Raw genomic sequence first — 57,671 nt, 5'->3', positions numbered from 1 at the left:
TATTTCCGGTTTGCTCAATCTATACGCAAAGAAGTTTAGATGTCCAGATGTATTGACGGCTATCGTAACTATGATTACTCTGGTGTCTGACTTTTCACCGACTCAGCCAGGATCTCCTCAATATGACGCGTAAACAGGCCACCATCGCAGTGCGTAGCGGGTTAAATGACGACGAACAGTACGGTTGCGTTGTCCCGCCGATCCACCTCTCCAGCACCTATAACTTTACCGGTTTTAATGAGCCTCGCGCCCATGACTATTCGCGCCGCGGTAACCCAACGCGTGATGTCGTTCAGCGTGCGCTGGCGGAACTGGAAGGTGGGGTGGGGGCAGTACTGACCAACACCGGCATGTCGGCGATTCATCTGGTGACTACGGTATTCCTCAAGCCTGGCGATCTGCTGGTCGCACCACACGACTGCTACGGCGGGAGCTATCGTCTGTTTGACAGCCTGGCAAAGCGTGGCTGTTATCGCGTACTGTTTGTCGATCAAGGAGATGAGCAGGCGTTGCAGGCGGCACTGGCGGAAAAACCGAAGCTGGTGCTGGTAGAAAGCCCAAGCAACCCGCTGTTGCGCGTGGTGGATATCGCGAAAATCTGCCAGCTGGCGCGCGAGGCTGGTGCGGTCAGCGTGGTGGACAACACTTTTTTAAGCCCGGCACTGCAAAATCCACTGGCATTAGGCGCCGATCTGGTGTTGCATTCATGCACGAAATATTTAAACGGTCACTCCGACGTAGTGGCTGGTGTGGTGATAGCAAAAGATCCTGAAATGGTCACTGAACTGGCATGGTGGGCGAATAATATTGGTGTGACCGGCGGCGCGTTTGATAGTTATCTGCTGTTGCGCGGCCTGCGTACTCTGTCACCTCGTATGGAGGTGGCGCAACGTAATGCTCAGGCGATTGTGGATTATCTGCAAACTCAGCCGCTGGTGAAAAAATTGTATCACCCGTCATTGCCGGATAATCAGGGCCATGAGATTGCCGCGCGTCAGCAAAAAGGGTTTGGCGCGATGTTGAGTTTTGAGCTGGATGGCGATGAGCAAACGCTGCGTCGCTTCCTCGGCGGGTTGTCATTGTTTACGCTGGCGGAATCGTTAGGGGGCGTTGAAAGTCTGATCTCCCATGCCGCAACCATGACACACGCGGGAATGGCGCCAGAAGCGCGTGCTGCTGCCGGAATTTCGGAAACGCTGTTGCGTATCTCCACCGGTATTGAAGATGGCGAAGATTTAATTGCCGACCTGGAAAATGGCTTCCGGGCTGCAAACAAGGGGTAAACATGAGTGTGATTGCGCAGGCAGGGACGAAGGGTCGTCAACTGCACAAATTTGGTGGTAGTAGTCTGGCTGATGTGAAATGTTATCTGCGTGTCGCAGGCATTATGGCAGAGTACTCGCAGCCTGATGACATGATGGTTGTTTCAGCCGCAGGCAGTACCACTAACCAGTTGATTAGCTGGCTAAAATTAAGCCAGACCGATCGTCTTTCTGCGCATCAGGTTCAACAGGCGTTACGTCGCTATCAGAGTGAGCTTATCAGCGGTTTGTTACCTCCTGAGGTGGCGGATGGGCTGATCGGCGCGTTTATTCACGATCTGGAGCGTCTGGCCGGGTTACTCGACAGCGGCGTGAATGATGCCGTCTATGCTGAAGTCGTCGGGCATGGCGAGGTGTGGTCGGCGCGTTTGATGTCTGCCGTCCTTAACCAACAGGGGCTGGAGTCAGCCTGGCTGGATGCGCGCGATTTTTTACGTGCCGAGCGCGGCGCTCAGCCGCAGGTGGATGAAGGTCTTTCTTACCCATTGCTGCAGCAACTGCTGGCGCAGCATCCGGGCAAACGCCTGGTCGTTACTGGTTTCATTAGCCGCAGCAACGCCGGTGAGACGGTACTGCTGGGGCGTAACGGCTCCGACTACTCGGCGACGCAGGTTGGCGCGTTGGCGGGGGTTTCCCGCGTAACCATCTGGAGCGATGTCGCCGGGGTTTACAGCGCGGATCCGCGTAAAGTAAAAGATGCCTGTCTGCTGCCGCTGCTGCGTCTGGATGAAGCCAGCGAGCTGGCGCGTCTGGCGGCTCCGGTTCTCCATGCCCGCACCCTCCAGCCGGTTTCCGGCAGCGATATCGATCTCCAGTTGCGTTGTAGCTATACGCCGGAGCAGGGATCGACGCGTATTGAACGCGTGCTGGCTTCCGGTACCGGGGCACGTATTGTGACCAGCCATGACGACGTTTGCCTGATTGAGTTTCAGGTTCCCACTGGCCAGGACTTTAAACTGGCCTATAAAGAAATCGATCAGATTTTAAAACGCACCCAGGTGCGTCCGCTGGCAGTGGGTGTGCATCCTGACCGCCAGTTGCTGCAATTTTGCTATACCTCCGAAGTCGCTGATGGCGCATTGAAAATTCTGGATGAAGCTGGCCTGCCGGGCGAACTGCGTCTGCGCCAGGGGCTGGCGCTGGTGGCGATGGTTGGGGCGGGCGTCACCCGTAACCCGCTGCACTGCCATCGCTTTTGGCAACAGCTGAAAGGTCAGCCGGTCGAATTCACCTGGCAGTCGGAAGAGGGCATCAGCCTGGTCGCCGTCTTGCGTACCGGGCCAACGGAGAGCCTGATTCAGGGTCTGCACCAGTCAATCTTCCGCGCGGAAAAACGCATTGGTCTGGTGCTGTTCGGCAAAGGCAACATTGGGTCGCGCTGGCTGGAGCTGTTTGCCCGCGAGCAGACCACGCTCTCGGCGCGTACCGGATTAGAGTTCGTGCTGGCAGGAGTGGTTGATAGCCGCCGTAGCCTGCTGAATTACGAAGGGCTGGATGCCAGTCGCGCGTTGGCCTTCTTCGATGACGAGGCGGTAGAACAGGATGAAGAGTCATTGTTCCTGTGGATGCGTGCCCACCCGTATGATGATTTAGTGGTGCTGGACGTCACTGCCAGCGAGCAGTTGGCGGAGCAGTATCTGGATTTCGCCAGTCATGGCTTCCACGTTATCAGCGCCAACAAGCTGGCGGGGGCGAGCAGCAGTAATAATTACCGCCAGATTCATGACGCCTTTGAAAAAACCGGTCGCCACTGGCTGTATAACGCCACCGTAGGCGCAGGCTTGCCGATCAACCATACCGTGCGCGATCTGATTGATAGCGGAGATACTATTCTGTCGATCAGTGGGATCTTCTCCGGCACGTTGTCGTGGTTGTTCCTGCAATTTGATGGCACGGTCCCGTTCACCGATCTGGTGGATCAGGCGTGGCAGCAGGGTCTGACTGAACCTGATCCGCGCGTGGATCTTTCCGGCAAAGATGTGATGCGCAAGCTGGTGATTCTGGCGCGTGAAGCGGGTTACGACATCGAACCGGACCAGGTACGCGTAGAATCTCTGGTGCCTGCGCACTGTGAAGCAGGTTCTATTGACCATTTCTTTGAAAATGGCGATGAGCTGAACGAGCAGATGGTGCAACGCCTGGAAGCGGCACGTGAAATGGGACTGGTGCTACGCTATGTGGCGCGTTTTGACGCTAACGGTAAGGCACGCGTTGGCGTTGAAGCGGTACGCCCTGAGCACCCGCTGGCGGCACTACTGCCGTGCGATAACGTCTTCGCCATTGAAAGCCGTTGGTATCGTGATAACCCGCTGGTCATTCGCGGACCGGGGGCGGGCCGCGATGTGACCGCCGGGGCGATTCAGTCAGACATCAACCGTTTGGCGCAACTGCTGTAGTTTTTGTTGCCGGATAACATGTGTAAACATCGCCCTCAATGAGGGCGTTGTATTTATCTGCCAGCGATCTTATCGCCTGAAACACCGAATGGGCAGAGTAACGGGTACTTTGCTCAAATTCCGTCTGTTGCCGCAACCAGGCGAGAAAACGATGGCTTGCCGCCAGGGTTATTGACGCGCTTTCTTCAACCCGCCCCTGCGTTAACAAACACACCATTTTACGCATATCGCCTCGTTGCCAGATTTGCCACTGATTTCGCCACCATCCCTGATACGTTTTACCCAGCAATTGCCAGGGCAGCGTGCGCTTATCGCTATTCATTTCTTCATCAATAAACCACAGCGAGGCGCGATGATGGCGAAACTGTTCCGCCCATGCGGTTATCGCTGCGCCGCGCAGGAAGCATTCGTGGGCAATAATATGGGTTTTTACCTCTGGCCACAGATGGCTCAGCAGGCGGAAATGCCCATGGGCAGTAATGACCGGGCGTAAAATCGCGCCGCTGGCGTTCCGTTTGAGTATGGCGCTGCCGTACTGGATTTCATCAAACTGGCTGCGGCGTAAAAACTGGGTTTCCCGCTGACTCACTCGCTCAATGATATCGTCGTGAATGACTGTTGGCTCAGCAGTGCCACGCCAGCGGTAAAGCAATGATATGCCGGCAGTGTGCGGCGTGAAGTTGCTGGAAATATGCAGAACATTGCCGCGAATAGCGTCAAAAGAGAGTAATACATAGAGTTGCTGGCCTGCACTAACGCCCTGAAAAGGGACGAGCAAGGGAATCGTCGCTATTTGTTCTGGCAAAACGATGCTGGTGGGAGGCGACTGCTTTGGTGTCCACACTTTTTTGCAGTTTCGGCACTGAACGCGCTGGCTGCCCTGGGGATTATGCCCATAGCGAATGATTTCTCGCTGGTAGCAACATGGGCAAAACTGACCACGATTAGCGGCAAAATCCGCTAAATATGCCGACAACCAGCAACGGAACTGTTCCTCATCAAACAGCGGTGGAAGGCTGCCGCATGCCCGACAATGCAGTGCGGCATAACCCAGCCGATATTCTGGCCAGCTGTAATCAGCTGAACTCGCCAGCCCCAGATTTTTGCAGCCAAAGGATTTGCAGCAATTGATAGTGAACAGTGACGTCATCCTGTTACCAACGATTTTTAATGGTCGTTGATTTTGGCCTGCAACTATCACCGATGGATGTGAGTTTTCTCACATAAAAAAACCTTTCAGAACGTAACGTAGCGAATCTTTATATGACTGAAAGGGATTGGTTATGAAGCTAAAAATGCTTGCTGTCGGTGTTCTGGTATCTTTACCGCTCTGGGCGAGTGCCAAAGATGTCACGATTATTTATACCAACGATCTCCATGCCCATGTCGAACCTTATAAAGTGCCATGGATTGCCAATGGCACACGAGATATTGGCGGTTGGGCCAATATCTCGGCGATGGTGAAGCAGGAGAAAGCGAAAAATAGCGCCACCTGGTTTTTGGATGCTGGCGACTATTTCACCGGGCCATATATCAGCAGCCTGACCAAGGGGAAGGCGATTATCGATATCATGAACACCATGAATTTTGACGCTGTCACCATGGGTAATCATGAATTCGATCACGGTTGGGACAATACGCTGCTGCAGCTGAGCCAGGCAAAGTTTCCGATCGTGCAGGGCAACATCTTTTACCAAAACAGCAGCAAAATGTTCTGGGATAAGCCTTACACCATTATTGAAAAAGATGGCGTAAAGATAGGCGTGATTGGCTTGCACGGCGTGTTTGCTTTTGATGATACGGTTTCCGCTGCGACACGTGTCGGGATCGAGGCGCGGGATGAAGTGAAGTGGTTGCAACGCTATATCGATGAGCTGAAAGGCAAAGTCGATCTCACCGTGGCGCTGATCCATGAAGGCACGCCAGCGCGTCAGTCCAGTCTGGGGGGCACCGATGTACGCCGTGCGCTGGATAAAGACATCCAGACCGCAGGCCAGGTGCAGGGGTTGGACATCCTGATCACCGGTCATGCGCATGTGGGCACGCCGGAGCCGATTAAAGTAGGTAACACCCTGATTCTGTCTACCGACAGCGGCGGCATTGATGTGGGTAAACTGGTGCTGGATTACCAGCAAAAACCGCATCAATTTACCGTGAAGAACTTCGAGCTGAAAACCATTTTTGCTGATGAGTGGCAGCCAGACCCGCAGACGAAACAGGTCATTGATGGCTGGAATAAAAAGCTCGATAAAGTGGTGCAGCAGACGGTTGCCAACGCGCCGGTTGAGCTGACGCGTGCTTACGGTGAATCTTCTTCGCTGGGAAATCTGGCGGCAGATGCGTTGCTGGTTGCGGCGGGTAAAGATACCCAGTTAGCGCTCACTAACTCGGGCGGCATCCGGAATGAAATCCCTGCTGGAGTCATCACCATGGGCGCAGTCATTAGCACCTTCCCGTTCCCGAATGAGCTGGCAACCATGGATCTCACCGGGAAGCAGTTACGTAGCCTGATGGAGCACGGCGCGGGTTTAAGCAACGGTGTATTGCAGGTGTCCAAAGGACTGGAGATGAAGTATGACAGCAGTAAACCGGTTGGTCTGCGGGTTAGCGTATTGACGTTAAACGGCAAACCCATTGAGGATGCCACGGTTTATCACATTGCCACCAATAGCTTCCTGGCTGACGGCGGTGATGGTTTCACGACATTTACTGAAGGTAAAGCGCGTAACACATCCGGCGGTTACTATGTCTCTAATGCGGTCGTGGATTATTTCAAAGCGGGAAATACGCTGACGGATGAGCAACTCAAAGGCATGCGTGTGGAAGATGTGAAACCGTAGTGAGGTCAGGCCAGCAGATATTCCGCTGGCCTTTGTTTTAACCTCTGTGGGAGGCAAACACCTCTTTTGCAGCGAACAGGCCGTTTAGTGCTGCCGGGAATCCCGCATAAACAGCCATCTGCATCATCACTTCAATAATCTCTTCCTGCGTTAAGCCAACGTGCAGCGCGGCGGCGATGTGTACCTTAAGCTGCGGTGCGGCGTTACCCATGGCGGTGAGCGCGGCGACGGTGGCAATTTCTCTACTGCGTAAATCCAGCCCCGGCCTTACCCACGCTCTGGCCCGAGGCGGCTCTGCCTTCGCTCTCGTTAACGTCGCTGAACCACCGACCGCTGTTCTGGTTCAAACGTGAACGTAACCCTGCTTTTTTTGATTACACTCGACACATTTTTCGTCGTGCCGGTTACTCTCCTACCCTTATTGAGGAGCCGATGGAACATGACGTGTTGCTGGCACGGATCACGCAGGGTGACGGTCTGAGCCTGGTTCCGGCCTCCTTTTCCGCTATCCAGCGTCAGGGCGTGATCTTCCTTCCGCTTACTGATACAGAATTGCGGCTTAGCATGGGGTTAGCGACGCTGCCTGAGAACGTAACAAAAGTAGAGTGGCTACAGACGGTCGTGACGCAATCTCTCACCATTTCAAGCTGATGTGAAATTTTTTCACGTTGGCTGAGTATTCCTCACCTTTAACGATGATTTTTGTGTTGACGCCAGCATGCTTTTCCGTCATTTTTACATCTAGACGTCTAAACGTATAGCAGTTCACAACACAACATATAACGACAAAAGATTGATGAGGTAAGGTATGAGCTTTTTTCACGCCAACCAGCGGGAAGCCCTGAATCAGAGCCTGGCAGAAGTGCAGGGTCAGATTAACGTTTCGTTTGAGTTTTTCCCGCCGCGCACCAGTGAAATGGAGCAAACCCTGTGGAACTCCATCGATCGCCTGAGCAGCCTGAAGCCGAAGTTTGTTTCAGTTACTTACGGTGCAAACTCTGGTGAGCGCGACCGTACGCATAGCATTATTAAAGGCATTAAGGATCGCACTGGTCTTGAAGCGGTCCCGCACCTGACATGCATTGATGCGACCCGTGATGAGCTGCGTACCATTGCTCAGGACTACTGGCATAACGGTATTCGTCATATTGTTGCCCTGCGCGGTGATCTGCCGCCGGGAAGCGGTAAACCGGATATGTATGCTTCCGACCTGGTGACTCTGCTGAAAGACGTTGCAGACTTCGATATCTCCGTTGCGGCTTACCCGGAAGTGCACCCGGAAGCCAAAAGCGCTCAGGCCGATTTGCTGAACCTGAAGCGTAAGGTTGATGCCGGTGCAAACCGCGCGATCACCCAGTTTTTCTTCGATGTAGAAAGCTATCTGCGCTTTCGCGATCGCTGTGTGTCTGCGGGAATCGATGTGGAAATTATTCCGGGCATCCTGCCGGTATCTAACTTTAAGCAGGCGAAAAAATTTGCTGACATGACCAACGTCCGCATTCCTGCGTGGATGTCGACCATGTTTGATGGTCTTGATGATGACGCGGAAACCCGCAAGCTGGTAGGCGCGAATATCGCCATGGATATGGTGAAAATTCTCAGTCGCGAAGGGGTGAAGGATTTTCACTTCTATACCCTCAACCGTGCCGAGATGAGCTACGCTATTTGTCACACACTGGGTGTAAGACCTAACTAAACAGATGCCCCAGCCCTCTACGGAGGGCTTTTTGTTGATCATTTTGATCTACATCTCTGTAACTTAAAATATAAAAGGAATTAGCTATCGAATCTGTGGGTTATTTCGACTATATCTTATCTCTGGTGGTGTATATCGTAGTCAGAACACTGTAAAGGGAGCATATAGATGAGCATGTCCGACGATAGCCAAAACGCATCAACTGCCGGTAAGTGTCCTTTTCATCAAGGCGGTCACGATCAGAGCGCGGGAGCAGGAACGAACAACCGCGACTGGTGGCCAAATCAACTCCGCGTTGATCTTTTAAACCAACATTCCAACCGTTCGAACCCGCTGGGTGAGGACTTCGACTACCGCAAAGAGTTTAGTAAACTCGACTATTCTGCCCTGAAAGGGGATCTCAGAGCCCTTCTGTCCGAATCTCAACCGTGGTGGCCCGCTGACTGGGGAACCTATGCCGGATTGTTTATCCGCATGGCATGGCACGGCGCGGGAACCTATCGCTCTATCGATGGACGCGGTGGAGCGGGTCGCGGACAGCAGCGTTTTGCACCACTGAACTCCTGGCCGGACAACGTCAGCCTTGATAAAGCGCGTCGTCTGCTGTGGCCAATCAAGCAGAAATATGGTCAGAAAATTTCCTGGGCCGACCTGTTTATCCTCGCGGGTAACGTGGCGCTGGAAAACTCAGGTTTCCGTACCTTTGGCTTTGGTGCCGGTCGTGAAGATGTCTGGGAACCGGATCTCGACGTAAACTGGGGTGATGAAAAAGCCTGGCTGACTCACCGTCACCCGGAAGAGCTGGCAAAAGCGCCGCTGGGCGCCACCGAAATGGGCCTTATTTATGTGAACCCGGAAGGGCCAGACCATAGCGGCGAACCGCTTTCTGCGGCAGCGGCTATTCGCGCGACCTTCGGTAACATGGGGATGAACGACGAAGAAACCGTGGCGCTGATTGGCGGCGGTCATACGTTGGGCAAAACCCACGGCGCAGCAGCGGCATCGCACGTTGGCGCCGATCCAGAATCCGCACCGATTGAAGCGCAGGGCCTGGGTTGGGCCAGCAGCTACGGTAGTGGCGCGGGCGCGGATGCAATTACTTCTGGTCTGGAAGTGGTGTGGACGCAGACGCCTACCCAATGGAGCAATTATTTCTTCGAGAACCTGTTCAAATATGAGTGGGTGCAGACTCGCAGTCCGGCAGGCGCGATTCAGTTTGAAGCGGTTGACGCGCCAGAAATTATTCCCGATCCGTTTGATCCGTCGAAAAAACGCAAGCCGACGATGCTGGTTACCGACCTGACGCTGCGTTTCGATCCTGAGTTCGAGAAGATCTCTCGCCGTTTCCTGAACGATCCGCAAGCGTTCAACGAAGCGTTTGCCCGTGCGTGGTTTAAACTGACGCACCGCGATATGGGGCCAAAATCGCGTTACATTGGACCGGAAGTGCCAAAAGAAGATCTGATCTGGCAAGACCCGCTGCCGCATGCGTTCTTCAACCCAAGCGAAGAAGATATCCTGAAGCTGAAGGCGACCATCGCTGCTTCCGGACTGTCCGTGGGCGAACTGGTATCGGTAGCGTGGGCTTCGGCATCGACTTTCCGTGGCGGGGATAAACGTGGCGGCGCTAACGGTGCACGTCTGGCGCTGGACCCACAACGCGGCTGGGATGTGAATGCCACCGCGGCACGCGTTCTGCCTGTGCTGGAAGGTATTTATAAGTCTGCCCATACTGCCTCGTTGGCCGATATTATCGTGCTGGCCGGTGTTGTCGGTATCGAGCAGGCGGCTAGCGCTGCGGGTGTCAGCATCAAGGTACCTTTTGCGCCGGGTCGTGTGGATGCGCGTCAGGATCAAACGGATATTGAGATGTTTGAACTGCTTGAGCCGATTGCCGATGGTTTCCGTAACTACCGCGCTCGTCCTGACGTGTCGACCACCGAGTCGCTGCTGATCGACAAAGCGCAGCAGTTGACGCTAACCGCACCGGAAATGACCGTGCTGGTGGGCGGTATGCGCGTACTGGGCACCAACTTTGATGGTAGCCAGCACGGCGTCTTTACCGATCGCCCTGGCGTACTCAGCACTGACTTCTTCGTCAATCTGCTGGATATGCGTCATGAGTGGAAGGCGGTTGATGAGTCACAAGAGCTGTTTGAAGGTCGTGACCGTTCGAGCGGCGAAGTAAAATACACCGCAACTCGCGCCGATCTGGTGTTTGGTTCTAACTCTGTACTGCGCGCAGTGGCTGAAGTTTATGCCTGCAGCGATGCTCACGAGAAGTTCGTGAGAGATTTCGTTGCCGCATGGGTGAAAGTGATGAACCTGGATCGTTTCGATCTGCTGTAACAGACCATGCCGGATGTCGCTTGTGCGGGTCCGGCATAGTATGAACAAAAAAATCCCCGCAATTGCGGGGATTTTTATTGGTCGGTTATTCCCACTCTTGCAGGTAACGTTGACCGTACTGGTCAGCCACCAGCAGGGCGGCATACACCTGGTCCGGCGTTGCGCCGCCAGGCATGTTGTGGATGGTTTCGCCTTCGGCACAGGCAGCTTCAGCCACAATGCGCATTTTCGCCGGAATATCCTGTTTGATGTCCAGTTGCGCCAGGGTAATCGGCAGGCCAACGGAATGACACAGCGCCGCAACGGTTTCAATTTCATCGACCGGTGCGTTTTCCAGTACCAGTTGCGTCAGCGTGCCGAAAGCCACTTTCTCGCCGTGGTAATAGTGATGCGCATCCGGGATTGCCGTCAGACCGTTATGGATGGCGTGCGCCGCCGCCAGACCGCCGCTTTCAAAACCGACGCCGCTCAGATAGGTGTTGGCTTCAATAACGCGCTCCAGCGCAGGCGTTACCACGTGCTGCTCGGCAGCCAGCATCGCTTTTTCACCTTCTTCTATCAGCGTATTAAAGCACAGCTCAGCCAGCGCCAGCGCCGCCTGAGTGCACTGACCGCCCGCCATGGTGGTTGCGCCGCTGCGTGAACAGGCGCGCGCTTCGAACCAGGTCGCCAACGCATCGCCGATGCCCGCGGCTAACAGACGCGCCGGTGCGCCCGCGACAATTTTGGTATCAACAATGACCCTGTCCGGGTTATTGGGCAGCAGCAAATAGCGATCGAATTCACCGGCATCGGTGTAAATAACGGACAGCGCGCTGCACGGTGCATCGGTAGAGGCGATGGTTGGCGCAATGGCGACAGGCACGCCCATAAAGTGCGCCAGCGCTTTGGCGGTATCCAGCGTTTTACCGCCGCCAATACCAAGTACTGCGCCACATTGCGCTTTTTCTGCCACGCCGCGCAGACGGTCGATTTCGTTTTGTGAACACTCGCCGCCAAACGGTGCAATCTCCAGCGCCAGTCCGGCATCCTGGAAGCTTTTTTCCAGTGCGCCCTGGGCAAAGCCTAAGACAAACTTGTCCCCAACGACCAGCCAGCGCTCTGCCAGTGGTTTGAGGTAGTTGCCAAGACGGGTAATAACATCGGCACCCTGGATGTACTTACCAGGTGATTGAATAATGCGATCCATACTTTATTTCCCTCACAGGTTGATGTGACCAAATGTATTGTTCCAGTCATGTTCAAACTTCTCTATTGCTGACTCTACCGCAGGGGTATTGAGCATTTGTTGCGCTACGTCTAATGGCAGGGTGATTGCTTCGCATCCTGCCAGTAAGCAATCCAGCGCCTGACGAGGGGTTTTAAAGCTGGCTGCCAGTACCATGCTGTTGGGTGCATGCAGTTCCAGTAACGTTTGCAGTTCTTGTACCGTGCGAATTCCGTCGCCGCCCTGCGCGTCAATACGGTTAACGTAAGGCGCGATATATTTCGCCCCCGCCAGCGCTGCCAGCAGCCCCTGAGAGGCACTGTACACGGCGGTTCCCAGCGTGGTGATACCCTCTTTTTTCAGCATCTTGATCGCGGCCAGACCTTCGGATGTCACCGGGATTTTTACCACCAGACCGGGGACCGCGTTGCTCAGACGTTTGGCTTCCTCCACCATGCCTTGTGCGTCGCGGCTCATGGTTTGGGCAAACAGAATGCCCTCTTCGCCAATGGCGTTTTGCAGGCGCGGCAGCACATCCCAGATGGATTCTTTGTTTGCTGCCACAATGCTTGGGTTGGTGGTGACACCCGCGATAGGGAAGATGCGTGCCAGACGTTCGACTTCCGCGACGTTGGCGGTATCAAGGTAAAGTTCCATACAAAAACACCCTCTTTAAAGTTCAAGTTCATGTTGCAGCAGGCTGGCGATAGCGTCGGCAGAGGCGGCGTTAACCAGCGAGTTACGGAATTCTTCATGCATAATGCGCCGTGCCAGACGCGAGAAAATACGCATATGCTGGTCGCCAGCGGCGTGTTTGTTGAGCGTCAGCATAATAATGAATTGCGCATCATCATCACCCCAACGTACCGGCGCTTGCAGGCGCGCTACGCTGATAGTGGACTGCTCAATATGTTCTGATTTGCTGTGCGGAATGGCGAAGCTAAAACCTAATCCGGTAGAGAAGACCGCTTCGCGCGCCCACAGATCGGCTTCCAGTTTACGCGGATAGCGGCAACGACCTGCCAGCAGGAGGTTGTCGGTCATCCCTTTGATGACCTCCTCTTTACTACGCCAGTCGCTATCCAGCGTGATGCACTCGGCGGTAACCAGAGGGGTATCCTGTTGGGTCATGCGGAACTGGGCCAGCAGATGTTCGACCTCCAGCGACGTTCGACACGCCATTGCTTGATTCAGCAACTGACGGCAGGCGCGGCTGTCAAGTTGCGCCATCCGCGCTTTGGCGGCGGGAATGGAGGGAGCGCTCATGCTGATCTCGTCCAGACCCAGTCCCACAAGCAGCGGTAGCACTGAACCTTTAGCGCCAAGTTCGCCGCACAGGCCAATCCATTTCCCCTGCCGATGTACCGCCTGTACGGCGTAATCCAGTGCGCGCAAGAAGGCTGGATTCAGGCTGTTGTAATGGCGGGTAACTTTGGCGTTGTCGCGGTCGACCGCCAGCAGGTATTGCGTCAGGTCATTACTGCCAATACTAAAGAAATCAATTTCTTCGCAGCATTGATCGATGATGAACATCACCGACGGAACCTCCAGCATGATACCGAGCGGGATCTTCTCATCAAACGGGATGTGTTCAGTACGCAGTTGCTGTTTAGCTTCGGCCAGCTTCTCTTTGACCCACAGGATCTCTTCCATAGAGGAGATCATTGGGATCATGATTTTCAGGCTACCGTGCGCTGATGCGCGCAGGATCGATCGCAGTTGTGTGGTAAACAAAGCGGCGTATTCTTCATAGATACGCACCGCGCGATAACCGAGGAACGGGTTGGCTTCGGCAGGAATATTCAGGTAATCAACGGGTTTATCACCGCCGATATCCATGGTGCGCACAATGATGCTGCGTCCCTGCGCGGGCTCCAGCGCCTGGCAGAAAATGTTGTATAGCTCGTTCTCATCCGGGGCGCAGGTACGGTCCATATACAGCATTTCCGTGCGGAACAGGCCAACCGCTTCCGCACCGTTGCCAAAGGCTGCTTGCGCTTCCACGGAATGGGCGATGTTGGCGGCGACTTCCATGCGGATGCCATCACCCGTGCGCGCCTCCTGGGTCAGCCAGATACGTTGTTGTTCTCGAATGGCATCCTGGATACGGGCTTCCTGCTGGTAGTAACGTACGACGGATTCATCAGGGGCAACAATGACCGCTCCTGCGTTACCATCGATATAAACCGTTTGCTGCAGCCATGGCATTAAGGATTCAATATCCACGCCAACCAGCGTAGGAATGTTGAATGACCGGGCGAGAATCACCGTGTGTGAAGTGGTACCGCCGCTTTTTAACAGCAAGCCTTTCAGCAATGTTTTGTCCAGTTCGAGGAACTGGCTCGGTGTGAGCTCGTCCGCCATACAGACCGTAGGCTGGGTTAGTTTTCCCGGCGCAGGGAAACGCTGCTCTCCATAAATTTGCTGCAGAAGCTGGAAGCAGACATCGCGCACATCCAGCGCACGTTCCTGTAAATAACTGCTGCTGGAGCGGGCGAATTCATCACAAAAATGTCCGGCACTTTCGACAATCGCCTGGGCGCAGCTTAACCCGCGAGATACTCCAGCGAGCAAGTGCTGACGCAGTGAGAGGTCGCTTGCCAGCGAGCGGTGTGCTTCCAGAATCGCACTGGTTGCGCCGTCGCTGTCGAGTAACCGAAACGCAATATTCTTCATCAGCAGCGTTAAGCCGTTATCCAGTGCCGCCTGCTCGGTTTCAATATCTTTAGCGGACGGGAGATTGTTAAGGGCGTTGAGATCCAGCGAAGAGAGCAGACTCAGAACGCCTCCCGCACTGCCGCTGCAGACGGTGCGAGCGCGAAAAAGCTGTGGGTTTAGATTGGTGAGGGATGCAGGAAGTGGCTCCAGCTCGTTGCTTTTGGCTTCCGCTAGCGGTGCATCGCAGTGTGGAAATTCATTACGTAACCATTGGGTTAAATGCTGGTGGGCTGCCTGTTCATCTGCACCGGAAATCAGCAACTGGCAGCTATCACCTGCCAGAGTATCGGTGCCAATCAGCGCCAATGCGCTCTTGGCGTTACCCCTACGTTCGGTACGCAGGTTGTGCCACTCAATGTGCGAAGTAAAGGTGTTGCACTGCGTTTCTATGTGACTTGCCGGGCGCGCATGTACGCCATTGGGCAGCTCACAGGTAAATTCCACAATCAGGGCCATAGCCTCATCTCCCATAACGATTTCTCGCTACAGGATAAAAGGGCAACGCCTGAGCCTGCCATCTGACAAATCTGCCAAAAACTGGATAAATGTAATGTAACCATCAAAGTGAGATATCCCTCACAAGTCAGCATGTCCTCTATAAATTCCGAGAAACTACAAGTTATGAGGCGGATCGCATTTTTGCGCTGACATTACAAAAGTCCAGCAAATGGCCTTTTTATCCACTGTTTGCGCCGCGTCGGATTGCCTATTGTTTTCCGCAACAAGTTTATGGATATGGGCTTTAGGCAGCCTGGGAGCGACTTATGAAAGAGTTGGTACAAATCCTGAAAAATACCCGTCAGCACCTGATGACGGGTGTTTCGCATATGATCCCCTTCGTAGTCGCGGGTGGAATTTTGCTGGCGGTCTCCGTCATGTTGTATGGCAAGGGCGCGGTACCGGATGCGGCGACCGATCCTAATCTCAAGAAACTGTTTGATATTGGCGTCGCAGGGCTGACGTTGATGGTGCCATTCCTTGCCGCTTACATTGGTTATTCCATTGCTGAACGTTCTGCTCTCGCCCCTTGTGCGATTGGCGCATGGGTGGGAAACAGCTTCGGCGCAGGTTTTTTCGGCGCGCTAATTGCCGGGATTATTGGCGGTATCGTCGTTCATTATCTGAAGAAGATCCCCGTACATAAGGTGTTGCGATCGGTAATGCCTATCTTCGTTATTCCTATTGTCGGCACCTTTATCACCGCAGGCATCATGATGTGGGGCCTGGGAGAACCCGTTGGCGCGTTAACCACTAGCCTGACCGAGTGGCTGCAGGGTATGCAGCAGGGCAGCATCGTGCTGCTGGCGGTAATTATGGGACTGATGTTGGCCTTCGATATGGGTGGGCCGATTAACAAAGTTGCCTACGCCTTCATGCTAATTTGCGTGGCGCAGGGTGTTTATACCGTGGTGGCAATCGCCGCGGTAGGGATCTGCGTGCCGCCGCTGGGCTTAGGTTTGGCGACGCTGATTGGCCGTAAGAATTTCTCTTCTGAAGAACGTGAAGCCGGTAAAGCCGCGCTGGTGATGGGCTGCGTTGGCGTAACGGAAGGCGCAATTCCTTTTGCTGCCGCCGATCCGCTACGCGTTATCCCATCCATTATGGTGGGTTCCGCCTGCGGCACGGTAACCGCCGCGCTGTTTGGTGCGCAGTGTTATGCCGGCTGGGGCGGGCTGATTGTTCTGCCGGTCGTGGAAGGAAAATTGGGTTATATCGCGGCGGTTGCCGTGGGAGCTGTAGTGACCGCAGTGTGCGTTAACGTACTGAAAAGTCTGGCGCGGAAAAAAGTGTCTCAGGTCGACCAGAAAGAAGACGACCTGGATTTAGATTTTGAAATGAATTAAGCGAGGAATGAGTCATGACCAAGATTATCGCAGTAACTGCATGTCCTTCTGGCGTTGCCCACACCTATATGGCCGCCGAAGCGCTGGAAAGCGCCGCTAAAGCCAAGGGGTGGGAAGTAAAGGTTGAGACTCAGGGGTCGATCGGTCTGGAAAACGAACTGACCGCGGCGGATGTGGCAGAAGCCGACATGGTGATTCTGACCAAAGACATTGGTATTAAGTTTGAAGAGCGTTTTGCGGGCAAAACTATCGTTCGTGTCAACATCAGCGATGCAGTGAAACGTGCCGACGCCATCATGAACAAGATTGGCGCACACCTTGCGCAAACCGCATAACGGTTTGTTTGCCGGAGGGGGGGCGACTTATCCGGCCTACTGATACGTAGGCCAGATAAGCACAGCGCCATCTGGCATCAGTTTTTCTACAGGAGTTCCTCATGACTAACCGTATCCAACGTTTAAAAAACGCTCTGTTTCAGAATAACCGCGAAATTTCGCTTGAGCGTGCGCTGCTATATACCACCAGCCACCAGCAGACGGAGGGAGAGCCGGTTATTCTGCGGCGGGCGAAAGCCACCGCATATATTCTTGAGCACGTTGAAATATCGATTCGTGATGAGGAACTGATAGCCGGGAACCGTACCGTTAAACCGCGGGCGGGCATAATGTCGCCGGAAATGGATCCTTACTGGCTGCTCAACGAGCTGGAGCAGTTTCCAACCCGTCCGCAGGACCGTTTTGACATCAGCGAAGAGGATAAACATCTCTATCGCGATGTGCTGTATCCGTACTGGGAAAAGCGGTCGATGAAAGATTTCATCAACGGTCAGATGACCGATGAGGTAAAAGCCGCTGTCCGTACGCAGATTTTTAGCGTTAACCAGACGGATAAAGGTCAGGGGCATATCATTATTGATTATCCACGCCTGTTGAATCTCGGGCTTGGCGAACTGGTAGCGCAGATGCGGGCGCATTGTCTGCAGCAGCCGGATAACCACTTTTATCAGGCTGCTCTGTTGCTGCTTGAGGCTTCGCAAAGCCACATTCTGCGTTACGCCCTGCTGGCAGAACAAATGGCGGAAAACTGCCCGGATGCACAGCGATGTCAGGAATTGCTGACGATTGCGGAAAACTCCCGGCATAACGCCCAGCATAAACCGCAAACCTTCTGGCAAGCATGTCAGCTGTTCTGGTACATGAACATTATTTTGCAATATGAGTCCAACGCCAGTTCGCTCTCACTCGGACGCTTCGACCAGTATATGCTGCCGTTTTATCAAACCTCGCTGACGCAGGGGGAAGATCCTGCATTCTTAAAAGAAATCCTCGAATCGCTATGGGTGAAATGCAATGACATTGTACTGCTGCGATCCACCAGCAGCGCGCGCTATTTCGCTGGCTTTCCAACGGGTTACACCGCACTGCTTGGGGGATTGACGGAGAATGGTCGTAGTGCGGTAAACGTACTGTCGTTTCTCTGCCTTGATGCTTATCAGAGCGTACAACTGCCGCAACCAAATCTCGGTGTGCGCACGAACGCGTTGATCGATACGCCGTTCCTGATGAAAACGGCACAGACCATTCGCCTCGGGACCGGCATCCCGCAAATCTTTAATGATGAAGTGGTGGTGCCCGCATTTCTTAACCGTGGCGTCTCGCTGGAAGATGCGCGAGATTACGCGGTAGTCGGCTGTGTCGAGCTGTCTATTCCAGGCAGAACATACGGTTTGCACGACATCGCCATGTTTAATCTGCTGAAAGTAATGGAAATCTGCCTGCATGAGAACGAAGGCAATCGCGCGCTGACGTACGAAGACCTGTTGAAGCATATTCGTGCCAAAATCAGCCACTACATTACGTTGATGGTCGAAGGCAGTAATATCTGCGATATCGGTCATCGCGACTGGGCGCCGGTGCCGCTGCTCTCCTCGTTTATTAGCGATTGCCTGGATAAAGGGTGTGATATTACCGACGGCGGCGCGCGTTATAACTTCTCCGGCGTACAGGGAATCGGCATTGCGAACCTGAGCGATTCGCTGCATGCGCTCAATGGACTGGTATTTGAACAACAGCGCTTAACTTTTGACGAACTTTTGTCGGTGCTAAAAGACAACTTTGCTACCGCGGAAGGCGAGAAAATTCGCGCCAGGCTGATTAACCGCTTCGAAAAATACGGCAACGATATTGATGATGTAGATAACATCAGCGCCGAACTGCTGCGTCATTACTGCAAAGAGGTAGAGAAATACCAGAATCCACGCGGCGGGCAATTTACGCCGGGTTCATATACTGTCTCTGCGCACGTGCCGCTGGGTTCGGTCGTCGGAGCGACACCGGATGGTCGCTTCGCCGGGGAACAGTTGGCGGACGGAGGGCTGTCGCCGATGCTGGGGCAGGATATGCAAGGGCCGACGGCGGTATTGAAATCGGTCAGCAAGCTGGATAACACGTTGCTTTCCAATGGGACTTTGCTGAACGTGAAGTTTACGCCAGCCACACTGGAAGGTGAGGCTGGTTTACGCAAGCTGGCGGATTTTCTGCGGGCATTTACCCAGCTCAAGCTCCAGCACATCCAGTTTAACGTGGTGAATGCCGACACATTGCGAGAAGCGCAGCTGCGCCCACAAGATTTCGCCGGGCTGGTGGTGCGCGTGGCGGGTTACAGCGCCTTCTTTGTCGAGCTGTCGAAGGAGATCCAGGATGACATCATTCGCCGCACCGCGCATCAGCTGTGAGGTTATTGACCCACGTGGCGAGGATGTCGCGCGTATATTTAATATTCAGCGTTACTCACTGAATGATGGACAAGGTATTCGTACGGTAGTCTTTTTTAAAGGTTGTCCGCATACTTGCCCGTGGTGCGCCAACCCTGAATCTCTCTCCCCACGTATTGAAACAGTACGGCGGGAGAGTAAATGCCTGCACTGTACACCCTGTCTACGTGATGCTGATGAGTGTCCCTCCGGTGCGTTTGAACGTATTGGTCGTGATATCTCACTGGATGAGCTGGAACGTGAAGTGATGAAAGATGATATTTTCTTTCGCACCTCTGGCGGGGGAGTGACGCTTTCGGGTGGTGAAGTGCTGATGCAAGCGCCCTTTGCCGTACGATTCCTGCAACGTCTGCGGCGCTGGGATGTTCGCTGCGCGATTGAAACGGCTGGCGATGCGCCAGCCAGTCGTTTGTTATCGCTGGCAAGAGAGTGCGATGAGGTGCTGTTTGACCTCAAAATTATGGATGTCCATTTGGCGCGTGAGACCATTAATATGAACCTGCCGCGCGTGCTGGCGAATTTACGACTAATGGTCGCTGAAGGAATTAATGTCATACCTCGCCTGCCGCTGATTCCGGGCTTTACGATGAATGTAGAGAACACGCAGCAGGCGTTGACGCTGTTGTCATCATTGGGCATAAAGCAGGTGCACCTGCTACCGTTTCATCAATATGGCGAACCGAAATACAACCTGCTCGGATTACCCTGGTCGATGAAAGAAGTGCCCGTCCCGTCGGCACAAGAGATAGGTTTTATACGTAAGATGGCAGAATGCGCCGGATTTCAGGTAACAGTAGGAGGATAGTATGGCCATCGCACCTGTACGATATCTGGTTGCTGTCACCGCGTGCGTAAGCGGCGTGGCCCATACTTATATGGCCGCTGAACGGCTGGAGAAACTCTGCCAGCAGGAGAAATGGAGCATCAAGATTGAAACTCAGGGCGCGTTGGGTACCGAAAATCGCCTGACGGAAGAGGATATTAACCGTGCTGATGCGGTGTTGCTCATTACCGATATTGAACTGGCAGGAGCAGAGCGATTTACGCAGAGCCGATACGTCCAGTCGGGCATTAGCGCATTTCTGCGTGAGCCGCAGCGGGTGATGAGCGCCGTGCGAAAGCTGCTTTCTGCACCACAGCACACACATCTTACTTTGGATTAGCTTTTATCTCCGTCAGTTGGCTGTGGTATTGCCGACGATATTCTGACGGCGAACGTTCGGTATTTTTGCGAAACAGGCGGCAGAAATAGTTGCTGTCAACAAACCCACAGGTGTGCGCCACTTCTTTGATCTTCAGCTCATAACCCTTCAGTAGCGTTTTCGCGTGTTCCAGTCGCGTGTGATTCAGGTATTCGTTAAACCCGATAGCGCCCGTTTTTTGAAACAGGTGGGAGAGGTAATTGGGTGAGATGTAAAACGCTTGCGCGACGGATTCTCGGGTGAGCGGCGAAGCGTAGCGTTCATCAATATAGTCGCGAATGGCTTCGAAAAGCGCCTGACTGCGTGATGCGGTCTGGATCTGGCTGCCCAGCAGATCGCGGCAGTGGCTCAGTAAGCTCGCAACGATTAGCCTTGCGGTTTGTTGCTCCTGCGGTTGCATCTGCATTTCATTGAGCGTTTGCAGCAGGAAAGAGCCAATTCGTGGCCCACGCCGCGCGACGTGCTGGCGGGTAAGATTTTGATACTGCTTGCCGTCCCACTGGACGATGCTGAAACCCAGTTGCTGTTTGCCGAACAGAATGCTGAGCGTGGTGACCGGTGTGAGCCACTGCGGAAAGTTCCAGCTGCCAGCCGGAACGAATAGCACATCGTAAGGCAGTAACGTCGCGGATGCGCCAGTAACTCCGTTATCGGTGAACTCACCTTCCAGCACAATTTCCAGCCGGGGAAAATCGACCTGATACGCCAGCTCCGGCGTTGAGCTACTGGTGCTGGCAAAATAAACCTGGCGCAGCGGCGTGGGGCCGTTAATCAGGCGGGAGAGAAGATGGCTGACGTCGTGATACATGTTAATCCCTTGCAGGCAGCAGACAGGGGAAACAGTAACCGTCATCATAAAAAAAGGCCACTCTTTAAGAGTGGCCGATACGAGTATTACTGATTACCGATTTGATCGCCGTACGGCAGGCTATCGTAATCAATCAGGGCATTCTTTTTGTACGGATTGCCAATCCAGCGGGTCGTCTCTTTGAACTGCGGGCTGGTAATGGATCGGGTCGGATCGAAACCGTCGTAGGTGAATCCCGCTAAATCAGACCAGGTGTGGATAAGCTCTGAGCTGCTGTATTTACGATTCACATCCTGTGAGAAGTCACGCGGGTGTGCAGCCTGCCATTTTTCAGAGGTCCACAGCAGGAACGGTACCGTATACATATGGCGCGTCGGGTTGTCTTCATTACGACCCTGCGTTTTATGCGGTGGCGTATCGTATACCTCCTCCCCGTGATCGGAGAAGTAGAGCAGGAAGCCGTTCGGATCTGTCGCTTTATAGTCTTTGATCAGACTGGCAATGATATGGTCATTGTAGACATTCGCGCTGTCGTAATCGTTGTATGCTTCCAGCTCATCATCATCCAGGCCGGGGGGAACATGGTCGACATTGTTATCGAATTTACCCTGACCATCCGGATAGCGGAATTTGTACTTAATATGCGTACCCAGCAGGTGCACGATGATGAACTTTTTCGGTGCCGGGTCGGCCAGTACTTCTTTAAATGGCGCCAGCACATTGCTGTCATATTCGCGCGCACTTTGCGTACGCTGCTGATTCATATAGAACTGCTTATCCGTCTGCTTAGAGAACACGGTCAGCATGGTGTTGCGAGCCGTCATCGTCTGCTGATTGGTGATCCAGAAGGTTTTATAACCTGCCTGTTTCATCATATTCATCAGAGACGGTTGAGTCAGGTACAGGTCCGGATTCTTCTCGTTGGCGAAGGTCAGCGCCTGTTGCAGGATTTCAATGGTGTACGGACGTGAGGTCACGACATTATTGAATACGGTGAAGTTAGGATCGGATTTATGCAATGCATCCAGTTCTGGCGTCGTTTCGCGCGGGTAACCATACAGGCTCATGCGACCACGCTGCGTTGACTCGCCAATGACCAGCACCAGCGTACGTGGAGCATCGCCGGAGTTATCTTTGAAGTTAGCCAGCGGCGGCAGGGCATTGTTCTCATTCAGCAGGCTATTGAGTGAGGTCAACTGCTGACGGTACTGATAATACCCGGAGATGAATTGCCACGGTGCGGCGGGCTCCATACGTGAGGCGAGACCATTTAACGTTTTTTCAAACGGCTTGTGTTTGATGAAAGTGTTAACGGCTATCGGATGCAGAATCAAACCGTATAACAACGCAAACGACACCAGATAGCGCCAGGGCGATGGAATATGAACAGGGCGCAGACGCGTCCACAGCAGAATAGCGATAGCCGTATAGGCCAGGGCGATAAGAACAATTTTTAGGCTGAAATACTGGCTGAGATATTCGCTGGCTTCGTTCGCATTGGTTTCAAACATCACGTACAGAACGCTTTGCGAGAACTCTTGTCCGTAGATGACGTAATAGCTCAGAGCAGCCAGCGAGGCCGCCCATAGCACCATGCCAATGACGGCAGCAATAATACGGATACGGTTTGGAAATAAAAATACCGGGATTAACCACAGCGAACTGAATAGCAAGGAGTCGCGTAATCCATTAGTTCCGCTATATCCGGTTAAACAAATAACGACCTGGAGTAAAGTGGAAAAAAACCAAAAATAGAGGAGCGCCCAACCCAGGGCTTTCCAGCTAAATTTAGGTTTAGACTGGAGTTGTAAGGATTGCATAATGTGAGCCTGTCTTTAATCGTAGCGCCAAGAGTAGCGACTTAATATTAAGAGGAACTTAAGCATCACGATCTTAGGATCGTGTTTTGCTGTTGATATATTCACAATATGAATATATTCAGGCGGGAATATATTGAAAAAGAAGCGGTTATGACAGCAGTTTTTGTTGTCGCCTTCGTACAATAGCACGAAGGCGACGAGGGGGGACGTTAGCCTGTATTACGCATGCCGGCTGCGACACCAGCGATTGTCACCATCAGCGCTTGTTCAACGCGCGGATCCGGTGCATTGCCTTGCTCTTCCGCCAGGCGTGAGCGGTGTAACAGCTCAGCCTGTAAGACATTCAGCGGGTCAGTATAAATATTTCTTAACTGAATGGACTCGGCAATCCACGGCAGGTCGGCCATCAAATGTGAGTCGTTGGCAATCGCCAACACGACATCGATATCGGCTTCCAGGCGCTGACGCAGCTCTTCACCCAGCGGCCACAGCTCTTTTTTGACCAGGCGCTGATCGTAGTATTCTGCCAGCCACAGGTCTGCTTTGGCGAAAACCATTTCCAGCATGCCAAGACGTGTGGAGAAGAATGGCCAGTCGCGGCACATTGCTTCGAGTTCGCTTTGCTTACCGTCTTCAACCACTTTTTGCAGTGCGGTGCCTGCACCCAGCCACGCCGGGAGCATCAGGCGGTTCTGCGTCCAGGCAAAAATCCACGGAATGGCGCGCAGAGACTCTACCCCGCCGGTTGGGCGACGTTTTGCCGGGCGTGAACCGAGCGGTAATTTACCCAGTTCCTGCTCTGGCGTTGCGGAGCGGAAGTAAGGGACGAAGTCTTTGTTTTCACGCACATATCCACGATAGAGCTCACAAGAAATATCAGAAAGCTCATCCATGATATGACGCCAGTTATCTTTCGGCTCTGGCGGCGGTAACAGGTTGGCTTCCAGAATTGCTGCGGTATACAGCGACAGGCTGCTGATGGTCACTTCCGGCAGGCCGTACTTAAAGCGGATCATCTCCCCTTGTTCTGTCACGCGCAGACCGCCTTTCAGGCTGCCTGGTGGTTGAGAGAGCAACGCCGCATGAGCAGGCGCGCCACCGCGACCAATGGAGCCACCGCGACCATGGAACAGCGTCAGTTCGATACCGGCTTTTTCGCAGGTTTTGATCAACGCGTCCTGCGCCTGATATTGCGCCCAGGAGGCCGCCATCACGCCTGCATCTTTTGCGGAGTCAGAGTAGCCAATCATGACCATCTGTTTGCCCTGAATAAAGCCACGGTACCAGTCAATGTTCAGGAGCTGAGACATGACGTCATCGGCGTTGTTGAGGTCGTCCAGCGTTTCAAACAACGGGGCAACCGGCATAGCAAAACCGATACCGGCTTCTTTCAGTAGCAGATGTACGGCCAGTACATCCGATGGCGTTTTCGCCATTGAGATAACATAGGCGGCAATGGAGCCATATGGGGCTTCGGCAATGACCCGGCAGGTGTCGAGCACTTCGCGGGTGTCGTTGCTCGGCTCCCAGTTACGTGGGAGCAGCGGACGCTTGGAGTTCAGCTCGCGGATCAGGAAAGCCTGTTTATCCGCTTCCGACCAGTTTTCGTAGTCGCCAATGCCCAGATAACGGGTCAGTTCGCCAAGGGCTTCAGTGTGACGGGTGCTTTCCTGACGAATATCAATACGTACCAGCGGTACGCCGAAACATTTCACGCGGCGTAGGGTGTCGAGCAATTCGCCATTGGCGATAATGCCCATGCCACAGGCCTGCAGAGACTGATAGCACGCATATAGCGGGTCCCAGAGCTGTTCATTTTGGGTGAGAAGTCCCGCAGGTTTCGGCAATTTCTCGCCTTTCAGACGGGCTTCCAGCCAGGCCTGGGTTGCCATCAGACGTGAACGCAGGGTTTTCATCAGATAACGGTAAGGTTCTGCTGCGCCTTCTTCGCCCACCAGTGCCAACAGTTCCGGTGTGGCATCCACCATCGACAGCTCAGAAATCAGAAACTGAATGTCTTTCAGGAATAGATCGGTCGCTTTCCAGCGGCTGAGTAGCAGCACGTGACGGGTGATATCCGCCGTTACGTTCGGGTTGCCATCGCGGTCGCCGCCCATCCAGGAGGTAAAGCGAACCGGGACAAAATCAACGGGCAGCTTATAGCCCAGATGCTCTTCCAGTTGTTCGTTCAGCTCGCGCAGATAATTTGGTACGCCTTCCCACAGGCTATTTTCAACCACCGCGAAGCCCCATTTGGCTTCATCAACCGGGCTTGGGCGCAGCTTGCGGATTTCATCCGTATGCCAGGACTGGGCAATCAACTGGCGCAGACGGCGCATCAGCTGATGGCGCTCGTAATCGACGAGGTCTTTGTTATCAAGTTGCTTGAGACAGGCGTTCACTTCACCCATTTTATGGATCAGCGTACGGCGAGTGATCTCGGTCGGGTGGGCAGTGAGAACCAGCTCCAGGGAGAGAGATTCGACGGCTTTTTTGATGGTGGCTTCATCGAGGTTGGGCTGCTCTTTCAGTTTACGCAGAGTGCGAGCAATCACTTCCGGGTTGCTGGCTGCTTCGCCTTTTGGCGAAATGCTGTGGTACTGCTCGGCGGTGTTGGCCAGGTTCAGAAACTGGCTAAACGCGCGGGCAACCGGCAGCAGCTCGTCGTTAGACAGGTTTTGCAGCGTAGTGAGCAGCTCCTGGCGATTGACTTCATTGCCGGCGCGGGATGATTTGGACAACTTACGGATTGTTTCTACGCGGTCAAGAATGTTCTCTCCCAGCGCATCCTTGATGGTCTCCCCCAGCACTTTGCCGAGCATACTGACATTACTACGCAACGCGGAATATTGTTCGTTCATATTAACCCAGACACCCCATCTTTAATTTATGCGCCCTGTATCTTTCGCGCGACATCGGCGTTGGCTGCGCTTGCCCATCTGGTCACTTACTTATGTAAGCTCCTGGTATGAGCTCGCTTGCCGCCTTGCTGTGACACGAAATCTCTCGGACTTTGTATGTTAGCCGTCTTTTATAAAGCCACGTAAAAGTCGTGACGTCAATTGCTGCGAAATCGGTTCAGCAAACGAAAAAATGACGGGAATTTACGTTATTTAATTCACATCGAATCAAATAAGCTTTGCTTATGGAAATGTTAATAAATTACCTCGCTTACCACTAAAGGGTTAGCGAGGCGATAAGCGGTTAATGCCAGCAGAAATGATGCACAACCTGGGTGATCAATTCGCGGGTTGGCTTAATAAAACGAGTTTCCAGATACTCATCCGGCTGATGCGCCTGATTAATGGAGCCAGGCCCTAACACCAGCGTCGGGCAAAGCGTCTGGATAAACGGCGCTTCGGTGCAGTAGTTCACCACTTCTGTCTGTGCGCCCAGCAGTTTCTCAACCACTTGTACCAGTTGATGATCCGGTGGGCACTCATAGCCTGGAATTGGCGGATGCAGCTCCGACACCGTCAGGCGGCCCGGCCAGCGCTCGCTGACCGGGGTCAGCGCGTCGTTAAGTAAGCCATTGAGATCGTTAAGCGTCATGCCGGGCAGTGGGCGAATATCCATATGCAGCTCGCAGCAGGCGCAGATTCGGTTGGCGGCGTCGCCGCCGTGGATGTGACCCAAATTTAATGTCGGATACGGGACGGTAAAAGCATCATGGTGATAGCGCTCTTTCAGGTCATCGCGCAGATTCATGATATGGCCGATGGCATCATGCATCAGTTCAATGGCATTCACGCCACGAGCCGGATCGCTCGAGTGACCCGATTGTCCCAAAATGCGAATCGCATTAGAGATATGACCTTTGTGCGCGCGGACCGGTTGTAGAGAAGTGGGTTCGCCAATGATCGCGCAGTCCGGGCGTAAAGCGGTGGTTTCAGAGAAATAACGCGCTCCCGCCATGCTGGTCTCTTCATCGGCAGTGGCCAGAATGTACAGGGGCTTTTTCAGTTGAGTGACGTCGACGTCACGCAGCGCGTCGAGGATAAAGGCGAAGAAGCCTTTCATATCTGCCGTACCCAAACCGTAGAGCTTATTGTCATGCTCGGTCAGGGTGAACGGATCGCGCGTCCAGCGTCCGTCGTCAAAGGGGACGGTATCGGTATGGCCCGCCAACAACAGACCACCGGCTCCCTGTCCAATGCTTGCCAGCATATTGAATTTATTGCGCGTGTCGGGAACCGGCTGGACCTCCACATTAAAGCCTAAATCTTTGAACCAGCCCGCCAGCAGAGTGATTAAACCTGCATTACTTTGGTCGAGCGCTTCTTCGGTGGCGCTAATCGACGGCATGGCAATCAGAGCGCGGTATATCTCGATAAATGGCGGTAAATTGTTTTTCATTGTTGACACACCTCGGGTCATGATAGTATCAATATTCATGCAGTATTTATGAATAAAAATACATTAACGTTGAGCGTAATAAAACCCACCAAGTGTAAGGTGAGGTAATAAAGGCTTATATCTGGCAACAGAATCTAAGAAGGTGAGCAGCCCCGATGTTGAATACGCTGATTGTGGGCGCCAGTGGCTATGCCGGCGCAGAGCTTGTGACCTATGTAAATCGCCATCCTGATATGACCATAACCGCTTTGACCGTCTCAGCGCAAAGCAATGATGCAGGAAAATTAATCTCCGATTTGCATCCGCAGTTGAAAGGCATTGTCGATTTACCGTTACAGCCAATGTCAGATATCAGCGAGTTTAGCGCAGGGGTGGACGTTGTGTTCCTCGCAACGGCACATGAGGTGAGCCATGACCTGGCCCCGCAGTTTTTGCAGGCCGGATGCGTGGTGTTTGACCTCTCGGGCGCGTTTCGCGTAAACGACGGCGCGTTCTATGAAAAATATTACGGCTTTACCCATCAGCATCCCGACCTGCTGGAGCAGGCGATTTATGGACTGGCGGAGTGGAGCGCAGACCAACTGAAAGACGCGAATCTGATTGCCGTGCCGGGTTGCTACCCGACGGCGGCACAGCTGTCGCTGAAACCACTGATTGATGCCGGGCTGCTGGATCTCAGCCAGTGGCCGGTAATTAACGCCACCAGCGGCGTGAGCGGCGCGGGACGTAAGGCGGCTATTTCCAACAGCTTTTGTGAGGTGAGCCTGCAGCCGTATGGCGTGTTTACCCATCGCCATCAGCCGGAAATCGCTACTCACCTTGGTGCGGAGGTGATCTTCACCCCGCATCTGGGCAACTTCCCGCGCGGAATTCTGGAAACCATCACCTGCCGTTTGCAAGCGGGCGTAACCCATGCGCAAGTGGCTCAAACGTTGCAACAGGCGTATGGCGATAAGCCACTGGTGCGTCTGTATGACAAAGGCGTTCCGGCGCTGAAGAACGTGGTTGGCTTACCGTTCTGTGATATCGGGTTTGCCGTACAGGGTGAGCACCTGATCGTGGTGGCAACTGAAGACAACTTATTGAAAGGCGCGGCGGCACAGGCGATGCAGTGCGCAAATATTCGTTTTGGCTTTGCTGAAACGCAGTCTCTTATTTAAGGGTGCAACGATGAATCCATTAATTATCAAGCTGGGCGGCGTTTTACTGGATAGCGAAGAGGCGCTGGAGCGTCTGTTTACCGCACTGGTGAATTATCGTGAGTCGCATCAGCGACCGCTGGTCATTGTGCACGGTGGCGGCTGCGTGGTTGACGATCTGATGAAGCAGCTGAACCTGCCGGTGAAAAAGAAAAATGGTCTGCGCGTCACGCCAGCCGATCAAATTGACATTATTACCGGTGCCCTGGCGGGAACAGCGAATAAAACCTTACTGGCCTGGGCGAAAAAGCACCACATCGCATCCGTGGGTCTGTATCTTGGTGATGGCGATAGCGTAAAAGTGACGCCGCTCGATAAAGCGCTGGGTCATGTTGGACTGGCGCAGCCGGGTTCGCCTAAGCTGATTAACACACTGCTGGAAGGCGGTTTTCTGCCGGTAGTTAGCTCCATTGGTGTTACTGAAGACGGACTGCTGATGAACGTTAATGCCGATCAGGCGGCAACGGCGCTGGCGGCAACGTTGGGTGCGGATCTGATCCTGCTCTCTGACGTAAGCGGTATTCTGGATGGTAAAGGCCAGCGTATTGCCGAAATGACCGCCGCGAAAGCGGAACAACTGATTGAACAAGGTATTATTACTGACGGCATGATCGTGAAGGTCAATGCGGCGCTGGATGCCGCGCGCACGCTGGGTCGCCCTGTGGATATTGCCTCTTGGCGTCATGCCGAGCAACTGCCGGCGCTGTTTAACGGCATGCCAATTGGCACGCGGATTTTAGCGTAAACTATTTTGTACCCGATGGCGGTTATGCCTTATCGGGCCTACGTGAACCGAACCTGTACGCCGGATAAGCTAAGCGCCATCCGGCGTTGAAATTCAAGATATTAAGGAAGCAAGTTATGGCACTTTGGGGTGGGCGTTTTACACAGGCAGCAGATCAGCGGTTCAAACAGTTCAACGACTCGTTGCGTTTTGACTACCGCCTGGCAGAACAGGATATTGTCGGCTCTGTGGCCTGGTCTAAAGCGCTGGTAACGGTCGGCGTACTGACCGCCGATGAACAGCTGCAATTGGAAGAGGCGCTGAACACTCTGTTGGAAGAGGTTCGCGTTAATCCGCAGCAGATCCTGCAAAGCGATGCCGAAGATATTCATAGCTGGGTGGAAGGTAAGCTGATTGATAAAGTCGGCCAGCTTGGTAAAAAACTGCATACCGGACGTAGCCGTAATGACCAGGTCGCCACCGATCTTAAACTGTGGTGCAAAGACACGGTTATTGAATTACTGTCGGCCAACCGTCAGCTGCAAAGTGCGCTGGTGGTGACGGCAGAGAATAACCAGGACGCCGTTATGCCGGGTTACACCCACCTGCAACGTGCGCAGCCGGTGACGTTTGCTCATTGGTGTCTGGCCTATGTCGAAATGTTGGCGCGTGACGAGAGCCGTCTGCAGGATTCGCTCAAGCGCCTGGACGTCAGTCCACTGGGCTGCGGCGCGCTGGCGGGTACGGCATATGAAATCGATCGCGAGCAGCTGGCCGGTTGGCTGGGCTTTGCCTCGGCGACGCGTAACAGTCTGGACAGTGTTTCTGACCGTGACCACGTGTTGGAGTTACTCTCCGACGCCTCTATCGGCATGGTGCACCTGTCGCGTTTTGCTGAAGACCTGATTTTCTTTAATACCGGCGAAGCGGGCTTTGTCGAGCTGTCCGATCGTGTAACTTCGGGTTCATCTCTGATGCCGCAGAAGAAAAACCCGGATGCGCTGGAGCTGATCCGTGGCAAATGCGGTCGCGTGCAGGGTGCGCTGACCGGCATGATGATGACCTTAAAAGGTCTCCCGTTGGCATACAATAAAGATATGCAGGAAGACAAAGAAGGGCTGTTCGATGCGCTCGACACCTGGCTGGACTGTCTGCATATGGCTGCGCTGGTACTGGATGGCATTCAGGTGAAACGTCCGCGTTGTCAGGAAGCGGCGCAGCAGGGTTATGCTAACGCCACCGAGTTGGCGGATTATCTGGTAGCAAAAGGCGTCCCGTTCCGCGAAGCACACCATATTGTGGGTGAGACGGTGGTCGAGGCGATTCGTCAGGGCAAACCGCTGGAAGCGCTGTCGCTTGCTGACTTACAAAAGTTCAGTCAGGTGATTGGCGATGACGTTTATCCGATCCTCTCGTTACAATCGTGCCTGGATAAACGTGCGGCGAAAGGCGGTGTGTCGCCACAGCAGGTGGCGCAGGCGATCGACTACGCGAAGGCGCGGCTGGTGTAAAAAAAAGAACCCCGTCGCTGTGAGCTGACGGGGTTCTGACTTTATGCGAAAAGGATTATTTCAGCATATCTTTCGTAACAACCAGTTTGGCGACGGTTGCCGGATTCGGTGTAACACGTTCAACGACAATGGTTTCACCTTCGGAGATGTCTCTTTCATCAGACGTTACCGTGGTGATATCTCCTGCTGCTTTGACAGAGCTGTAATAGCATTTACCGTTGTCACAACTGAAGATGTAGTTACCGTTTTTCGCGTCGCCCATCACTTTCACGACCCACGCAGAACCGTTCGCTGCTTTCCAGCCCAGCGCTTTGGCGTCAAAATCAACAACCACATTCGGTACGCCGTTGATTTTTTTAACCGTCAACGATTTCACTTCACCGGCATCCTTGACCGGATTGTTACCTTCCTGCATATCCCTCGTCACAGTGAGCTGTGCCAGGACTTCAGGATTCGGATTGGTACGTTTAACGGTGATCACTTTTCCTGGCGCTAACATGTAGGACATGCCACCGGTCCGTACCGTGCTTTGCGTGCCGTAGTTAGAACGGTAGCTGTAGTAGACACTGTTGCCGGAGGTAGAGAAGGCATATTTACCATCCACATCTACCGAGTAACTGTTACTGCCGCTCAGCTTGCTGGTATCGAAATTTACATTGATGCGCTGCTGACCATCAAAAACATCGATATAAACCGCTTTCACATCACCGGCAAGATCGGTAGACGCTTCATCTGCGGAATTATCATGCGTAAACGGCGCAAATACCTGGCTGTATGCGTACATCGGTGCCTGCTGTGCGGTCATGCCGCTGTGCTCCGGGCTGACCTGCTTCGCCACGCCCGGCTGATCGCGCGTCATCGACCACGCGCCAATCATGCCGAGGTTGCGTTTTTTCGCGTCGTCCATCACCAGTTTCGCATCGGACAGATAGAACACTTCGCCCTGTACATCGTTGTAACCGATCATCGGGGTGGTGCCCATCATAGCGTTGATCTCTTTGTCAGATTTCTCTGGCCAGATTTTCTTCAACTGGGTGAACATGTTGTCGATGGCGGACGTGGCGCATTTACCGTGGATGTTCTGCCCTTCGGTACCGTCTGACTGGCAGACGGCATTACCGTAGTCCATGGTCATTACGTTAATACCAGCCAGCTCAACGCCGACATGGCGCGCATTTTCCAGCACATACAGACCTTCAGCCGTCAGACCGGTCGGCAGAATCGGCAGGGTGTACCAGATACCGACTTTGCGACCTTCCTCTTTCCACTGAGCCTGAACCTCTTTTACTGCCTGGTTGCGGCGATCGATGGAATCCTGATCGGCCACCCATGTGCCTTCGATGTCAAAATCCAGCACGTTCAGGTTCAGGTTATCAACAATGTCGTAGTAGAGTTTTTGCAGGTCTTTCACATTTTTACAGGCAGCCGCCAGCGGGGAGTTATTCGCTCCGCCAATGGAAACCATCACATCGCCACCGGCTTCACGCAGCGCTTTTATTTTACTGTACTGTGAGTAATCCTGCAGATTATAGGCCGTACCCCAGGTTGGGATGCACTGCTCGCCACTTTTCGCGACGACAAACGCCATGGTGAAGTGGGTAATGTTTTGCTCTTTCGCCAGTTTCGCCAGATCCGGAATGCTGTTCAGGCTAAAGTCAACGTATGGTGCATAAACGTGGGCAGGCCACGGATTCTTCGGCGTCCCTACGCGCTCTTTGGTGCCAGTCCAGTTGGTATAAATTGCCCATGGGTTTTTATCATACGGCATAACGCCTTTGACTTTCGTCTGAGCGACAAAAGGCATTCCCTTGTAGTACACCAGTTTGCCGGGTTCGTAAAGCGCAATGGAGTTGAGCTGAGGGGCATTCCTAAATTGTTCCTGGGTGAATTCGACCGTTGGGCCTAACGGTTTCCACGGGCGGCCATTGGTGCCGGTCGGGTTCTGGTTACCTGCAATGGAAGGATTTTCGCCAACGGTATAGTACAGTGCTTCATAAGACTGGCCGTCAACTTTGACCTCATCCCCTTTGTTGTAAACCTGGCTGGAACGCCAGTCGGGGACTGGCGTATAGAGTTTCCACGGATTGTCGGCACCTGGGGTAAAGGAATAAGCCGGAACAGGGATTGCCGCTTCATATATCACATCCTTATAAACGACAATATCATCTTCGGCATAATCTTTTTCGGCGCTGAAGGCGTCGTGGGCAACAGGCGTGGCGCTGCCTGCGTCACAGGTCGTTGGGTTGCCGTATTGGTCTATTTCTGCTTTTGTGGCATCGCGCACATAACCCCACGGATTATCCCAGTTTTCAGCGGACGCACCCTGTGGGCAATTATCGGCATTTACATACCAGCGGTTACTATAAACTTTACTGTCAAAAATAACTTCAATGGTGTTTCCACCTGCCTGACCGCTCCAGGCTTCCAGAGCGAATGCGTTTGCGGCGCACGACATCAGGCCTGCCGCGAGAAAATATCGCGAAATAGTATTGAGTTTCATAAAAGATTCCATTCGATAAATATTAGAAAAATATGGGTGAATGTACTCTAAATAATTAGAGTGGCGAAGAAACGAGTGTTCTTGCGATTTGCCATATATTGAATATCGCGCGGTTATTATTTATGAACCTGACAGGGCGTCAAATATATAAATGATACAAAATGTTTTTGATTATTTTAATTTAATATGGTTTTAATTTAAATAATCGGATGAGAATATGTAATTTATATTTTGTATATATTTTTTTGAATGTATTCGCGCCGGGCGCAAAAAAAATGCGGACTCAAGGTCCGCAAAAGTTCACGTTGGCTTTAGTTATTTCGAGTATGAGAGAAACTCTCAAAACGGACAGTAGCTTCAAGGGTTAAAGGGGTACCGTTCCGTTTCTGTGGTGCATTATTAAACAGAAAGCTTGATAGGGATAATCGTTCGTTGCTATTCTACCTATCGCTACGAACTATCGTGGCGATGGAGGATGAATAATGAATATTCGTGATCTTGAATACCTGGTGGCGCTAGCCGAACATCGTCACTTCCGACGAGCGGCAGACTCCTGTCACGTTAGTCAGCCAACGCTGAGCGGACAGATCCGCAAGCTGGAAGATGAGCTTGGCGTCATGCTGCTGGAGCGTACGAGTCGCAAAGTGCTGTTCACTCAGGCAGGTTTACTGCTGGTGGATCAGGCGCGCACCGTGCTGCGCGAGGTCAAAGTGCTCAAGGAGATGGCAAGCCAACAAGGCGAGACAATGTCTGGACCGCTGCATATTGGTTTGATCCCAACGGTGGGGCCGTACCTGCTGCCGCATATTATTCCTATGTTGCACCAGACCTTCCCAAAACTGGAAATGTATCTCCATGAGGCGCAGACGCATCAGCTGTTGGCGCAACTGGATAGCGGTAAGCTCGACTGCGTCATTCTGGCGCTGGTGAAAGAGAGTGAGGCGTTCATCGAAGTACCGTTATTTGATGAGCCTATGCTGCTGGCGATCTATGAAGATCACCCATGGGCAAACCGCGACTGTGTGCCGATGTCCGATCTGGCGGGTGAGAAACTGCTGATGCTAGAGGATGGCCACTGCCTGCGCGATCAGGCGATGGGCTTCTGCTTTGAAGCGGGTGCTGATGAGGATACTCATTTCCGGGCGACCAGTCTGGAAACGCTGCGTAACATGGTGGCGGCAGGTAGCGGTATTACCTTACTGCCCGCGCTGGCCGTACCGCCGGAGCGTAAGCGTGATGGCGTTGTCTATTTGCCCTGTATCAAGCCAGAACCGCGCCGTACGATTGGCCTGGTGTATCGTCCAGGTTCGCCGCTGCGCAGCCGTTATGAACAGCTGGCAGAGGCCATCCGTGGGTCAATGGATGGCCATTTCGACAGTGCGTTAAAACAGGCGGTTTAAGCCATTTAGCGCTGCTACCCGATAGGCTTCCGCCATGGTTGGGTAGTTAAAGGTGGTGTTAACGAAGTATTCGATGGTGTTACCACCACCTTTTTGCTCCATTATCGCCTGACCGATGTGAATAATTTCGGCCGCGCGTTCCCCAAAGCAGTGGATCCCCAGAATCTCTTTCGTTTCGCGATGGAACAGGATCTTCAGCGTTCCGACACTCATACCCACGATTTGCGCACGTGCCAGATGTTTAAACTGGGCGCGGCCAACCTCGTATGGAACTTTCATGGCCGTGAGCTGCTGCTCGGTTTTCCCGACGGAGCTGATTTCCGGAATGGTATAAATTCCGGTCGGGATATCTTCGATCAGATGCGCGGTAGCTTCGCCTTTTACCAATGCCTGGGCGGCAATGCGTCCCTGATCGTAGGCCGCCGATGCCAGACTCGGATAGCCGATCACATCTCCTACGGCATACACGTGCGGCAGCGCCGTCTGGTACATGCTGTTGACCTTCAACTGTCCGCGGCTGTCGGTTTTCAACCCAATATTTTCCAGCGCCAGCGAATCGGTATTACCGGTACGGCCATTGGCGTACAACAGGCAGTCGGCTTTCAGTTTCTTACCGGATTTCAGATGCATGATGACGCCGTCATCGCAACCTTCAATCTTCTCGTACTCTTCGTTGTGGCGAATGACCACACCGCTGTTCCAGAAGTGGTAAGAGAGCGAGTCGGACATCTCTTGATCGAGGAACGCAAGCAGACGATCGCGGGTGTTGATTAAATCGACTTTGACGTCCATTCCACGGAAGATCGACGCATATTCGCAGCCAATTACTCCCGCGCCATAAATCAAAACATGGCGGGGTTCATGGTGCAGGCTCAGGATAGAGTCGCTGTCATAAACCCGGGGATGGGAAAAGTCGACATCCACCGGATGATAGGGGCGTGAACCACAGGCGATGATGAACTTATCCGCGGTCAGCGTTTCCACCGTGCCGTCGTGGCATTCAAGGGCGAGTGTGTGTTCATCAACAAAACGGGCATTTCCCTGCAAAATTTCACAGTGGTTGCGCTCGTAAAATCCTTGCCGCATACGTGTTTGCTGATTAATAACGTTATCAGCGTGGTTGAGAATATCGGCGAAAGAAGAACGAAGGAGTCGGGAGTGGTCGCTGTAAAGTGGGTTCTGATTGAATTCAATAATACGGCTGACGGCGTGGCGGAGGGCTTTCGACGGGATGGTCCCCCAGTGGGTACAGCCTCCGCCGACGTTATGATAGCGCTCAATCACCGCGACGCGCGCTCCTTGCTTAACCAGACCCATTGCAGCGCCTTCGCCGCCGGGACCGGAACCTATTACTATTGCATCGTAATCGTAGGAATGTGACATGGTCAGGCTTACCTGTTCTTATACATAAAAGCAACAGAATAGTAACATCGTTGTCGGGATAACCCAATTATCGTTGTGCTTTTTTGCGAACTCGAAGCACAAACTGCGCGTAAACAATCATTCACAAAGCCATGCCAACCGCCTAATCTCTGGTATAGTGCCAGCAAGGTATGTGGAAGGATTCAGACATCGTGATGGGCGTTAGAGCGCAACAAAAAGAAAAAACCCGGCGTTCGCTGGTAGAAGCCGCATTTAGTCAACTCAGCGCTGAGCGTAGTTTTGCCAGCCTCAGTTTACGCGAAGTCGCTCGTGAAGCGGGCATTGCGCCAACCTCGTTTTATCGCCATTTCCGCGATGTGGATGAACTCGGCCTGACGATGGTGGATGAGAGTGGTTTGATGCTGCGTCAGTTGATGCGTCAGGCGCGTCAGCGTATCGCGAAGGGCGGGAGTGTGATCCGCACCTCGGTCTCAACATTTATGGAGTTCATCGGCAACAATCCCAACGCCTTCCGTTTATTATTGCGCGAGCGTTCGGGAACCTCCGCGGCGTTTCGCGCAGCGGTCGCTCGTGAAATTCAGCACTTCATTGCGGAACTTGCGGACTATCTCGAACTCGAAAACCATATGCCTCGTGCGTTTACTGAAGCGCAGGCCGAAGCCATGGTCACCATTGTGTTCAGCGCCGGGGCAGAAGCACTGGATGTTGGCGCCGAGCAGCGTCGACAGCTGGAAGAACGGCTGGTATTGCAACTGCGCATGATCGCGAAGGGCGCATTTTATTGGTACCGCCGTGAACAAGAGAAGATGACGCATCACTCCGAGTAACGAGAAGGACGAGCAATGAAACAGTCAGGTCAAGATAAAGGTACGCTGCTGCTGGCGCTGGTTGCTGGCTTATCGATCAATGGCACATTTGCGGCGCTGTTTAGCTCCATTGTGCCATTCTCAGTATTCCCAATTATTTCGCTGGTGCTGACGGTTTATTGTCTGCATCAACGCTATCAAAACCGTACCATGCCTGTGGGGTTACCGGGCCTGGCCGCCGCCTGTTTTATTCTCGGCGTTCTGTTGTACAGCACTGTGGTGCGCGCTGAATATCCGGATATTGGCTCTAACTTCTTCCCAGCTGTTCTGTCAGTGATTTTGGTGTTCTGGATCGGCTTTAAAGTGCGTAACCGTAGACAGGAAATCGTAGAGTAATATTTGTAGGCCGGGCAGGCGAAGCGCCCCCGGCCAGGACATCATTTACTTGGCGGTCAGTAATACTCCGCACTCCATATGGTGCGTATACGGGAACTGATCGAACAGAGCCAGGCGTGAAACATTGTGCGTCTGGCTTAACGTTTCCAGGTTCTTACACAATGTCTCCGGGTTACAGGAGATGTACAGAATTCGCGGGTACGCCTGCACCATTTTCTCTGTTTCGCTGTCCAGACCGCTGCGCGGTGGGTCAACGAAAATGGTTTCACACTGGTAACTCTTCAGATCGATTCCCTGCAAACGGTTGAACTCACGAACCCCGTTCATCGCCTGAGTAAACTCTTCGGCCGCCATGCGGATAATTTGTACGTTATCAATATGGTTAGCCGCTATGTTGTATTGCGCAGCAGTCACGGACGGCTTAGCGATTTCAGTGGCCAGCACGCGGTTGAAGTTTTGTGCGAGGGCTAACGAGAAATTGCCATTGCCGCAGTACAGCTCAAGCAGGTCGCCTTTTGATCCCCTGGTGACATCAATCGCCCATTCCAGCATCTGAATATTCATGGCGGCATTCGGCTGGGTGAAGCTGTTCTCAACCTGGCGGTAGATAATCTCTTTACCCGCAACCGGCAAGCGTTCGTCAATGTAATCCTGGTCCAGCTCGATTTTGGTTTTGGTTGCCCGGCCAATCAGATGCACGTTCAGGTTTTGCGCCCGTAACGCATCCCGCAGCGCTTCAGCTTCCTGACGCCATTCATCATCCAGCTTTTTATGGTACAGCATCGATACCACCGCCTGATCGCTCAGGGTAGTGAGGTAATCAATCTGGAACAGTTTGTGGCGCAGGACGTGGTTGTTGCGAACGCCGTCGATCATTGCCGTCATCAGCGTGTTGATAAGCTCGCTGGCCGCCGGGAAACTGTCGACGCGGATACGGCTTTTGGTCTGGCTGTCGAACATGATGTGGTACAGATCATCCCCGTCATGCCACAGACGAAATTCCGCGCGCATACGGTAGTGGCTGACCGGCGAGCGAAACACTTCCGGAGCCTGTGCATAAAATGGCGTCATTAAGCTCTGCAGACGCACTACTTTTTCAGCTAACTGGGCGTCGTACTGTTCTGTCGGAAGGTGTTCGGGGGTCATGATGCGTCCTGAAAAATAAAAGTACGCGGGGATTGTAGGGATTGCTCAACAGATGTCCAGTCATTGATGATTTCCGATATTGTGATGCACGGTCTGGACACCAGGTTGTAACAAACTGTAGCATCCGTTTTCCGGTCCTGTGAGTTAAAAGGGAATCCAGTGTGAATCTGGAGCTGACGCGCAGCGGTAAGGAAGGTAGGAGATGATCGCACCTGGTGCAGACACTGCGGCTTGCCGTGGGAAGTCATCATCTCTTTAAGTTGCCTCCAAGCCCGAAGACCTGCCGGCTAACGTCGCATCTGGTTTTCATCATCGCGTACTATCGGTGGGACCTGCGGCATCCTTCTTATATTGTGGATGCTTTACAATGATTAAAAAATCGTTGCTGTGCACGGCGCTGTCCGTCACAGCATTTTCGGGTTGGGCGCAGGACACTAGCCCAGATACTCTCGTCGTCACTGCCAACCGTTTTCAGCAGCCTCGTAGCGCTGTGCTTGCCCCTATCACCGTTGTTACGCGTCAGGATATCGATCGCTGGCAATCCACTTCCGTCAATGATGTGCTTCGTCGCCTGCCGGGCGTGGATATCGCCCAATACGGTGGTATGGGACAAAATTCGTCTATTTCTATTCGCGGTACCAACGCCAGCCATGTGCTGGTGTTGATTGACGGCGTGCGTCTGAACCTGGCAGGGGTTAGCGGCGCAGCCGATCTTAGCCAGTTCCCAGTCTCGTTAGTGCAACGTATCGAATACATTCGTGGGCCGCGTTCGGCGGTTTATGGTTCTGATGCGATTGGCGGTGTGGTGAATATCATTACCACGCGTGAAAAGCCGGGGACGGAACTCACTGCCGGTGTGGGGAGCAATGGGTATCAGAATTATGATGTCTCAACCCAACAACAGCTTGGCGAAAATACGCGCGTCACATTAATGGGCGATTATGCCTATACCAAAGGTTTTGATGTTGTCGCATACGGTAGCACTGGCTCTCAGGCTCAGCCCGACAAAGACGGTTTCTTAAGTAAGACGCTGTATGGCGCGCTGGAACATAACTTTTCCGATACATGGAGCGGGTTTGTTCGCGGCTACGGCTATGATAACCGAACAGATTATGACGCGTATTATTATCCTGGGACGCCGTTAGTGGATACCCGTCAGCTCTATAGCCAAAGCTGGGATGCTGGGCTGCGCTTTAATGGCGAGCTTATCCAGTCACAACTGGTTTCCAGCTATAGCCATAGTAAAGATTACAACTATGATCCGGATTATGGCCGCTATGACTCCTCGGCCACACTGGATGATATGAAGCAATATAATGTTCAGTGGTCCAACAGTATGGTGCTTGGTCACGGTAATGTAGGCGCAGGCGTTGACTGGCAAAAGCAAACCACGACGCCTGGCACCGGGTATGTCACGGACGGTTACGATCAGCGTAATACGGGTCTCTACCTGACCGGGTTGCAGCAACTGGGCGACTTTACCTTTGAAGGTGCGGCGCGCAGTGATGATAACTCCGAGTTTGGCCGTCATGGCACATGGCAAACCAGCGCCGGATGGGAGTTTATTGAAGGCTATCGCTTTATTGCGTCCTACGGTACATCTTACAAAGCGCCTAATCTCGGACAGTTGCATGGTTATTACGGCAATTCGAACCTGGATCCTGAACAAAGTAAGCAATGGGAAGGGGCGTTTGAAGGCTTAACGGCGGGCGTGAACTGGCGTGTATCCGGATATCGTAATGATATCGATGACATGATCGATTACGACCCGCATACCGAGAAATACTTTAACGAAGGTAAAGTTCGTATTAAAGGTGTGGAAGCGACCGCAAACTTTGATACCGGGCCGTTGGCACATACGCTGAGCTACGATTATGTCGATTCGCGCAATGCGATTACGGACAAGCCGCTCGCACGCCGTTCTAAAAACCAGGTGAAGTACCAGCTCGACTGGCAGGTTTATGATTTTGACTGGGGCCTGACGTATCATTACCTGGGAACTCGTTATGACACTGACTACGTAACCTACCAGCCGGTAAAAATGGGTGGGGTTAGCCTGTGGGATCTTGGCGTGTCATATCCAATCACCTCACAGCTGACAGTTCGTGGTAAAATCGCCAACCTGTTCGATAAAGATTACGAGACAGTTTATGGCTACGCAACTGCAGGACGGGAATACACCTTGTCTGGCAGCTACACTTTCTGATCCGCGTCCCACCGTGCTGGTGTTTGATTCCGGTGTCGGTGGGTTGTCGGTCTATGACGAGATCCGGCGTCTTCTGCCGGATCTCCACTATATATACGCTTTCGACAACGTCGCCTTTCCTTATGGAGAGAAGAGCGAGGAGTTTATCGTCGAACGTGTTGTTGAGATTGTGACTGCGGTCCAGCAGCGCTATCCCCTCTCTCTTGCGGTCATCGCGTGTAATACAGCAAGCACGGTATCGCTCCCTGCATTACGTGAGAAATTTGCCTTTCCGGTTGTGGGCGTGGTGCCTGCTATTAAACCGGCGGCGCGACTCACGGCGAATGGTGTGGTGGGACTGCTGGCTACGCGTGCAACGGTGAAGCGTTCATATACCCATGAGTTGATTGCACGGTTTGCTAACGAATGTCAGATAGCGATGCTGGGTTCCGCTGAACTGGTGGAACTGGCGGAAGCGAAGCTGCACGGTGAAACCGTTTCTCTGGAAGAACTGCGTCGTGTCCTGCGCCCTTGGCTGCGGATGTCGGAACCACCTGACACGGTGGTGCTCGGATGCACCCATTTCCCTCTATTACGGGAAGAACTTTTACAGGTCCTGCCTGAGGGGACGCGGCTGGTGGATTCTGGTGCCGCGATTGCGCGTCGTACGGCCTGGTTATTAGAACATGAAGCGCCAGACGCGAAATCAACTGATGAGAATGTCGCATTCTGCATGGCAATGACGGCAGAAGCCGAACAATTATTGCCCGTGCTGCAGCGTTATGGCTTTAAGACGCTCGAAAAACTGGCTGTTTAGTCTGTTTTGGTGGAAAAATAAGCACTCGGAGGATTATTTTAAATTTCCCCTTGTCAGCCTGAAATAACTCCCTATAATGCGCCTCCACTGACACGGAACAACGGATTACAAACCGCCGGGTCAGCGGGGTTCCACTGAGAATCTCGCAGAGAAAAGCAAAAATAAATGCTTGACTCTGAATGAGGAAAACGTAATATACGGGACCTCGCGACAGAGCGCTAAAGCGCGTCGCAACTGCTCTTTAACAATTTATCAGACAATCTGTGTGGGCACTCGAAGATACGGATTCTTAACGTAGCAAGACGAAAAATGAATACCAAGTCTCTGAGTGAACACGTAATTCATTACGAAGTTTAATTCACGAGCATCAAACTTAAATTGAAGAGTTTGATCATGGCTCAGATTGAACGCTGGCGGCAGGCCTAACACATGCAAGTCGAACGGTAGCACAGAGGAGCTTGCTCCTTGGGTGACGAGTGGCGGACGGGTGAGTAATGTCTGGGAAACTGCCCGATGGAGGGGGATAACTACTGGAAACGGTAGCTAATACCGCATAACGTCGCAAGACCAAAGAGGGGGACCTTCGGGCCTCTTGCCATCGGATGTGCCCAGATGGGATTAGCTAGTAGGTGGGGTAACGGCTCACCTAGGCGACGATCCCTAGCTGGTCTGAGAGGATGACCAGCCACACTGGAACTGAGACACGGTCCAGACTCCTACGGGAGGCAGCAGTGGGGAATATTGCACAATGGGCGCAAGCCTGATGCAGCCATGCCGCGTGTATGAAGAAGGCCTTCGGGTTGTAAAGTACTTTCAGCGAGGAGGAAGGTGTTGTGGTTAATAACTACAGCAATTGACGTTACTCGCAGAAGAAGCACCGGCTAACTCCGTGCCAGCAGCCGCGGTAATACGGAGGGTGCAAGCGTTAATCGGAATTACTGGGCGTAAAGCGCACGCAGGCGGTCTGTCAAGTCGGATGTGAAATCCCCGGGCTCAACCTGGGAACTGCATCCGAAACTGGCAGGCTAGAGTCTTGTAGAGGGGGGTAGAATTCCAGGTGTAGCGGTGAAATGCGTAGAGATCTGGAGGAATACCGGTGGCGAAGGCGGCCCCCTGGACAAAGACTGACGCTCAGGTGCGAAAGCGTGGGGAGCAAACAGGATTAGATACCCTGGTAGTCCACGCCGTAAACGATGTCGACTTGGAGGTTGTGCCCTTGAGGCGTGGCTTCCGGAGCTAACGCGTTAAGTCGACCGCCTGGGGAGTACGGCCGCAAGGTTAAAACTCAAATGAATTGACGGGGGCCCGCACAAGCGGTGGAGCATGTGGTTTAATTCGATGCAACGCGAAGAACCTTACCTACTCTTGACATCCAGAGAACTTAGCAGAGATGCTTTGGTGCCTTCGGGAACTCTGAGACAGGTGCTGCATGGCTGTCGTCAGCTCGTGTTGTGAAATGTTGGGTTAAGTCCCGCAACGAGCGCAACCCTTATCCTTTGTTGCCAGCGATTCGGTCGGGAACTCAAAGGAGACTGCCAGTGATAAACTGGAGGAAGGTGGGGATGACGTCAAGTCATCATGGCCCTTACGAGTAGGGCTACACACGTGCTACAATGGCATATACAAAGAGAAGCGACCTCGCGAGAGCAAGCGGACCTCATAAAGTATGTCGTAGTCCGGATTGGAGTCTGCAACTCGACTCCATGAAGTCGGAATCGCTAGTAATCGTGGATCAGAATGCCACGGTGAATACGTTCCCGGGCCTTGTACACACCGCCCGTCACACCATGGGAGTGGGTTGCAAAAGAAGTAGGTAGCTTAACCTTCGGGAGGGCGCTTACCACTTTGTGATTCATGACTGGGGTGAAGTCGTAACAAGGTAACCGTAGGGGAACCTGCGGTTGGATCACCTCCTTACCTTAAAGAAACGTTCTTTGTAGTGCTCACACAGATTGTCTGATGAAAATTAGCAGTAAGAAAATCTCTGCAGGCTTGTAGCTCAGGTGGTTAGAGCGCACCCCTGATAAGGGTGAGGTCGGTGGTTCAAGTCCACTCAGGCCTACCAAATTCGCCTCCGTGCTGTGTTACGGCGATGCTCGCATACTTCAGTATGCTTCGCACCACCGCGCCTTGCCCGGAAACGAATTAGGGTACAGAGATTAGCATTTACGATGGGGCTATAGCTCAGCTGGGAGAGCGCCTGCTTTGCACGCAGGAGGTCTGCGGTTCGATCCCGCATAGCTCCACCATCCTTTACTGCAAAAAAACAAGAAAACTTCAGAGTGTACCTGAAAAGGTTCACTGCGAAGTTTTGCTCTTTAAAAATCTGGATCAAGCTGAAAATTGAAACGACACACTGTTTCATTTCTCCGTAAACAAGAAATGAAAAGCGGTGTGTTCGAGTCTCTCAAATTTTCGCAATACTGAAGTGTTTTACGAAACATCTTCGGGTTGTGAGGTTAAGCGACTAAGCGTACACGGTGGATGCCCTGGCAGTCAGAGGCGATGAAGGACGTGCTAATCTGCGATAAGCGTCGGTAAGGTGATATGAACCGTTATAACCGGCGATTTCCGAATGGGGAAACCCAGTGTGATTCGTCACACTATCATTACGTGAATACATAGCGTAATGAAGCGAACCGGGGGAACTGAAACATCTAAGTACCCCGAGGAAAAGAAATCAACCGAGATTCCCCCAGTAGCGGCGAGCGAACGGGGAGCAGCCCAGAGTCTGAATCAGCATGTGTGGTAGTGGAACGGTCTGGAAAGTCCGGCGATACAGGGTGACAGCCCCGTACACAAAAGTGCATATGTTGTGAACTCGAAGAGTAGGGCGGGACACGTGGTATCCTGTCTGAATATGGGGGGACCATCCTCCAAGGCTAAATACTCCTGACTGACCGATAGTGAACCAGTACCGTGAGGGAAAGGCGAAAAGAACCCCGGCGAGGGGAGTGAAAAAGAACCTGAAACCGTGTACGTACAAGCAGTGGGAGCCTCTTTATGGGGTGACTGCGTACCTTTTGTATAATGGGTCAGCGACTTATATTCTGTAGCAAGGTTAACCGAATAGGGGAGCCGAAGGGAAACCGAGTCTTAACTGGGCGTTAAGTTGCAGGGTATAGACCCGAAACCCGGTGATCTAGCCATGGGCAGGTTGAAGGTTGGGTAACACTAACTGGAGGACCGAACCGACTAATGTTGAAAAATTAGCGGATGACTTGTGGCTGGGGGTGAAAGGCCAATCAAACCGGGAGATAGCTGGTTCTCCCCGAAAGCTATTTAGGTAGCGCCTCGTGAACTCATCTTCGGGGGTAGAGCACTGTTTCGGCTAGGGGGTCATCCCGACTTACCAACCCGATGCAAACTGCGAATACCGAAGAATGTTATCACGGGAGACACACGGCGGGTGCTAACGTCCGTCGTGAAGAGGGAAACAACCCAGACCGCCAGCTAAGGTCCCAAAGTCATGGTTAAGTGGGAAACGATGTGGGAAGGCACAGACAGCCAGGATGTTGGCTTAGAAGCAGCCATCATTTAAAGAAAGCGTAATAGCTCACTGGTCGAGTCGGCCTGCGCGGAAGATGTAACGGGGCTAAACCATGCACCGAAGCTGCGGCAGCGACACTATGTGTTGTTGGGTAGGGGAGCGTTCTGTAAGCCGTTGAAGGTGTGCTGTGAGGCATGCTGGAGGTATCAGAAGTGCGAATGCTGACATAAGTAACGATAATGCGGGTGAAAAACCCGCACGCCGGAAGACCAAGGGTTCCTGTCCAACGTTAATCGGGGCAGGGTGAGTCGACCCCTAAGGCGAGGCCGAAAGGCGTAGTCGATGGGAAACAGGTTAATATTCCTGTACTTGGTGTTACTGCGAAGGGGGGACGGAGAAGGCTATGTTAGCCGGGCGACGGTTGTCCCGGTTTAAGCATGTAGGCGGAGATTCCAGGTAAATCCGGAGTCTTGCTAACGCTGAGGTGTGATGACGAGGCACTACGGTGCTGAAGTAACAAATGCCCTGCTTCCAGGAAAAGCCTCTAAGCATCAGGTAACACGAAATCGTACCCCAAACCGACACAGGTGGTCAGGTAGAGAATACCAAGGCGCTTGAGAGAACTCGGGTGAAGGAACTAGGCAAAATGGTGCCGTAACTTCGGGAGAAGGCACGCTGATATGTAGGTGAAGTGATTTACTCATGGAGCTGAAATCAGTCGAAGATACCAGCTGGCTGCAACTGTTTATTAAAAACACAGCACTGTGCAAACACGAAAGTGGACGTATACGGTGTGACGCCTGCCCGGTGCCGGAAGGTTAATTGATGGGGTTATCCGTAAGGAGAAGCTCTTGATCGAAGCCCCGGTAAACGGCGGCCGTAACTATAACGGTCCTAAGGTAGCGAAATTCCTTGTCGGGTAAGTTCCGACCTGCACGAATGGCGTAATGATGGCCAGGCTGTCTCCACCCGAGACTCAGTGAAATTGAACTCGCTGTGAAGATGCAGTGTACCCGCGGCAAGACGGAAAGACCCCGTGAACCTTTACTATAGCTTGACACTGAACACTGGTCCTTGATGTGTAGGATAGGTGGGAGGCTTTGAAGTGTGGACGCCAGTCTGCATGGAGCCAACCTTGAAATACCACCCTTTAATGGCTGGTGTTCTAACGTAGACCCGTGATCCGGGTTGCGGACAGTGTCTGGTGGGTAGTTTGACTGGGGCGGTCTCCTCCTAAAGAGTAACGGAGGAGCACGAAGGTTAGCTAATCCTGGTCGGACATCAGGAGGTTAGTGCAAAGGCATAAGCTAGCTTGACTGCGAGAGTGACGGCTCGAGCAGGTGCGAAAGCAGGTCTTAGTGATCCGGTGGTTCTGAATGGAAGGGCCATCGCTCAACGGATAAAAGGTACTCCGGGGATAACAGGCTGATACCGCCCAAGAGTTCATATCGACGGCGGTGTTTGGCACCTCGATGTCGGCTCATCACATCCTGGGGCTGAAGTAGGTCCCAAGGGTATGGCTGTTCGCCATTTAAAGTGGTACGCGAGCTGGGTTTAGAACGTCGTGAGACAGTTCGGTCCCTATCTGCCGTGGGCGCTGGAGAATTGAGGGGGGCTGCTCCTAGTACGAGAGGACCGGAGTGGACGCATCACTGGTGTTCGGGTTGTCATGCCAATGGCATTGCCCGGTAGCTAAATGCGGAAGAGATAAGTGCTGAAAGCATCTAAGCACGAAACTTGCCCCGAGATGAGTTCTCCCTGACCCTTTAAGGGTCCTGAAGGAACGTTGAAGACGACGACGTTGATAGGTCGGGTGTGTAAGCGTAGCGATACGTTGAGCTAACCGATACTAATGAACCGTGAGGCTTAACCTTACAACGCCGAAGGTGTTTTGGCGAAAGAGACATCGAAATTCAGCTTGATTACAGATTACATCGACAGGCCCGAGAGGTGTGTTGATAAACAGAATTTGCCTGGCGGCTGTAGCGCGGCGGTCCCACCTGACCCCATGCCGAACTCAGAAGTGAAACGCCGTAGCGCCGATGGTAGTGTGGGGTCTCCCCATGCGAGAGTAGGGAACTGCCAGGCATCAAACAAGTGAAAAAGCCCATCCTGCCGGATGGGCTTTTTTGCGTCTGCAGGGATGAAAATCGCCGGATGCGGCGTGCCGCCTTATCCGGCCGGCGTCTGTTATTACCGGATACGGTGCCTGTAAACCTTATTCTGCCTGTGATTGCAGCCTCATCGGTTGCAAAGCAACATCCTAAGCTTCCATAACACAAGCCATCCTGCTGCATATACGGTAAACTAAGCGCGATTTTGCATCAGGAAAGCGTCTATGAATCACTCCCTTAAAGCCTGGAACACCTTCGGTATCGATCAACACGCTAATGTGCTTGTCTGTGTCGAAAATGAGCAACAACTACTAAATGCCTGGCAATCAGCCAATGCATCACATCATCCAGTGCTAATCCTGGGCGAAGGGAGTAACGTCCTGTTTCTTGATGCCTTCCATGGAACGGTGATCGTCAACCGTATCAAGGGAATAGCGATTACAGAACAACCTGATGCGTGGCATTTGCACGTAGGCGCGGGTGAAAACTGGCATCATCTGGTAGAGCATACGCTGCAGCAAAGCATGCCCGGGCTGGAAAATCTGGCGCTGATCCCCGGCTGCGTGGGTTCATCGCCAATCCAGAATATTGGTGCCTATGGCGTAGAACTGCGGCGCGTCTGCGAATACGTGGACTGCGTAGAGCTTTCGACCGGCAAACATCTGCGCGTTAGCGCCGCAGAATGCCGATTTGGTTACCGTGACAGTATCTTCAAACATGAGTACCAGGATCGTTTTGCGATTGTAGCTGTTGGTCTGCGCTTACCTAAACAGTGGCAACCCGTTCTCACTTACGGTGACCTGACGCGTCTTGATCCTGCCACGGTAACGCCTCGACAGGTTTTTGATTCTGTTTGCCATATGCGCACCACAAAACTGCCCGATCCAAAAGTAAACGGGAATGCGGGGAGCTTCTTTAAAAACCCGGTTGTCACCGCGGACATTGCGCAGGAGCTCCTGGCGAAATTCCCGACTGCACCTCATTACCCGCAGGCTGATGGCTCTGTGAAACTGGCTGCTGGCTGGCTTATCGATCAATGTCAGCTAAAAGGCATGCGCATTGGTGGTGCAGCGGTACATCAGCAGCAGGCACTGGTGCTGATCAATGCAGGCCATGCTACGAGTCAGGATGTGGTGCAACTGGCGCATCACGTACGCCAAAAAGTCGGTGAGAAATTCAATGTCTGGCTTGAGCCGGAAGTCCGGTTTATTGGCCCACAGGGTGAAGTGAATGCCGTGGAGATCGTTGCATGAAGGATAATACCATCCCCCTGACGCTTATTTCATTATTATCCGATGGCGAATTTCACTCTGGTGAGCAACTCGGTGAAAAGCTGGGAATGAGCCGTGCGGCAATCAATAAACATGTCCAGACGCTACGTGACTGGGGTGTTGATGTATTTACTGTCCCTGGTAAAGGATACAGCTTACCTGAACCTATCCAGCTATTAGATTCATCACTTATTTATTCTCAGCTGGATGGCGGGAATATAACGGTCCTGCCGGTTATCGACTCAACCAATCAGTACCTTATGGATCGAATTGGTCAACTGGAGTCAGGGGATGCCTGCGTAGCTGAGTATCAGCAGGCCGGTCGTGGTCGTCGTGGACGTAAATGGTTCTCTCCCTTTGGCGCCAATCTGTACCTTTCAATGTTCTGGCGACTGGAACAAGGACCGGCAGCCGCGATTGGCCTGAGCTTGGTGATTGGTATTGTCATGGCTGAGGTTTTACGCGATCTGGGCGCGGATAAAGTGCGTGTTAAATGGCCCAACGACCTCTATTTGCTCGACCGTAAACTGGCAGGGATCCTGGTTGAACTCACCGGAAAAACGGGCGATGCCGCACAGATTGTTATTGGGGCGGGTATAAACATGTCCATGCGTCGGGTTGAGGAGAATGTGGTTAATCAAGGCTGGATTAATCTGCAGGAAGCGGGTATTACCATTGACCGCAATACTCTGGCTGCCCGACTGATCCGCGAGCTGCGCGCTGCCCTGGTACTGTTTGAGCATGAGGGCTTGGCGCCGTATTTGTCCCGCTGGAGGGTGCTGGATAACTTTATCGACCGCCCTGTTAAACTCATTATTGGTGATAAAGAAATATTTGGCGTATCTCGTGGAATAGATGCGCAGGGTGCATTACTACTCGAACAAAATGGCGTGATAAAACCCTGGATGGGTGGGGAAATATCGCTTAGAAGCGCTGAATAATAAGAAGGGGAGCTATGGCTCCCCTTTATTTTTTATTTTCGTAATCTGACTTGCTCAACGGCATGATTGGCGCTTTTCGTCATGATTAAGCTGGCTCGCTCACGCGTTGGTAAAATATTCTGTTTTAAATTCAACCAGTTGATTTCTTTCCACAGCGATGTGGCCGTGTTGATTGCCTCGTCTTCCGACAATTTCGCATAGTTATGGAAATAAGAGTCTGGGTTGGTAAATGCTCCTTCGCGGAATTTCAGGAAGCGGTTGATATACCACGTCTGGAGTAATTCTTCTGGCGCATCCACATAAATAGAAAAGTCGACAAAGTCAGAAACAAATACATGATGTGGATCGTGAGGATAGTCCATCCCGCTTTGTAATACATTGAGCCCTTCGAGGATTAATATGTCGGGCTGGGCAACGGTTTTGTCGCCATCAGGGATCACATCATAAATCAGATGAGAATAGACCGGTGCCGTAACGTTGGGGACGCCAGACTTTAGATCGGAAACGAATTTAACCAGACGGTGCATATCATAGGACTGAGGAAAGCCTTTCTTCTTCATGAGCCCACGATCTTTCAACACCTGGTTAGGATGAAGAAAACCGTCAGTAGTGATCAGCTCAACCTTACGATGCTCGGGCCAGCGACTCAGCAACGCTTGCAACACACGTGCAGTCGTACTTTTGCCGACGGCGACGCTGCCAGCAATGCTAATAATATAAGGAATACGCTCGCCGTTGGTGCCTAAAAATTGCTCCAGCACAGCCTGACGCCGCAGGTTCGAACTGATGTAAAAATTTAGCAAACGCGATAATGGCAAATAAATCTCAGCAACTTCTTCCAGCGATAAGTCTTCGTTAATGCCTTTCAGACGAGCAATCTCTTCCTCGGTCAGAGTCATCGGCACGGAATCACGAAGCGCAGCCCACTGGTTGCGATCAAACTGTAGGTAAGGCGACGTTAACGCTTGCTCTTTTATACTCATACGCATGGTCTGGCTGTCATTGCTATATCAGGTCTGCGGTAAAAAACGAAATCATCCCCGGTACGCAATGGCACGCACATTTCAGTTAATTTGGACAATGGGCAGGAGGGTAACACCAGATGGGAGGGAATAATAAGAAAAAATCGTCCCCTGAAACGCAATGTGACGGCTATTCCAGATGTATAAAGATGCACTTTCTCTCTATTGATAACGGCATGCTGGAGCAAAATGCCTTCTGGGAGCGCGGCTGACGTTGGAAATTTGTTCAATTCGAAGAAGAAATAGATTATTTATCGGTCGTATAGCGCAAAATGTGAGCGATAGAACATTTTATGCAATTTTTTAGTTGCATGAGTGCGCATGTCTCCATAAAATGCGCGCTACTTGATGCCGACTTAGCTCAGTAGGTAGAGCAACTGACTTGTAATCAGTAGGTCACCAGTTCGATTCCGGTAGTCGGCACCATCAAGTCCGGTGGGGTTCCCGAGCGGCCAAAGGGAGCAGACTGTAAATCTGCCGTCACAGACTTCGAAGGTTCGAATCCTTCCCCCACCACCACTTTCTGGCAGCGTTATCGCCGCCTGAGTTGGTTAAAAAATTAATCAGCTCGAATAAAAAAGAGAGAAATCTCTTTTTTATTACAGAAAGAACTGGGTAGCCGAGTTTCAGGATGCGGGCATCGTATAATGGCTATTACCTCAGCCTTCCAAGCTGATGATGCGGGTTCGATTCCCGCTGCCCGCTCCAGACGTGCTGATATGGCTCAGTTGGTAGAGCGCACCCTTGGTAAGGGTGAGGTCCCCAGTTCGACTCTGGGTATCAGCACCACTTCACTTCTCCTTCCCGTTTCTCTCTGTTTACTTTTAAAAGCATTCAACAGCTCAGGCATATGGCCTGGTTGATGTGGTGATATCACCGATTTATCCGTGTCTTAGAGGGACAATCGATGTCTAAAGAAAAATTTGAACGTACAAAACCGCACGTTAACGTCGGTACTATCGGCCACGTTGACCATGGTAAAACAACGCTGACCGCTGCAATCACTACCGTACTGGCTAAAACCTACGGCGGTGCTGCTCGTGCATTCGACCAGATCGATAACGCGCCGGAAGAAAAAGCTCGTGGTATCACCATCAACACTTCTCACGTTGAATATGACACCCCGACTCGCCACTATGCACACGTAGACTGCCCGGGCCACGCCGACTATGTTAAAAACATGATCACCGGTGCTGCGCAGATGGACGGCGCGATCCTGGTTGTTGCTGCGACTGACGGCCCGATGCCGCAGACTCGTGAGCACATCCTGCTGGGTCGTCAGGTAGGCGTTCCGTACATCATCGTGTTCCTGAACAAATGCGACATGGTTGATGACGAAGAGCTGCTGGAACTGGTAGAAATGGAAGTTCGTGAACTTCTGTCTCAGTACGATTTCCCGGGCGACGACACTCCGATCGTTCGTGGTTCTGCTCTGAAAGCGCTGGAAGGCGAAGCAGAGTGGGAAGCGAAAATCATCGAACTGGCTGGCTTCCTGGATTCTTACATCCCGGAACCAGAGCGTGCGATTGACAAGCCGTTCCTGCTGCCTATCGAAGACGTATTCTCCATCTCCGGTCGTGGTACCGTTGTTACCGGTCGTGTAGAGCGCGGTATCATCAAAGTTGGTGAAGAAGTTGAAATCGTTGGTATCAAGGATACTGCTAAGTCTACCTGTACTGGCGTTGAAATGTTCCGCAAACTGCTGGACGAAGGCCGTGCTGGTGAGAACGTTGGTGTTCTGCTGCGTGGTATCAAACGTGAAGAAATCGAACGTGGTCAGGTACTGGCTAAGCCGGGCTCTATCAAGCCGCACACCAAGTTCGAATCTGAAGTGTACATTCTGTCCAAAGACGAAGGCGGCCGTCATACTCCGTTCTTCAAAGGCTACCGTCCGCAGTTCTACTTCCGTACTACTGACGTGACTGGTACCATCGAACTGCCGGAAGGCGTTGAGATGGTAATGCCGGGCGACAACATCAAAATGGTTGTTACCCTGATCCACCCAATCGCGATGGACGACGGTCTGCGTTTCGCAATCCGTGAAGGCGGCCGTACTGTTGGTGCGGGCGTTGTTGCCAAAGTAATGAGCTAATTGCCGAATAACATTTGACGCAATGCGCAATAAAAGGGCATCATTTGATGCCCTTTTTGCACGCTTTCACACCAGAACCTGGCTCATCAGTGATTTTATTTGTCATAATCATTGCTGAGACAGGCTCTGAAGAGGGCGTTTAGTCCGAAACGCACCAGAGCATTTCGGTTTGGATCGCCTCGCTTACGCGGGGTGAAAATGTTTGTAGAATACTTCTGACAGGTTGGTTTATGAGTGCGAATACCGAAGCTCAAGGAAGCGGGCGCGGCCTGGAAGCGATGAAGTGGGTTGTTGTCGCTGTATTGCTGCTTGTAGCTATCGTTGGCAACTACCTCTATCGTGACATGATGCTGCCGCTGCGTGCGCTGGCCGTAGTGATTCTGATTGCCGCAGCGGGTGGTGTCGCGCTGTTGACAACAAAAGGTAAAGCGACCGTTGCTTTTGCCCGTGAAGCGAGAACCGAAGTCCGTAAGGTCATTTGGCCAACTCGCCAGGAAACATTGCACACCACATTAATTGTGGCTGCGGTTACCGCAGTAATGTCACTGATCCTGTGGGGACTGGATGGTATTCTGGTTCGCCTGGTATCCTTTATCACTGGCCTGAGGTTCTAAGATGTCTGAAGCCCCTAAAAAGCGCTGGTACGTCGTTCAGGCGTTTTCCGGTTTTGAAGGCCGCGTAGCTACATCGCTGCGCGAATATATCAAGTTACAAAATATGGAAGAGTTGTTTGGCGAAGTCATGGTGCCGACTGAAGAAGTGGTCGAAATCCGTGGCGGTCAGCGTCGCAAGAGCGAACGTAAATTCTTCCCGGGCTATGTATTGGTCCAGATGGTGATGAATGACGCAAGCTGGCACCTGGTGCGCAGCGTGCCGCGTGTGATGGGCTTTATCGGCGGTACATCTGACCGTCCGGCGCCGATCAGCGACAAAGAAGTTGATGCGATCATGAACCGTCTGCAGCAGGTTGGCGACAAGCCGCGTCCGAAAACGATGTTTGAGCCAGGTGAAATGGTTCGCGTTAGCGACGGTCCGTTCGCTGACTTTAACGGCGTGGTTGAAGAAGTGGACTACGAGAAGTCTCGTCTGAAAGTTTCCGTATCTATCTTCGGTCGTGCGACTCCGGTTGAACTGGACTTCGCTCAGGTTGAAAAAGCCTAACACCCCGATCAAAAAAGCGACGATTTAATCGTTGCACAAGGCGCGAGATTGGAATACAATTTCGCGCCTTTTGTTTTTATGGATCCTATCCGTAAAACGAATTTAATCACGGGGAGCCTCCTTGAGGCGTTATAACCCAACTAGAGGAATTTAGAATGGCTAAGAAAGTCCAAGCCTATGTCAAGCTGCAGGTTGCAGCTGGTATGGCTAACCCGAGTCCGCCGGTAGGTCCTGCACTGGGTCAACAAGGCGTGAACATCATGGAATTCTGCAAAGCGTTCAACGCTAAAACTGATTCCATGGAAAAAGGTCTGCCAATCCCGGTTGTTATCACCGTTTACGCTGACCGTTCTTTCACTTTCGTTACCAAAACGCCTCCGGCAGCAGTTCTGCTGAAGAAAGCGGCTGGTATCAAGTCTGGTTCCGGCAAGCCGAACAAAGACAAAGTGGGTAAAATTTCCCGCGCTCAGCTGCAGGAAATCGCGCAGACCAAAGCTGCCGACATGACTGGTTCCGACATTGAAGCGATGACTCGCTCCATTGAAGGTACTGCACGTTCCATGGGCCTGGTAGTGGAGGACTAAGAAATGGCTAAACTGACCAAGCGCATGTCCGTGATCCGTGACAAAGTTGATGCTACTAAGCAGTATGACATCAACGAAGCTATCGCTCTGCTGAAAGAGCTGGCCACTGCTAAATTCGTAGAAAGCGTGGACGTTGCTGTTAACCTCGGCATCGATGCTCGTAAATCTGACCAGAACGTACGTGGTGCAACTGTACTGCCGCACGGTACTGGCCGTTCCGTTCGCGTAGCCGTATTTACCCAGGGTGCAAACGCTGAAGCTGCTAAAGCTGCAGGCGCTGAGCTGGTAGGTATGGAAGATCTGGCTGAACAGATCAAGAAAGGCGAAATGAACTTTGACGTTGTTATTGCTTCCCCGGATGCAATGCGCGTTGTTGGCCAGCTGGGTCAGGTTCTGGGTCCGCGCGGCCTGATGCCAAACCCGAAAGTTGGTACTGTAACTCCTAACGTTGCTGAAGCTGTTAAGAATGCTAAAGCTGGTCAGGTTCGTTACCGTAACGACAAAAACGGCATCATCCACACCACCATCGGTAAAGTGGATTTTGACGCTGACAAACTGAAAGAAAACCTGGAAGCTCTGCTGGTTGCGCTGAAAAAAGCAAAACCGACTCAGGCAAAAGGCGTGTACATCAAGAAAGTTAGCATCTCCACCACCATGGGTGCTGGCGTTGCCGTTGATCAGTCCGGTCTGACTGCGACTGTGGCGAACTAATATTCGCCTTTACGTGGGCGGTGATTTTGTCTACAATCTTACCCCCACGTATTCTGCTAATTGCAGACGTATATCTGAGATATTCAGGCTGTGGCAAGGCAGTCAACGCCACTACAGATTGAATAGCGACAGATAGAAAAGATTTGTTCGTTGGAGCCTGGCCTAATCCAGGCCTCCGTCGAAGACCGCAGGTGTTTCGTAAGAAACTTAATGCCCTGCGTAGACGGTGACAGAACGCTAAGATTATTTCTGATACTCTGGCTTGTTTCTGCTCACCGTATTTAGACGCTCTCTCCGTTGGGGGGAGTGAAGTGAGTTCCGGAACATGAGTTCCGGCAAACATCCAGGAGCAAAGCTAATGGCTTTAAATCTTCAAGACAAACAAGCGATTGTTGCTGAAGTCAGCGAAGTAGCCAAAGGCGCGCTGTCTGCAGTAGTTGCGGATTCCCGTGGCGTAACTGTAGATAAAATGACTGAACTGCGTAAAGCAGGTCGTGAAGCTGGCGTATACATGCGTGTTGTTCGTAACACCCTGCTGCGCCGCGTCGTTGAAGGTACTCAGTTCGAGTGCCTGAAAGACACGTTTGTTGGTCCGACCCTGATTGCATACTCTATGGAACACCCGGGCGCTGCTGCTCGTCTGTTCAAAGAGTTCGCGAAAGCGAATGCAAAATTTGAGGTCAAAGCCGCAGCCTTTGAAGGTGAGTTGATTACGGCATCGAATATCGATCGCCTGGCAACTCTGCCGACCTACGAAGAAGCAATTGCACGCCTGATGGCAACCATGAAAGAAGCTTCGGCTGGCAAACTGGTTCGTACTCTGGCTGCTGTACGCGATGCGAAAGAAGCTGCTTAATCGCAGTTATCTTTGTAAAGCATCTGCTTACGTATAAACTTATTCTGATTTTCAGGAACAATTTAAATGTCTATCACTAAAGATCAAATCATTGAAGCAGTATCCGCTATGTCCGTAATGGACGTTGTAGAACTGATTTCTGCAATGGAAGAAAAATTCGGTGTTTCTGCTGCTGCTGCTGTAGCTGTAGCTGCTGGCCCGGCTGAAGCTGCTGAAGAAAAAACTGAATTCGACGTAATTCTGAAAGCTGCTGGCGCTAACAAAGTTGCTGTTATCAAAGCAGTACGTGGCGCAACTGGCCTGGGTCTGAAAGAAGCTAAAGACCTGGTAGAATCTGCACCGGCTGCGCTGAAAGAAGGCGTGAGCAAAGACGACGCAGAAGCACTGAAAAAATCTCTGGAAGAAGCTGGCGCTGAAGTTGAAGTTAAATAAGCCAACTTTTCTGGTTGCAGCCTAAGAAATTAGGCTGATGGCTGGTGACTTTTTAGTCACCAGCCTTTTTGCGCTGTAAGGCGCCAGTAGCATTTCACACTGTTTGACTACTGCTGTGCCTTTCAATGCTTGTTTCTATCGACGTCTTAATATACTGCGACAGAACGTCAGTTCTGTGTAAATCGCAATGAAATGGTTTAAGCGTGATAGCAACAGGCATTGCGGAAAGTATTCGATTTTCCGGTCAACAAAATAGTGTTGCACAAACTGTCCCTTCGTCGGACAGATGGGTCGACTTGTCAGCGAGCTGAGGAACCCTAATGGTTTACTCCTATACCGAGAAAAAACGTATTCGTAAGGATTTTGGTAAACGTCCGCAAGTGTTGGACATACCTTATCTCCTTTCTATCCAGCTTGACTCGTTTCAGAAGTTCATCGAGCAAGATCCTGAAGGGCAGTATGGTCTGGAAGCAGCTTTCCGTTCCGTTTTCCCGATTCAGAGCTACAGCGGTAATTCCGAGCTGCAATACGTCAGCTACCGCCTTGGCGAACCGGTGTTTGACGTTCAGGAATGTCAGATCCGTGGCGTGACCTATTCCGCACCGCTGCGCGTAAAACTGCGCCTGGTGATCTACGAGCGCGAAGCGCCGGAAGGCACCGTAAAAGACATTAAAGAACAAGAAGTCTACATGGGCGAAATTCCGCTCATGACAGACAACGGTACCTTTGTTATCAACGGTACTGAGCGTGTTATCGTTTCTCAGCTGCACCGTAGTCCTGGCGTCTTTTTTGACTCCGACAAAGGTAAAACCCACTCTTCGGGTAAAGTGCTGTATAACGCGCGTATTATCCCTTACCGTGGTTCCTGGCTGGACTTCGAATTCGATCCGAAGGACAACCTGTTCGTACGTATTGACCGTCGCCGTAAACTGCCTGCGACCATTATTCTGCGTGCACTGAACTACACCACTGAGCAGATCCTTGACCTGTTCTTTGAGAAAGTTGTTTTCGAAATTCGTGACAACAAGCTGCAGATGGAACTGGTGCCGGAACGCCTGCGTGGTGAAACCGCCTCCTTTGACATCGAAGCTAACGGCAAAGTCTACGTCGAAAAAGGCCGTCGCATCACTGCGCGCCACATTCGCCAACTGGAAAAAGACGATATCAAACATATCGAAGTTCCGGTTGAATACATTGCTGGTAAAGTTGCGGCTAAAGACTACGTTGACGAATCTACTGGCGAGCTGATCTGCGCAGCTAACATGGAGCTGAGTCTGGATCTGCTGGCTAAGCTGAGCCAGTCTGGCCACAAGCGTATCGAAACGCTGTTCACCAACGATCTGGACCACGGTCCGTACATTTCTGAAACTGTACGTGTCGACCCAACCAACGATCGTCTGAGCGCGCTGGTAGAAATCTACCGCATGATGCGCCCTGGTGAGCCGCCGACGCGTGAAGCTGCTGAAAGCCTGTTCGAGAACCTGTTCTTCTCCGAAGACCGCTATGACCTGTCTGCGGTTGGTCGTATGAAGTTCAACCGTTCTCTGCTGCGCGACGAAATCGAAGGTTCCGGTATCCTGAGCAAAGATGACATCATCG

At 52.5% G+C, this 57,671-nt stretch carries 40 protein-coding genes, 6 tRNA genes, 3 rRNA genes, 3 pseudogenes and 1 riboswitch (1 of these 53 cut by a window edge); of the genes and pseudogenes, 38 read left to right on the top strand and 14 right to left on the bottom strand.

Annotated features, from left to right (window positions below):
* The first annotated feature begins 122 nt into the window (after positions 1-122).
* Positions 123-1,283, top strand: coding sequence for a cystathionine gamma-synthase (gene metB, locus HV345_RS22390; RefSeq protein ID WP_181636068.1), 1,161 nt, complete (start codon positions 123-125; stop codon positions 1,281-1,283).
* A gap of 2 nt (positions 1,284-1,285) precedes the next feature.
* The gene (gene metL / locus HV345_RS22385) at positions 1,286-3,718 is read left to right on the top strand and encodes a bifunctional aspartate kinase/homoserine dehydrogenase II (RefSeq protein WP_181636067.1); all 2,433 of its coding nucleotides are present in this window, start codon (positions 1,286-1,288) and stop codon (positions 3,716-3,718) included.
* Here metL and HV345_RS22380 read toward each other — a convergent pair.
* A complete protein-coding gene (locus HV345_RS22380; RefSeq protein ID WP_049269713.1) occupies positions 3,693-4,868 on the bottom strand; it encodes a hypothetical protein in 1,176 nt (391 codons plus the stop codon). The genes metL and HV345_RS22380 overlap by 26 nt on opposite strands.
* A gap of 133 nt (positions 4,869-5,001) precedes the next feature.
* Between HV345_RS22380 and HV345_RS22375 the strand changes: the two genes are divergently transcribed.
* Complete coding sequence (locus HV345_RS22375; RefSeq protein WP_019077905.1) at positions 5,002-6,558, top strand: bifunctional UDP-sugar hydrolase/5'-nucleotidase; 1,557 nt, start codon at positions 5,002-5,004, stop codon at positions 6,556-6,558.
* Positions 6,559-6,595: 37 nt separating this feature from the next.
* Here HV345_RS22375 and HV345_RS22370 read toward each other — a convergent pair.
* Positions 6,596-6,829 (bottom strand): annotated as a pseudogene (locus tag HV345_RS22370) (carboxymuconolactone decarboxylase family protein); the annotation flags it as partial.
* Here HV345_RS22370 and HV345_RS22365 point away from each other — a divergent pair.
* The 3 genes and pseudogenes from HV345_RS22365 to katG all read left to right on the top strand — a co-directional run.
* Positions 6,823-7,209, top strand: a pseudogene (locus tag HV345_RS22365) (LysR family substrate-binding domain-containing protein); the annotation flags it as partial. The pseudogenes HV345_RS22370 and HV345_RS22365 sit on opposite strands and share 7 nt — an antisense overlap.
* A gap of 157 nt (positions 7,210-7,366) precedes the next feature.
* Positions 7,367-8,254 (top strand): methylenetetrahydrofolate reductase, encoded by an 888-nt coding sequence (gene metF / locus HV345_RS22360; RefSeq protein ID WP_016155273.1) that lies wholly within the window; start codon positions 7,367-7,369, stop codon positions 8,252-8,254.
* Positions 8,255-8,422: 168 nt separating this feature from the next.
* Complete coding sequence (katG, locus tag HV345_RS22355; protein ID WP_016155274.1) at positions 8,423-10,603, top strand: catalase/peroxidase HPI; 2,181 nt, start codon at positions 8,423-8,425, stop codon at positions 10,601-10,603.
* A gap of 85 nt (positions 10,604-10,688) precedes the next feature.
* On the opposite strand, the gene HV345_RS22350 is transcribed toward katG, so the two are convergent.
* Genes HV345_RS22350 through ptsP form a run of 3 tightly spaced genes read right to left on the bottom strand, consistent with a single transcriptional unit; the run spans position 10,689 to position 14,984 of the window.
* On the bottom strand, positions 10,689-11,792 hold the full coding sequence (locus tag HV345_RS22350; protein WP_016155275.1) for a glycerol dehydrogenase: 1,104 nt from the start codon (positions 11,790-11,792) through the stop codon (positions 10,689-10,691).
* A gap of 12 nt (positions 11,793-11,804) precedes the next feature.
* Positions 11,805-12,467: a fructose-6-phosphate aldolase gene (gene fsa / locus HV345_RS22345; RefSeq protein ID WP_019077903.1), complete on the bottom strand. Its 663-nt coding sequence runs from the start codon at positions 12,465-12,467 to the stop codon at positions 11,805-11,807.
* Between the two features lie 15 nt (positions 12,468-12,482).
* The gene (ptsP, locus tag HV345_RS22340; RefSeq protein ID WP_181636710.1) at positions 12,483-14,984 is read right to left on the bottom strand and encodes a phosphoenolpyruvate--protein phosphotransferase; all 2,502 of its coding nucleotides are present in this window, start codon (positions 14,982-14,984) and stop codon (positions 12,483-12,485) included.
* A 308-nt stretch (positions 14,985-15,292) separates the two neighbouring features.
* Here ptsP and HV345_RS22335 point away from each other — a divergent pair, with 308 nt between their 5' ends.
* The 5 genes from HV345_RS22335 (at position 15,293) to HV345_RS22315 (ending at position 20,308) form a co-directional block, all read left to right on the top strand.
* A complete protein-coding gene (locus HV345_RS22335) occupies positions 15,293-16,372 on the top strand; it encodes a PTS fructose transporter subunit EIIC (protein ID WP_003825153.1) in 1,080 nt (359 codons plus the stop codon).
* A 14-nt stretch (positions 16,373-16,386) separates the two neighbouring features.
* Positions 16,387-16,707 carry a PTS fructose-like transporter subunit IIB gene (locus tag HV345_RS22330; RefSeq protein WP_016155279.1) on the top strand — a complete coding sequence of 107 codons (321 nt, stop codon included), beginning with the start codon at positions 16,387-16,389 and terminating at the stop codon, positions 16,705-16,707.
* A gap of 101 nt (positions 16,708-16,808) precedes the next feature.
* Complete coding sequence (locus tag HV345_RS22325) at positions 16,809-19,106, top strand: formate C-acetyltransferase (protein ID WP_181598684.1); 2,298 nt, start codon at positions 16,809-16,811, stop codon at positions 19,104-19,106.
* The gene (locus tag HV345_RS22320; RefSeq protein WP_016155281.1) at positions 19,072-19,950 is read left to right on the top strand and encodes a [formate-C-acetyltransferase]-activating enzyme; all 879 of its coding nucleotides are present in this window, start codon (positions 19,072-19,074) and stop codon (positions 19,948-19,950) included. The genes HV345_RS22325 and HV345_RS22320 overlap by 35 nt, the downstream gene beginning before the upstream one ends.
* A gap of 1 nt (position 19,951) precedes the next feature.
* Positions 19,952-20,308, top strand: a complete 357-nt coding sequence (locus HV345_RS22315) for a PTS fructose-like transporter subunit IIB (RefSeq protein ID WP_016155282.1) — start codon at positions 19,952-19,954, stop codon at positions 20,306-20,308.
* Here the strand turns inward: HV345_RS22315 and HV345_RS22310 are convergent.
* From HV345_RS22310 to argE, 4 genes are all read right to left on the bottom strand, one after another.
* On the bottom strand, positions 20,295-21,155 hold the full coding sequence (locus tag HV345_RS22310) for a helix-turn-helix transcriptional regulator (RefSeq protein WP_181626669.1): 861 nt from the start codon (positions 21,153-21,155) through the stop codon (positions 20,295-20,297). The genes HV345_RS22315 and HV345_RS22310 overlap by 14 nt on opposite strands.
* A gap of 86 nt (positions 21,156-21,241) precedes the next feature.
* A complete protein-coding gene (locus HV345_RS22305; RefSeq protein ID WP_131347359.1) occupies positions 21,242-22,975 on the bottom strand; it encodes a phosphoethanolamine transferase CptA in 1,734 nt (577 codons plus the stop codon).
* Positions 22,976-23,184: 209 nt separating this feature from the next.
* The gene (gene ppc / locus HV345_RS22300) at positions 23,185-25,836 is read right to left on the bottom strand and encodes a phosphoenolpyruvate carboxylase (protein ID WP_016157932.1); all 2,652 of its coding nucleotides are present in this window, start codon (positions 25,834-25,836) and stop codon (positions 23,185-23,187) included.
* A 343-nt stretch (positions 25,837-26,179) separates the two neighbouring features.
* Entirely contained in the window at positions 26,180-27,331 is a 1,152-nt protein-coding gene (gene argE, locus HV345_RS22295) for an acetylornithine deacetylase (protein WP_019077897.1), read from the bottom strand.
* 155 nt (positions 27,332-27,486) lie between these two features.
* On the opposite strand from argE, the gene argC reads away from it, so the two are divergent.
* The 3 genes from argC to argH all read left to right on the top strand — a co-directional run bounded on the left by argC (position 27,487) and on the right by argH (position 30,765).
* Complete coding sequence (gene argC / locus HV345_RS22290; protein ID WP_181636066.1) at positions 27,487-28,491, top strand: N-acetyl-gamma-glutamyl-phosphate reductase; 1,005 nt, start codon at positions 27,487-27,489, stop codon at positions 28,489-28,491.
* Between the two features lie 10 nt (positions 28,492-28,501).
* The gene (argB, locus tag HV345_RS22285; protein ID WP_016155288.1) at positions 28,502-29,275 is read left to right on the top strand and encodes an acetylglutamate kinase; all 774 of its coding nucleotides are present in this window, start codon (positions 28,502-28,504) and stop codon (positions 29,273-29,275) included.
* A 116-nt stretch (positions 29,276-29,391) separates the two neighbouring features.
* The gene (gene argH / locus HV345_RS22280; protein WP_016155289.1) at positions 29,392-30,765 is read left to right on the top strand and encodes an argininosuccinate lyase; all 1,374 of its coding nucleotides are present in this window, start codon (positions 29,392-29,394) and stop codon (positions 30,763-30,765) included.
* A 55-nt stretch (positions 30,766-30,820) separates the two neighbouring features.
* On the opposite strand, the gene HV345_RS22275 is transcribed toward argH, so the two are convergent.
* Positions 30,821-33,265, bottom strand: a complete 2,445-nt coding sequence (locus tag HV345_RS22275; protein ID WP_181636065.1) for a glycosyl hydrolase family 18 protein — start codon at positions 33,263-33,265, stop codon at positions 30,821-30,823.
* A 482-nt stretch (positions 33,266-33,747) separates the two neighbouring features.
* Between HV345_RS22275 and oxyR the strand changes: the two genes are divergently transcribed.
* On the top strand, positions 33,748-34,665 hold the full coding sequence (gene oxyR, locus HV345_RS22270) for a DNA-binding transcriptional regulator OxyR (RefSeq protein ID WP_003028858.1): 918 nt from the start codon (positions 33,748-33,750) through the stop codon (positions 34,663-34,665).
* Here oxyR and sthA read toward each other — a convergent pair.
* On the bottom strand, positions 34,648-36,048 hold the full coding sequence (gene sthA / locus HV345_RS22265; RefSeq protein WP_016155291.1) for a Si-specific NAD(P)(+) transhydrogenase: 1,401 nt from the start codon (positions 36,046-36,048) through the stop codon (positions 34,648-34,650). The two genes, oxyR and sthA, sit on opposite strands and share 18 nt — an antisense overlap.
* A 191-nt stretch (positions 36,049-36,239) precedes the next feature.
* Between sthA and fabR the strand changes: the two genes are divergently transcribed.
* Positions 36,240-36,875, top strand: a complete 636-nt coding sequence (fabR, locus tag HV345_RS22260) for an HTH-type transcriptional repressor FabR (RefSeq protein ID WP_003028862.1) — start codon at positions 36,240-36,242, stop codon at positions 36,873-36,875.
* A 15-nt stretch (positions 36,876-36,890) separates the two neighbouring features.
* Positions 36,891-37,250: a YijD family membrane protein gene (locus tag HV345_RS22255; RefSeq protein ID WP_016155292.1), complete on the top strand. Its 360-nt coding sequence runs from the start codon at positions 36,891-36,893 to the stop codon at positions 37,248-37,250.
* 45 nt (positions 37,251-37,295) lie between these two features.
* Here the strand turns inward: HV345_RS22255 and trmA are convergent, their stop codons facing one another.
* Entirely contained in the window at positions 37,296-38,396 is a 1,101-nt protein-coding gene (gene trmA, locus HV345_RS22250; protein WP_181636064.1) for a tRNA (uridine(54)-C5)-methyltransferase TrmA, read from the bottom strand.
* 115 nt (positions 38,397-38,511) lie between these two features.
* Positions 38,512-38,699: riboswitch (cobalamin riboswitch) on the top strand.
* Between the two features lie 64 nt (positions 38,700-38,763).
* Between trmA and btuB the strand changes: the two genes are divergently transcribed.
* The 9 genes from btuB to birA all read left to right on the top strand — a co-directional run bounded on the left by btuB (position 38,764) and on the right by birA (position 49,214).
* Complete coding sequence (gene btuB / locus HV345_RS22245; protein WP_047497611.1) at positions 38,764-40,602, top strand: TonB-dependent vitamin B12 receptor BtuB; 1,839 nt, start codon at positions 38,764-38,766, stop codon at positions 40,600-40,602.
* The gene (murI, locus tag HV345_RS22240; RefSeq protein ID WP_016157938.1) at positions 40,547-41,398 is read left to right on the top strand and encodes a glutamate racemase; all 852 of its coding nucleotides are present in this window, start codon (positions 40,547-40,549) and stop codon (positions 41,396-41,398) included. Before btuB ends, murI begins: the two co-directional genes overlap by 56 nt.
* A 375-nt stretch (positions 41,399-41,773) precedes the next feature.
* A 16S ribosomal RNA gene (locus tag HV345_RS22235) occupies positions 41,774-43,315 on the top strand.
* A 71-nt stretch (positions 43,316-43,386) separates the two neighbouring features.
* Positions 43,387-43,463: transfer RNA gene (locus tag HV345_RS22230), tRNA-Ile, on the top strand.
* A 108-nt stretch (positions 43,464-43,571) separates the two neighbouring features.
* Positions 43,572-43,647, top strand: a tRNA-Ala gene (locus tag HV345_RS22225).
* Positions 43,648-43,855: 208 nt separating this feature from the next.
* Positions 43,856-46,762: ribosomal RNA gene (locus HV345_RS22220) — 23S ribosomal RNA — on the top strand.
* Between the two features lie 98 nt (positions 46,763-46,860).
* Positions 46,861-46,976 (top strand): 5S ribosomal RNA (gene rrf, locus HV345_RS22215).
* Together the 16S, 23S and 5S rRNA genes with 2 tRNA genes alongside form the textbook arrangement of a ribosomal RNA operon.
* A 250-nt stretch (positions 46,977-47,226) precedes the next feature.
* Entirely contained in the window at positions 47,227-48,255 is a 1,029-nt protein-coding gene (murB, locus tag HV345_RS22210) for a UDP-N-acetylmuramate dehydrogenase (protein WP_181636063.1), read from the top strand.
* Positions 48,252-49,214 carry a bifunctional biotin--[acetyl-CoA-carboxylase] ligase/biotin operon repressor BirA gene (birA, locus tag HV345_RS22205; protein WP_094169470.1) on the top strand — a complete coding sequence of 321 codons (963 nt, stop codon included), beginning with the start codon at positions 48,252-48,254 and terminating at the stop codon, positions 49,212-49,214. Before murB ends, birA begins: the two co-directional genes overlap by 4 nt.
* Before the next feature lie 32 nt (positions 49,215-49,246).
* Here birA and coaA read toward each other — a convergent pair whose 3' ends face one another.
* Both coaA and HV345_RS26525 read right to left on the bottom strand, forming a co-directional pair.
* Positions 49,247-50,197, bottom strand: a complete 951-nt coding sequence (gene coaA / locus HV345_RS22200; protein ID WP_003031107.1) for a type I pantothenate kinase — start codon at positions 50,195-50,197, stop codon at positions 49,247-49,249.
* 289 nt (positions 50,198-50,486) lie between these two features.
* A pseudogene (locus HV345_RS26525) lies at positions 50,487-50,567 on the bottom strand (hypothetical protein); the annotation flags it as partial.
* Between the two features lie 19 nt (positions 50,568-50,586).
* Here HV345_RS26525 and HV345_RS22195 point away from each other — a divergent pair.
* The 12 genes from HV345_RS22195 to rpoB all read left to right on the top strand — a co-directional run.
* Positions 50,587-50,662, top strand: a tRNA-Thr gene (locus HV345_RS22195).
* A gap of 8 nt (positions 50,663-50,670) precedes the next feature.
* A tRNA-Tyr gene (locus HV345_RS22190) sits at positions 50,671-50,755 on the top strand.
* A gap of 114 nt (positions 50,756-50,869) precedes the next feature.
* A tRNA-Gly gene (locus HV345_RS22185) sits at positions 50,870-50,944 on the top strand.
* Between the two features lie 5 nt (positions 50,945-50,949).
* A tRNA-Thr gene (locus HV345_RS22180) sits at positions 50,950-51,025 on the top strand.
* A 118-nt stretch (positions 51,026-51,143) separates the two neighbouring features.
* Positions 51,144-52,328 carry an elongation factor Tu gene (gene tuf, locus HV345_RS22175; RefSeq protein ID WP_016157942.1) on the top strand — a complete coding sequence of 395 codons (1,185 nt, stop codon included), beginning with the start codon at positions 51,144-51,146 and terminating at the stop codon, positions 52,326-52,328.
* 230 nt (positions 52,329-52,558) lie between these two features.
* The gene (secE, locus tag HV345_RS22170) at positions 52,559-52,942 is read left to right on the top strand and encodes a preprotein translocase subunit SecE (protein ID WP_003033128.1); all 384 of its coding nucleotides are present in this window, start codon (positions 52,559-52,561) and stop codon (positions 52,940-52,942) included.
* A 1-nt stretch (position 52,943) separates the two neighbouring features.
* A complete protein-coding gene (gene nusG, locus HV345_RS22165) occupies positions 52,944-53,489 on the top strand; it encodes a transcription termination/antitermination protein NusG (RefSeq protein WP_003033125.1) in 546 nt (181 codons plus the stop codon).
* A gap of 155 nt (positions 53,490-53,644) precedes the next feature.
* The gene (rplK, locus tag HV345_RS22160; protein WP_003033122.1) at positions 53,645-54,073 is read left to right on the top strand and encodes a 50S ribosomal protein L11; all 429 of its coding nucleotides are present in this window, start codon (positions 53,645-53,647) and stop codon (positions 54,071-54,073) included.
* 3 nt (positions 54,074-54,076) lie between these two features.
* A complete protein-coding gene (gene rplA, locus HV345_RS22155) occupies positions 54,077-54,784 on the top strand; it encodes a 50S ribosomal protein L1 (protein WP_016155300.1) in 708 nt (235 codons plus the stop codon).
* A 358-nt stretch (positions 54,785-55,142) separates the two neighbouring features.
* Positions 55,143-55,640: a 50S ribosomal protein L10 gene (gene rplJ, locus HV345_RS22150; protein ID WP_005132895.1), complete on the top strand. Its 498-nt coding sequence runs from the start codon at positions 55,143-55,145 to the stop codon at positions 55,638-55,640.
* Between the two features lie 66 nt (positions 55,641-55,706).
* Positions 55,707-56,072 (top strand): 50S ribosomal protein L7/L12, encoded by a 366-nt coding sequence (rplL, locus tag HV345_RS22145; RefSeq protein ID WP_000028882.1) that lies wholly within the window; start codon positions 55,707-55,709, stop codon positions 56,070-56,072.
* Between the two features lie 320 nt (positions 56,073-56,392).
* Positions 56,393-57,671 carry the 5' end (the start) of a DNA-directed RNA polymerase subunit beta gene (gene rpoB / locus HV345_RS22140; protein ID WP_003033111.1) on the top strand. It continues 2,750 nt past the right edge of the window, so 1,279 of the gene's 4,029 nt are visible here — the first part of the coding sequence; its start codon is at positions 56,393-56,395; its stop codon lies off the right edge, out of view.

This window comes from Citrobacter sp. RHBSTW-00986 (assembly GCF_013783065.1).
In the GTDB taxonomy this organism is placed as follows: Bacteria; Pseudomonadota; Gammaproteobacteria; order Enterobacterales; family Enterobacteriaceae; genus Citrobacter; species Citrobacter braakii.
This window is presented reverse-complemented; position numbering and strand designations above follow the sequence as displayed.

Bases quoted from the DNA above. Each gene is read 5' to 3' on its own strand.
- metB (WP_181636068.1), top strand. From the start codon at position 123: ATGACGCGTAAACAGGCCACCATCGCAGTGCGTAGCGGGTTAAATGAC.
- metL (WP_181636067.1), top strand. From the start codon at position 1,286: ATGAGTGTGATTGCGCAGGCAGGGACGAAGGGTCGTCAACTGCACAAA.
- HV345_RS22380 (WP_049269713.1), bottom strand. From the start codon at position 4,868: ATGACGTCACTGTTCACTATCAATTGCTGCAAATCCTTTGGCTGCAAA.
- HV345_RS22375 (WP_019077905.1), top strand. From the start codon at position 5,002: ATGAAGCTAAAAATGCTTGCTGTCGGTGTTCTGGTATCTTTACCGCTC.
- metF (WP_016155273.1), top strand. From the start codon at position 7,367: ATGAGCTTTTTTCACGCCAACCAGCGGGAAGCCCTGAATCAGAGCCTG.
- katG (WP_016155274.1), top strand. From the start codon at position 8,423: ATGAGCATGTCCGACGATAGCCAAAACGCATCAACTGCCGGTAAGTGT.
- HV345_RS22350 (WP_016155275.1), bottom strand. From the start codon at position 11,792: ATGGATCGCATTATTCAATCACCTGGTAAGTACATCCAGGGTGCCGAT.
- fsa (WP_019077903.1), bottom strand. From the start codon at position 12,467: ATGGAACTTTACCTTGATACCGCCAACGTCGCGGAAGTCGAACGTCTG.
- ptsP (WP_181636710.1), bottom strand. From the start codon at position 14,984: ATGGCCCTGATTGTGGAATTTACCTGTGAGCTGCCCAATGGCGTACAT.
- HV345_RS22335 (WP_003825153.1), top strand. From the start codon at position 15,293: ATGAAAGAGTTGGTACAAATCCTGAAAAATACCCGTCAGCACCTGATG.
- HV345_RS22330 (WP_016155279.1), top strand. From the start codon at position 16,387: ATGACCAAGATTATCGCAGTAACTGCATGTCCTTCTGGCGTTGCCCAC.
- HV345_RS22325 (WP_181598684.1), top strand. From the start codon at position 16,809: ATGACTAACCGTATCCAACGTTTAAAAAACGCTCTGTTTCAGAATAAC.
- HV345_RS22320 (WP_016155281.1), top strand. From the start codon at position 19,072: ATGACATCATTCGCCGCACCGCGCATCAGCTGTGAGGTTATTGACCCA.
- HV345_RS22315 (WP_016155282.1), top strand. From the start codon at position 19,952: ATGGCCATCGCACCTGTACGATATCTGGTTGCTGTCACCGCGTGCGTA.
- HV345_RS22310 (WP_181626669.1), bottom strand. From the start codon at position 21,155: ATGTATCACGACGTCAGCCATCTTCTCTCCCGCCTGATTAACGGCCCC.
- HV345_RS22305 (WP_131347359.1), bottom strand. From the start codon at position 22,975: ATGCAATCCTTACAACTCCAGTCTAAACCTAAATTTAGCTGGAAAGCC.
- ppc (WP_016157932.1), bottom strand. From the start codon at position 25,836: ATGAACGAACAATATTCCGCGTTGCGTAGTAATGTCAGTATGCTCGGC.
- argE (WP_019077897.1), bottom strand. From the start codon at position 27,331: ATGAAAAACAATTTACCGCCATTTATCGAGATATACCGCGCTCTGATT.
- argC (WP_181636066.1), top strand. From the start codon at position 27,487: ATGTTGAATACGCTGATTGTGGGCGCCAGTGGCTATGCCGGCGCAGAG.
- argB (WP_016155288.1), top strand. From the start codon at position 28,502: ATGAATCCATTAATTATCAAGCTGGGCGGCGTTTTACTGGATAGCGAA.
- argH (WP_016155289.1), top strand. From the start codon at position 29,392: ATGGCACTTTGGGGTGGGCGTTTTACACAGGCAGCAGATCAGCGGTTC.
- HV345_RS22275 (WP_181636065.1), bottom strand. From the start codon at position 33,265: ATGAAACTCAATACTATTTCGCGATATTTTCTCGCGGCAGGCCTGATG.
- oxyR (WP_003028858.1), top strand. From the start codon at position 33,748: ATGAATATTCGTGATCTTGAATACCTGGTGGCGCTAGCCGAACATCGT.
- sthA (WP_016155291.1), bottom strand. From the start codon at position 36,048: ATGTCACATTCCTACGATTACGATGCAATAGTAATAGGTTCCGGTCCC.
- HV345_RS22255 (WP_016155292.1), top strand. From the start codon at position 36,891: ATGAAACAGTCAGGTCAAGATAAAGGTACGCTGCTGCTGGCGCTGGTT.
- trmA (WP_181636064.1), bottom strand. From the start codon at position 38,396: ATGACCCCCGAACACCTTCCGACAGAACAGTACGACGCCCAGTTAGCT.
- btuB (WP_047497611.1), top strand. From the start codon at position 38,764: ATGATTAAAAAATCGTTGCTGTGCACGGCGCTGTCCGTCACAGCATTT.
- murI (WP_016157938.1), top strand. From the start codon at position 40,547: ATGGCTACGCAACTGCAGGACGGGAATACACCTTGTCTGGCAGCTACA.
- murB (WP_181636063.1), top strand. From the start codon at position 47,227: ATGAATCACTCCCTTAAAGCCTGGAACACCTTCGGTATCGATCAACAC.
- birA (WP_094169470.1), top strand. From the start codon at position 48,252: ATGAAGGATAATACCATCCCCCTGACGCTTATTTCATTATTATCCGAT.
- coaA (WP_003031107.1), bottom strand. From the start codon at position 50,197: ATGAGTATAAAAGAGCAAGCGTTAACGTCGCCTTACCTACAGTTTGAT.
- tuf (WP_016157942.1), top strand. From the start codon at position 51,144: ATGTCTAAAGAAAAATTTGAACGTACAAAACCGCACGTTAACGTCGGT.
- secE (WP_003033128.1), top strand. From the start codon at position 52,559: ATGAGTGCGAATACCGAAGCTCAAGGAAGCGGGCGCGGCCTGGAAGCG.
- nusG (WP_003033125.1), top strand. From the start codon at position 52,944: ATGTCTGAAGCCCCTAAAAAGCGCTGGTACGTCGTTCAGGCGTTTTCC.
- rplK (WP_003033122.1), top strand. From the start codon at position 53,645: ATGGCTAAGAAAGTCCAAGCCTATGTCAAGCTGCAGGTTGCAGCTGGT.
- rplA (WP_016155300.1), top strand. From the start codon at position 54,077: ATGGCTAAACTGACCAAGCGCATGTCCGTGATCCGTGACAAAGTTGAT.
- rplJ (WP_005132895.1), top strand. From the start codon at position 55,143: ATGGCTTTAAATCTTCAAGACAAACAAGCGATTGTTGCTGAAGTCAGC.
- rplL (WP_000028882.1), top strand. From the start codon at position 55,707: ATGTCTATCACTAAAGATCAAATCATTGAAGCAGTATCCGCTATGTCC.